This is a genomic window from Actinomyces sp. oral taxon 170 str. F0386, from assembly GCF_000195595.1.
Taxonomy (GTDB): domain Bacteria; phylum Actinomycetota; class Actinomycetes; order Actinomycetales; family Actinomycetaceae; genus Actinomyces.
Genome location: NZ_GL882516.1, coordinates 60,566 through 118,236, shown reverse-complemented (window position 1 = coordinate 118,236; position 57,671 = coordinate 60,566). Strand labels below are relative to the sequence as shown.

Here is a 57,671-nt window from a genome sequence, read left to right as displayed (position 1 = left end):
CAACCTGCGCCGCCTGGAGGCCGTCACCCCCGAGGAGGTCAGGGAGATGGCTGCCTGGCTGGTGAACCAGAAGCGCGCCCGCATCCTCGTGGGCCCGGTCGACTGACGGTAGCCGACAACCGACGGGGCCCATGACCCGCTCATCGAGCACCGCCGGAAGCCAGAAGAGGGGCAGGGTGTCCACATTGGTGACAAAGGCTCGGATCGCTCTCATCCCGACGGTGAGTAACCGCATGATTCCAAGGTTTTTCAGCGTGCGCTCTGGGAACTGAAGGTCCTTTGTCACCGATCTGGACACCAACGGGCTGATTCCAGGCATCGGCCCCTGGTGCTGACAGGTTCGTATGGCCTTCGGTCAGCGACGGAAGCCGAAGGCGGCACCGATGAGCTGATCGAAGGCGCGGTCGGGCAGGATGCGACGTGCGGCGATGAGTGGCTTGGCCATGAATCCCACGGCGTAACGGGTCCGGGGGTGGTGGGCGGTGACGATCCTGCCGACGGTACGGGCGATGACCTCCGGCGGGGAGTAGCGCCGCTGGTTCGACTCGCTGCGCATGGCTCCGGCCACGGCCCTGATCTGGTCGGCGTAGGCACTGCCCTCGGCCGTGGCCTCCAGATGGTCGGCGGCGATCGTGTGCCACTCGGTGCGGATTCCGCCGGGCTCGACCACGACGACGTCGATCCCGAAAGGGGCCAGCTCGATACGCAGTGCGTCGCTCAGGGCCTCGACGGCGTACTTGGTGGCGTGGTACCAGCCGCCCAGCGGTGTGGTCAGTTTCCCGCCGATGGAGGAGATGTTGATGATGGTGCCCGTGCCCTGGGTGCGCATGTGCGGGGTCACCAACTGGGTGAGGCGACCCAGGCCGAAGACGTTGACCTCGAACTGGCGGCGGGCCTCGTCGATCGGGACGTCCTCGATGGCCCCGTAGGAGCCGTAGCCGGCGTTATTGACCAGGACGTCGATGCGGCCGGCCTCCTCAAGGATGCGGTTCACACCGGCGCTCATGGAGGCGTTGTCGGTGACGTCCATGGCCAGTGGGCGGATGCCGTCGGCGGTCAAGGCCTGGAGGCGGTCGGTGCGGCGGGCCGCACCATAGACGACGTGGCCCAGCGCCTGGAGCTTGCGGGCGGTGTTCTCGCCGATGCCGGAGGAGGCGCCGGTGACGAGTGCGGTGCGGGTCGCACCGTGGTCTGCCGAGCTGGCAGGAGAGCTCTTAGTGGCGGTGGCCTGGTCGGGCGTGGTGGTGGTCATCGTCTGAGATGTCCTCTCGGTAACATGAATCATTGTTCAGGTACTATCATGAACATGTATTCATGTTTGTGCAAGTGAGATGCTCGGCACGCTACCGAGTAGGCCTGAGGAAAGGGAGAAGGATGGTTCGGGGTACCTATGACGTGGTCGAGCGGGACGGGACGGTGACGGAGACGAGCGGCATGACCTCGGAGCGCTCGGTAAGGCGTGCCGACGCGGTGCGCAACCGGGCCGCCATCCTGGAGGCCGCCAAGCAGCTGGTCACCGAGCAGGGCGCTGAGGTCGCCATGGGGGAGATCGCTCGGGTGGCCGGCGTTGCCGTGGGGACGCTCTACCGGCACTTCCCCAACAAGGCGGACCTGCTCGCGGCGGTGGTCAACGAGTACGTCGAGACTCTGGCTGACGATGCTCAGAAGGCCTGGGAACGCGTCGATGCCGGCCGGGCCGATGTCGACCAGGAGCTTCTGGGCTTCCTGGAGCGGGCCCTGGAGATGATCGCCCGGAGTCACACCGTCAAGGTTGTTGCGCGGGCACTGGGAGCTGAGGTGGAGTACGCCGAGCCGGAGACCCGCGCCACCGAGGCACTGGAGCACCTCATCGAGGCGGGGCGGGCCAGCGGCAGGCTGCGCCCCGACCTCACCGTCTCCGACCTCTACATCCTCATGGTCTTCTACCCCGGCGATGGCTCTGTCGAGGTTCGCCGGCGCTGGCTCGAGCTCATCCGCCCCGGTCTGCTGGGGTGCACGAGCTCTGACTCACAAGGGCTGCGAGGGCCGAAGGCGTGAGGAATCCCGGTTGGGCCGTTGTCTAAGCCGGGGCGGCCGTCGCCATGAGGTGACCGCGGGCTAGAGTGTGGGTACTGATCGTGAAGCCGAGCATCTCGGGGGTGACGGTGCCTGACTCCGGCAGCTGCTCGATGTCGAGAGCGGTCACGGTGAAGTAGTACCGATGCGGCGAGTCGCCCTTGGGAGGGGCAGCACCCACGTACTGGGGCATATCGGCGTCGTTCGGGATCTGAACCGCTCCAGAGGGAAGCAGTGTCGAGCCGGCGTCACCCGCACCTGCCGGCAGCGTAGTGGTGGAGGCTGGGAGGCCGTGCACCGCCCAGTGCCAGAACCCAGAGCCGGTCGGTGCGTCAATGTCATACATGGTGACGACATAGCTCTTGGTTCCCTCGGGTCCAGGGCTCCATTCCAGCTGAGGGGACTGGTCCTGACCGTCCGGAACCCCGAAGGTGCCCGACATCTGGGCTCGAGGCAGGGGCGCCCCATCCGTGAGGGTCTGACTGCTCACAGACAGGCTCGGCACTCTCGGCAGCTTCTCGTAAGGATCGTCCGACGCTGAGGCGGCTGAAGCGGTCGCCGACGTCGTTGCCGCTGCAGAGGTGGACGTATCAGGTGCGGAGTGAGGGGAGCAGGCGGCGCAGCACAGGAGGGCGATGCAGCCGATGCTCATCCGTTGGTGTCTGCGGAGACGAGGTTCCTTGAGTGTCTGCCTGTTGAGCCGACTGAGAAGACGGGGGTCGTCACTGGGGGCGGCGAGATGGTCTGAGGTGGGACTGAGAGCGTTTCGCATGGCCTCAACCATAGGTGGGGTGTCTCTTTATATGAACATCTGTCTCATAATTCAGACAAACGACTCTGCGGTTTCGCGAATCCGATCCAGGGCTCTGATGAGGTCGTTAACGGCAAGCGGAGTGCCTGCTTCCTGTAGTGAACGCTCCAGCGCGCGAACTCTCTTATCTGCTACTGCCAGGCTGCTTCTTCCGCGTTCGGTCAGCCGCAGGACCAGCGCCCTGCCGCCGTGCGGAGATGGCTGGAGGGTGATGAACTCCGCCTCCCTGAGCCGTTTGACGGTCTGACTCATGGCCTGCTGGGAGATGTTGCAGTCCCGTGCCAGTTGCGACGCGGTGGCTTCGTCCCTGCGCTGCAGCATGATCAGGGCGTTGTACTGGGCCTTGGTCAGGCCGCTGTCGAGAATTGCTCGATCCTTAGCATTCTGGCTGGCCTCGGATGTTAGACGCAGGTGAGGGAGTAGTCGGTCCATGGATTCCATGTCGCGAGCATAACACTTAATTGTATTAAAACAAGTACTTGTGATGATGGTTGGTTGATGATGCTGAGGCTCATGGTCCGTGAGGGGTCATCCAATATTTGTTGAGCCTCGCTTCGCGCATAAGCCGGTGGCTATGGTGGGGCCATGACGATTCGCGTAGCTGTTGTGGGCGCCGCCGGGCGCATGGGATCGACTGTCTGCCGGGCGGTCCAGGATGCCGAGGGTCTTGAGCTCGTGGCCCGCCTGGACGTGGGGGACGCCCTTGATGCCGAGCACCTGGCGGGCGCCGATGTCGCCGTCGACTTCACCGTTCCCAGCGTCACCGAGGCCAATGTTCACGCCCTCCTCGACGCCGGGGTGGACGTTGTTGTGGGCACCACCGGCTGGAACGAGGAGTCCTACGGGCGCGTCCGCGAGCACCTGGCCCGGACCGAGGCCGCCGGTCGCAGCGTCCTCATCGCCCCGAACTTCGCCCTGTCCGCCGTGCTGGCCATGAGCTTCGCCGCGAAGGCCGCTCCCTACTTCGAGTCCGCCGAGGTCATCGAGCTTCACCACCCGAATAAGGTCGATGCCCCCTCGGGCACCGCGGTCGCCACCGCCCAGGGCATCGCCGCCGCCCGCGCCGATGTCGGGCTCGGTGCCATGCCGGACGCCACTCAGACCGACCCCGACGGCGCTCGCGGGGCCGTCGTCGACGGCGTCCACGTCCACGCCGTGCGCCTGCGGGGGCTGACCGCCCACGAGGAGGTCGTGCTCGGCAACCCCGGTGAGCAGCTGACCATCCGCACTGACTCCTTCGATCGGGCCTCCTTCATGCCCGGCGTGGTCCTCGCCGTGCGGCAGGTCTCCAGCCGCCCCGGCCTGACCGTCGGCCTGGACGCACTGCTCGACCTCTGAAGCGGGGGAGTAGGCGGGAACCGGTCGGGAGCCGAACAGCGTCTACAGCGAGGCCGCCCAGCAGTCCTCGGTGATGCCCTCGCCGACGCCGAGAACCCGGTGGGCCCCGGTGGGAGCCATGCCGACCGAGGCCAGGAGTCGGCTGACCGACTCGTCCCCGCGCACCGCCCAGGCCACCAGCGCCCTGGCCCCGTTCTGACGGGCCAGGTCCACGGCCGCGGCCAGGAGCCTGGAGCCGTGTCCCCGGCGCTGGTCGGCGGGCGCGACACCCAGCGCCGTGACCTCCACGGCCTGCACCCCGGCCTCATCAACGTGCCCCTCGGCGTCCATGGACCGGGTGGGGGCCAGGCCCAGCAGGCCCACCACCGTCCGCTCCTCGGCCTCGCTCCCGGCGGTGGTCGCCACCAGGACGTGATGCTGGGGCGAGGGCGGCTCGGCCACCGCCGTCTCCCAGCCCGCCGCGATGACGGGGGCGGCGATCATCGCCCGCACGCCCTCGGGCAATGGTGCGCCGTGCTCGGCGGTGTGCCCGGCCTCCAGGGAGGCGAGCATGGTGGCGGCCTGGACCCGACCTATCGCCGCCAGGTCCTCCGCCCGGGCAGGGCGCACGAAGCCCCCTGGTACCTGGGGGCCGTCGTGATCATGCGGGTCGTGAGCGCCTGGGGAGTGCTGGTGCGGTGCGCGCGCGTCCAGGTCGGAGCCGAGTCCGGCCAGCGGATCGGCGCCCAGAACGGAGTCGTCCCGGCTGCCGGAAGGCGAGAAGCTTGCGGGGGTCGAGGAGTCCATGACTTGAGCCTAGGACCGTTGTGCATGTCGGTGTTGGAGGCTCGGGCGCCATGGGCATAAGGCCTGGAGAGCGCTCGGTGGCAAGGTGTATGGCGGGAAAGTGTCCGTACGGGACGATCTTGACTGGGTCGTCTCACGGAGCCAAATTGCGTTTGTGCAGGTCGGAGGGGTCCCGACCCGGCATTGGTAGGGGACGGAGACTTCAAAGTCGTCCCATTCGGACATAATCGGCTTGTAGGCTGTCCGCTCGCCTATCCGACAGATCGTGAGAACGCATCTTCCGTGCGCCCGGCCCGCGTTAGGGTGGCACCATGAGCGCAGTCCCCTCCCGCAGCTTCGGTTCCGTCGGCGTCGCCATGGTCACCCCTTTCACGCCCAACGGGGAGGTCGACTTCGATGCCGCCCGTGCCCTGGCGGTCAGCCTGGTCGACGACGGCGCCGACATGATCCTCCTGTCGGGCACCACCGGTGAGTCCCCAACCACCCACACCCCCGAGAAGCAGGAGCTGATCCGCCAGGTCAAGGACGCCCTGGCCGGACGCGCCATGGTTATGGCCGGCGCCGGCTCCAACGACACCGCCCACGCGGTGCGCATCGGCGTGGCCTCCCAGGAGGCCGGCGCCGAGGGCCTGCTCATCAACGCCCCCTACTACAACCGCCCCAGCCAGGAGGGTGTCTACCAGCACATCAACGCCGTCGTGGAGGCCACCGACCTCCCGGTCGTGGTCTACGACATCCCCGGGCGCACCGGCGTGAAGATCACTGAGGAGACCCTGGCCCGCCTGGCTGAGAACCCGCGCGTCAAGGCCGTCAAGGACGCCACCGGCGACGTCGAGCAGGGCTTCCGGCGCATGGAGTCCACCGGCCTGGAGTACTACTCCGGCGACGACGGCCTCAACTTCGCCTGGCTCACCCACGGCGCCTCCGGCGTCATCTCAGTGGCCGCCCACGCCGACGCCCACTCCTGGCGCCAGATGATCGCCGCCGTCGACGCCGGTGACCTGGCCAGCGCCCGCACCCTCGCCCGGAGGCTGCGTCCCCTGGTCCACGCCATCATGGGCGGCGGGCAGGGGGCCGTCATGGCCAAGGAGGCCCTGCACCTCCAGGGACGCCTGCCCAGCCCCGCCCTGCGCCTGCCCCTGGTGCGGGCCGAGGAGGCCGAGGTCGCCGCCCTGCGCGAGGTCTTGGCCGCCTCCGGGCTGCTCTAAGAACCGGCGCCCGCCATGCGCATGTGGTCGCTGCACCCGCGCCACCTGGACCGTGCGGGCCTGGTGGCCTGCTGGCGCGAATCGCTGCTGGCCCAGGCGGTCCTGGCCGGACGCACCCGCGGCTACCGCAACCATCCCCAGCTCGAGCGCTTCCGAGCCGCCCCCAATACGCTCGCTCCCGCTGTGGCGGTAGGAGCCTACCTGTGGGGGCTGCGCGAGGAGGCCGTACGGCGCGGCTACCGCTTCGACGCCTCCCGCATCGACGTGCCCGAGCCGGACTGCGTCGGCGTCAGCCTGACAGTCACCGAGGGCCAGATGGACCTGGAGCGCAGACACCTTCAGGCCAAGCTGACCGGGCGCGCCCCGGATCTCCTGCCTCTGCCGGAGAGTCTTGAGGCGCACCCGATCTTCCGGGTCGTCCCCGGCGACGTCGAGCCCTGGGAGCGGGCGCTGACTCCGTAGCCTTGAGGAGGCCGTAGGGGTAGTCGGTGTCGCACCGGCTAGTCCTCTTCTGAGGCTCCTGTGAGCACCCGCTCGCGCACGACGCGGCGCAGGATCTTGCCGATCTGGGATCGGGGCATCTCCTCAATGACCTCCAGGCGGTGCGGCAGCGCGTAACGCGGGACCGTCCGCTCGGCATGCTCCCGCACCGCCTCAAGAGTCACGGAGTCCGGCGCAGTTCCCTCGGCGAGAACCACGGCGGCGCACACGAGCTCGCCTCTGGCGCCGTCGGGTAGACCCACCACAGCGACGTCGGCCACGCCCTCCAGGGAGCGGATCGCCGCCTCCACCTGGCTGGGGTAGACGTTGAAGCCACCGGTGAGGATCAGCTCGCGCCTGCGATCTGCCATCCACAGGAAGGAGTCCTGGCGACGCACGATGTCACCCGTGCGCAGCCACCCACCCGGCAGCATCGCGGCCTGCGTGGCCGCCTCGTCCTCCCAGTAGCCGGCGAAGACCTGCGGGCCGCGTACCAGCAGCTCGCCCGGCTCGCCGTCGGGCACCTCCCGGTCGGGATCCGGGTCCTCGGGGTCCACGACGCGCACGTCCGTGGACGGGAAGGGCAGGCCCAGCGCCCCCAGGCGGCGCGAGGGCCCCATGGGCGTGCCCGTGACGATCGGGCTTGTCTCAGTCATGCCGTAGCCCTCGACGAAGAAGCCGCCGGTCGCCTTCTCCCACCGGGCCCCGACCTCCGGCGGCATCGGGGCCGCCCCGCACACCCCGTAGCGCAAGGTGTCAAGACTCGTGCCCCGCTTCTGGGCGCCGTTGAGGATCCGCTCGAACATGACCGGCACGCCGACGAAGAAGGTGAAGGGACGCCGCTCGTGCGCGGCGAGCACCTGATCCACCGAGAACTTGGGCAGCATCACCTGGGTGGCCGCCTTCTGCACCGCGCAGAAGAGGTTGAAGGTCAGCCCGAAGGCATGGAAGAAGGGCAGCAGGCACAAGAAGTTCTCCCCGCCCTCGTGCAGCATCGGCACCCAGGCGATGGCCTGGTTGGCGTTGGCCCGCAGGTTCGCGTGCGTGAGCATCGCCGCCTTGGGCGTGCCCGTTGTCCCGCCGGTGTGCAGCAGGACCGCGACGTCGGAACCGGCCGGGTAGGGGAAGCGCGAGGGGATCCGATGAGCACCGGCCACCTCCTTGTCCCACGAGCGCACACCGACGGGAAGGCCCTCCGCCCGGAAAGCAGCCCTCTGCCGGCGGGCCCGCTCCACCGGGAGGTGCAGCGCTGCACGCAGACGCACCGGCATCGCCGCCGACAGGTCCACGCTGAAGACCGTGCGACCCCTGAGAGGATCGCTGCCAGCGCGCGGACCAGTGACGGGATCCGTGATGAGATCGATGCCCTTCTCCCACACGATGACGACGCGGGCCCCGTGAGCGTCCAGTTGGGAGCGGATCTCCTCGGCGGGCGCCAGCGGGTTGTGCTCGGCCACGATGGCCCCGATGCGCAGGGCGCCGTAGAGCGCAACGACGTGCTGCGGACAGTTCGGCGTGATGAGAGCCACTCGGTCGCCCTTGTGCACGCCCGAGGTCCGCAGCACCTGCGCCGCGCGCTCCGAGGCCTCCAGCAGCTCGCGGTAGGTCATCGCGGCGCCCAGGAAGTCGATGGCGACCCGGTCGGGGTAGAAGCGCGCCGCGGTCTCCAGCAGCTCGTTCAAGGGGGCGTCGGGAATCTCGACCGCCGCTGGGACGCCGGGCTGGTAGTGAGGGCGCAGGTAGTGGCGGTAGTCCTCGGTGGCCTGCTGCGTCGGGGCGCCGGTGTCGGTGCTGCTGTTGCTCATGTCCGTCGGGATGTGAGGTGGTTCGGTACTGGCGGTGGGTGCCTGCGACCCTCTGAAGCGTTCAGCTCAGTGGGGGCCCTGGTCATTCCTGCTGCCGTGCTGACCGTTGTCCTTGCGCTCGCTCCTGCCGGGGAAGTGCTCGACGATCGAGACGGCCGCGGCCGTTGCCGCCCCGGAGGCCGCCTCACGGGCTGCCAGGAGCTCCTCGCGCACGACGCGCCGCAGCACCTTGCCGATCTGGGAGCGGGGCATCTCGGTCAGGATCGCGATCTGGCGGGGCAGGGCGTAGTTGGACAGGTTCTTGGCCGCCCACTCACGCACCTGCTCCAGAGTGACTGTCTGGCCCTCCTTGGGGAGGATCGCGGCGACGACGGACTCGTTGCCCGCCTCGGCCGGCAGCCCGACGACGGCGACCTCCTCCACCTGCGGCATCGAGCGGACCGCGGCCTCCACCTCCGTGGGGTAGATGTTGAACCCCCCAGAGATGATGAGCTCCTTGCGGCGGTCGGCGATGACGTAGAAGCCGTCCTCCTCCTGGCGCACCAGGTCTCCTGTGCGCAGCCAGCCCCCGTCCAGCAGCACCTCGGCGCTCTCCTCGGGGTTGTCCCAGTAGCCGGTGAAGACCTGGGGACCGCGGGCCAGCAGCTCGCCGACCTCACCGGGCGCCACCTCTCGCTCGACGTTCTCGGGGTCCACCAGCCGCACCTGAGTGGAGGGGTAGGGCACCCCAAGGGTGCCGGGCCGGCGCGCCGGCGAGATCGGGTTGCCCAGGATGATGGGGGAGGACTCGGTCATGCCGTAGCCCTCGATGATGGTACCGCTGGTGGCCTCCTCCCAGGCCTGGGCCACCGCCAGCGGGTTCGGGGCCGCCCCGCACACGGCGATCTTGCAGGAGGACAGGTTCGCGCCCGTGGCCCGCGCCCGGGTCACCAGACGGTCGAACATGACCGGGACCCCCGGGAAGAAGGTGGCCGGTCGTCGCTTCCAGGCGGCCAGCACCAGGTCCGCCCCGAACTTGGGCAGCACCACCTGCGTGGCGGCCAGCCCCACCGCGCACAGCAGCGACAGGGACATGCCGAAGGCGTGGAAGAAGGGCAGGACGGCGTAGAACGTCTCCTTGCCCACGCTCGTGGTGCGCGAGGCCCAGGCCAGGGACATCTCGGCGTTGGAACGCAGATTCTCGTGGCTGAGGCACACGGCCTTGGGCGTGCCGGTCGTCCCACCGGTGTACAGCAGCGCGGCCGCCTCGGAGACGCCCGGCAGAGGGAAGCCCGTGGCCAGGGGGGTGGCGGATGCGGCCAGGTCGTCCCACGAGCGCACGCCGGCCGGCACCTTGCCGCGCAGCTCATGGCGCTGGGTGCGGGCGGCGGCCACCGGCAGTCTCAGGGCCAGGCGACTGCGCAGCGGCAGGTGGCGGGACAGGTCCACCGAGTACACGCCCAATCCCCCCAGACCCGCAGCCTCCAGGGATCCCACCGCCGCCACGAGGCGCTCCAGGGTCTTCTCCCAGGCGATGATGACGCGCCCACGGTGGATGTGGAACTGCTCGCGTAGTTGGGCGGCTGGTGCCAGCGGGTTGTGCTCGGCGATGATCGCCCCGATGCGCCAGGCCGCGTAGGCCAGAACCACGTGCTGGGGGCAGTTGGGAAGAATGAGCCCGACGACGTCTCCGCGCCCGACCCCCAGCCCCCGCAGCGCCTCGGCGGCCCGAGCCACCTGGGTCTCCAGCTGGGAGTAGGTGGTGGTGGCACCCAGGAAGTCCAGGGCGACCCGTTCCGGGTGGTCCCGGGCGGCGTCGCGCAGCATGCAGGACAGGGGCTCGCTGACCGTGGGAATCGTGGAGGGCACCCCGGCCTGCCGGTAGACGGCGTCGAAGGCCTCGTCCCTGGAGGCGTGTGAGCCGGCCGCCGATGCGGCGTCGCGGGTTGGTGCGGGTGCCGACGTGCGTGGAGCACTCATGGGTCTTCCCCCTTGTCTGCCGTGTGCCTTCCCCTGTCGGGAAGGTCCTGCCCGCCGTGAGCGTTGCAGCGCGACGGCGAGAGGTCAGGGCAACCGTAACCTACGGTGGCGTAACCTGTGTCGTCAGTGACGCCGACGATCGTGTGCGATCCCGCTCACCGGGCGCTGGGGCGCTCACCGAGCCCCGTGGGCAGAGGCAGGCGGCTGACCACCCGCAGACGGCGCGTGGGACGGGTCATCGCCACGTACAGGTCACCCGCGCTGCGCTCACCGATGTCAGCCGGATCCACCAGCACGACGACGTCGAACTCCAGACCCTTGGACAGCACCGGGCTGACCACCAGCAGTCGCGAGCGCAGTACGTCCCCACCGGGCGCCTCCATCGCGGCGGCCAGGGCCTGGTCCTCGCGCAGCAGAGCCTCGGTGCGGCCAGGTGAGGGGGAGATGACCGCGATACGCCCGACGCCGTTGCCCACCTCCCGGTCAAGACGGGCCGCCTCCTGGGCCACCGCCTCGCGCAGAGCCTGGCCCCAGGCGACGCAGTCCTCAGCGGTCGAGCCACTCGGTGTCTGCGCCGCGGCCGGCTCGCTCGCCGCCTCAGTGATCTCGAGGCAGCCGGGCAGATCGCGCACCGAGCGCACGGGGTAGACCGGCGGGTGACCCAGTTGCGTCACCGTCTCCTCGGCGACCTTCATGATCGTGGCCGGGGTGCGGTAACAGACGCTCAGCGCCTCTTCGCGCAGCGGGGTCGACCCGCCGCGCGAGCTCCTCGACTGCCTGCCCTGCCGGGAGCGTGAACGGGCCCGGTGCCGGGACTGGGACCGGGATCGTCCACCGTCCTCAGTCGGCGCCGTCCCCAGAGCCGTGAGCACCTCGCCCCAGCTGCCCGGAGCGTGGGGCCCGGAGTACTGGGCCAGGTCGCCCACTACCGTGAAGGATCTCACCGGGCAGCGGCGCGCCAGCGCCCGCCAGGCCATGGTGCCCAGCTCCTGGGCCTCGTCGACGACGACGTGCCCGTAGGTCCACGTCCGGTCCGCTCGTGCCCTCTCGGCCAGGGTGAGCGTGGGGCCGCCCTGGGAGACCCGGTCGGCGAGCATCTCGGCGCTGACCATCCCGTCACCCAGGTCCTGGGACTCGATGGCCTGGGCTGCGTAGGCCACGAGGTCCTCGCGGCGTCGGGCCTCCAGCCGGGCGCGCCAGGCCTGAGCGTCCTCACTGGGACCCAGCAGCTCGGCCAGCTCATCAATGAGCGGGACGTCCGCCGCCGTCAGCCCGCCTCCCGGGTCCCTGTGCAGCAGGGCTCGCTCCTGCTCGCTCAAGGACGGCGCCACCTGCTCCAGGAGGGTGGGCCGGCTCCACAGCCGCTCCAGCAGCCCCTGGGGCGTCGTCGGCATCCAGCACAGGTTGATCTCCCGGCGGGCGTCACGGGCGGTACGGATGTCCTCGCGGATCCAGGCGCGCGTGTCGGCGTCCGAGGCATCCTGGTTCGTGGCCGCCGCGTACTGGTCGGTCAGACGCTCCAGCAGCCACAGCACGAAGGCCTCCCGGGCCAGGTTGTGGGGCTTGCCGCCCCGCCGAGCCCGTGAGGCCGCCTCTTGCACGTCACTGGGCTCCAGAGACAGGCGCACCCCCTGGACCTCGATCTCGCGCGGGGCCCCGGGGATTCGCTGCAGGCCCCGTACCGCCCGCTCGAGGGCCTTGACCCACAGAGCGCGCCCCTTGATCTCGGCGACGCGGGCGTCCTCCTGCGCCGTGGCCCGCACCCCTGGAACCAGGTCGCCGATGGTCGTGGAGACCACACCCGTCTCACCCAGGGAGGGCAGCACCTGCTCCACGTAACGCAGGAAGGTGCGCGACGGGCCCACCAGCAGCACGCCCGAGCGCTCCAGGCGCTCGCGCTCGGAGTAGAACAGGTAGGCCACCCGGTGCAGCGCCACCGCCGTCTTACCCGTCCCCGGACCGCCCTGGACCACAAGCACGCCCCGCCCCGAGGAGGTGACGATCCGGTCCTGCTCGGCCTGGATCGTGGCCACGATGTCACCCATCCTGCCGTCGCGGGCCGTCGACATCGCTGCGATGAGAGCCCCCTCGCCCTGCAGCTCACCGGCGGCCACGGCGGACCCGGTCGAGCCCGCCGTGGCACCGCCCGTCTCCAGGGCGGTGAGGTCCAGGACCTCGTCCTCCACTCCGAGCACCTGGCGGGCCCGGGTGTCGATGTGCCGACGGCGCACCAGCCCCATGGGGTGGGAGGCCGTGGCCTGGTAGAAGGCCCGGGCCAGGGGAGCGCGCCAGTCCAGGATCACCTCACGGTGCTGAGCGTCCTGCAGCCCGATACGGCCCACGTAGTGGCGTCTTCCGCCGTCGGTGACCGGCGACGAGCTGCCCACGCCCCGGCCCGAGCCGGGGGAGGGCGCTGAGGCGTCTCCAGGGGTGCTTCCACAGGCGGGCCCAGGGCCGTTCCCGGAACCTCCGAGGCGCGCCGTGTCGTCGGGCGCCCGGCTCATGTCCATCCGTCCGAAGACCAGACGGTCCTCGACCCCCTCCAGCGAGGACACCAGTGACGAGTAGTGCACGGCGTAGGCGTCCCGCTCCCCACGCGACTGGTGCGTGCCGCTGACGCCCTGGGCCTCGGTGCGGGCCAGGGAGCGGCGGGCCTGCGCCAGCTGACGGTCCAGCTCGCTGTAGGCGAGGTCGACGACCTCCTGCTCACCGCGTACCTCGCGCTCGCGGACGCTGCCCGCGTCGTCTCTCGCATCATCCTCTGACCGCTGACGTGCCTCCCGCTGGGACTGCGGTGAGGTGGAGGGGATCGTCTGACTCACAAAGCCTCGCATCGGTTCGGGTTCTGGTCGGTTGGCGCGCAAGGGGCGCTCACTGGCACTGGTTGACGCTGACAGGTACTGGGGTCGGTGATGGCTTCAGTACGGTCGACCCATTATTCTCCTGCTGAGGCCCCGGTGGGGACGCCGAGGGCGAACACGTCGCCTGAACCCGGTACGGGCGGGAACATCGACGAACCAGAAGGTGTTGGCAGGAGTGCCGAGGACGCTATCCGCTGTTCCCGGGCACTCACCCGGACGAATCCTGATAAAACGCCGAATCTCGCCATCGAGCCGATGTCAGCCGACCGAGGTCGAACCGAGACAGGACCGATACGGGACCACGCCGAGTACCGAACCGAGACCATTGCACGACACATATACTCCCCTCTCCGGCGCCGTCGGCTCCACCCACTCCCGCAGTAGGGTGGCGAGCGTACGAACCGGCCCGGGCGGCGGGAGGGCGGACCAGACAGGAGGAGACGGGCTCGTGAGACCACTGTTCACCATCCAGCACCCCGCGGATCAGCCGATCTCCCCGAGGGTCCTCATCCACCACTTCGAGGGCGCCATGGACGCCGGCAACGCCGGTGCCCTGGCCGTCGATCAGCTGCTCATGACGCTGCCCAGCGAGCGTCTGGCGACCTTCGACATCGACGCCCTCGTGGACTACAGAGCACGGCGCCCCACGATGACCTTCGTCCACAACACCTACTCCTCCGTGGTCATGCCCGAGCTGGTCCTGGATCTCCTCCACGACGACGACGGCGAGGACCTTCTGCTGCTTCACGGCAGTGAGCCGGACTACCGCTGGGACGAGTTCGTCGGAGCCGTGGCCCACCTGGCCGTCTCCATGGGCGTGAGCCAGGCAGTCGGTATGAGCGGCATCCCCATGGCCGTGCCCCACACGCGCCCGACCTACGTCCACCACCACGGCAGTCAGCCGGATCTGCTGCCCAACCAGCCCGAGCTCTTCGGCCACGTCGAGCTGCCCGGTTCGATGTCGGCCTACCTCGAGCTGCGGCTGGGCGAGCTGGGGCTGGACTCCCGGGGTGTCTCGGCGGCGATCCCTCACTACGTCGCTCGCGACGAGTTCCCGCAGGGCGCCTCGGCGCTGCTGACCGCCGTCGTGCAGGCCACAGGCCTGGCCCTGCCGGTGGGGGACCTGGAGGCCGCAGCCAACATCAACCGCGCCGAGATCAACGCCGAGGCAGCCCAGCAGCCGGAGGTCAGCGCCGTCGTGTCCGCTCTGGAGGCTCAGTACGACGCCATGGCCCCCCGGATCGCCACCGGTGAGGTGGACACGGCCGCGCCGGTCCTCAACCTTCCCAGCGCCGACGAGATCGGCGCTCGCCTCGAGGCCTTCCTGGAGGCCAACGACTCCGGCGACCTGGGACCCCAGGGCTGGAACCCCGGCCGCGGAGGCTGATCGGGTCCGGCCGGGTGCTCGGCTCTGCTGCTGCGCCTAACGGGATGACCCGCCTTCGGGATGAGGTACCGCGGCGTCGCCCGGGGACCAGGTGCGCACCGGTAGCGGCAGGCGGCGCACCGCGCGCTCGATCTCTTCGAGCTCTGCGGCTGCGAAGGGCTCGCGGCGGGCCACCAGCACCAGGTTGCCCCGACGCCTGCCGCGCATCGTGGCCGGGTCGGCGACGATCGCCAGGCCGGAGGCATCGCCTTCAAGAGCCTGAGTGAGCGCCTCGATCTCGGCTCCGGCCTGGGTGCGGGGCGTGGAGGAGGTGTTGACCAGCAGCAGCCCACCGGGCACGAGCGCCTCCAGGCACGACGACAGGAACGCCCGGTTCCGGCAGGTCGCCGGTACGCTCCCACCGTTGAACACGTCCCGCACGATGACGTCCCACTGGCCGGGCCGCAACTCGCCCACCACCTCAGCGGCGTCACCGACCCGGATGCGCAGCCTGGGGGAGCGGGGCAGGTCGAACCAGACGCGTACCCGGGCCGCCAGGATCTCGTCGATCTCGACAGCGAGCTGTTGGGAGCCGGGGCGCCTGGCGTCCCACGCCCTGGCCAGGGCACAGCCCGCCCCGCCCAGGTGAAGAGCCCTGACGGGGCCGCCCTCGCCTCGCAGCGCTGTGAGCACCGCATCCATCTGCTGGTGGTACTCGAAGTCCAGGTGGGTCGGATCATGCAGGTCCAGGAAGGAGGACTCCGCACCATCCAGTATGAGGAGGACACCGGAGTCGCGCGCCACGAGCTCTGCGGTGGCGAAGGAGGTTCGCACCGGTCCGGAGGGCAGGTCGGCGAGCCCCGGGGCGCTGGAGGTCCTGCGTTTACGTGTCACAGGTCCACGGTAGCCTGAGGGGGACGGAGACAGGCTCAGCCGTCGTCCTCAGGTGCTCGGGGCAATCAGTCGGCTGAGCAGGGGCACCTGGCGGTCACGCCGCGCCACAGGGCTCGTCGGTTGAGTATGCGAATCCCTTGAGGAGGTGGAGATGAGCAGGGCTCCTCGCTCCCAGGCCGCGCGCCGTTCCTGGGGAGATGACGACTCCGCTGCTCCCATCATCCACGTTGACATGGACGCCTTCTTCGCCTCGGTCGAGCTCCTCGAGCACCCCGAGCTGGTCGGCCGTCCCGTCATCGTCGGTGGTCGCGACGGCCGGGGTGTCGTCTCGGCGGCCTCCTACGAGGCCCGCGTCTTCGGCGTCTCCTCGGCAATGTCCATGGCGGAGGCCTCCCGGCGCTGCCCCCAGGCCGTGGTCCTGCCCGTGCGCCATGGCCGCTACTCCGAGGTCTCGGCCCAGGTCATGTCCGTCCTGGCGGAGGTCACTCCCGTTCTGGAGAAGGTGAGCATCGATGAGGCCTTCCTGGACGTGAGCGGGGCCCGACGCCGCTTGGGCTCCCCGGTGACCATCGGCAGGTGGATCCGCACCGAGGTGCGTCGCCGCGTGGGGGTGCCGGCATCGGTGGGCATCGCCTCCACCAAGTTCGTCGCCAAGCTCGCCTCGTCCCACGCCAAGCCCGACGGGCTGCTCCTCATCCCGGCCGGCGCCACCCGGGACTTCCTCAACCTGCTTCCGGTCGGGGCCCTGTGGGGCGTGGGGTCCAGGACCCAGGAGGTCCTGGCGAGGTGGGGCATCAACGACGTTCGCACCCTGGCGGAGGCCGACGTGCGCCACTTGGAGAAGATCCTTGGCCGGGCCGCTGGACGTCATCTGCACGAGCTGTCCCACGGCGTCGACCCCCGCCGGGTGGAGCCGGTGCGCGAGGAGAAGTCCGTGGGCACCGAGACCACCTTCTTCGACAGCGTCACCGACCGCGAGCACGCCCGGAGGGTCCTGCTGGACCAGACCCACCAGTGCGCCGCCCGACTGCGCGCGGCGGATCTGCGCTGCCGCGTCGTCGTTCTCAAGGCCCGAGGTGCCGACTTCACCACCGTCACCCGTTCACGCACCCTGGCGGTTCCCACAGACCTCGCCCACGACATCTGGGAGACCGTCTCCTCGCTCTACACGGCCCTGCCCTCACCGGCAGGCGGCTTCCGACTCCTGGGTGTGCGGGTCGAAGGCCTTCTGCGTCCTGACGATGGCGTGCAGCTCCTCCTGGACGAGGACCCCCGACGTGGCGCCTCAGAGCGGGCGGCCGACGCCGTGCGCCGCAGATGGGGTAGCGGGGCGCTGGCACCGGCCAGTCTCCTGGGAGGCGGGACAGGACCCGCCCAGGAGTCCCGTCGTGGGGAAGAGGGGTGAGGACCGCCGGCCCTGCAGGTACCTGGTCGAGCCGGCCGAGCCCGACGGATCCCAGGTGAAGCGCCCTACGAGTTTCTCCTGAGCCCTCACAGCGCCTATCCTGGCAACTACGGCGCAGATCCCCGGCCCCGCCCGGAAGCAAGGAGCATGATGGCACTGTCAGAGCGAGAGCAGCAGGTCCTGCGGGACCTGGAGTCGCAGCTCCACCAGGACGACCCCGACCTGGCGCAGACGCTCCAGCGCGAGGAGCGTCGGCTCTCACGCCCCTCTCCGCGCCATATCGGCGGCGGCGTGGCCCTGGTCCTCATCGGTCTGGCGCTTCTCATCGCCGGGGTCTCGGTGCGCCACAACCTCGTCTCCATCCTGCTGGGGGTGGCCGGCTTCCTCGTGGCCGTCGCCGGAGTGGCCATGGCCCTGACCCGGGTCGAGAGCGGCTCGAGCTCGCGCCAGTCCTCCGCCGAGGGTGGTAGGACCGGTCAAGGTAAGAGCGGCACGAAGAAGCGCTCCTCCTTCATGGATCGCCAGTCCGAGCGCTGGGAGCGCCGCCGCGACGCAGAGGACTGACCGCCCCCACCTGATGCCATCGCCGTCTTCGAGGGCGTCGCCTCAGACTGAGTCTCCACATCCCTCCACCACCACTTCCCACCACAGGTCCCGGTTCGGCAGGTCCTGTCCCGGTGCTCACCCGCCCGGGACAGGACCTGAGTTCGTCGAGGGTGCTCCAGCCCCTATCGAATTCCCCGAGTTCTCAGGACCTTCCAGGAGTCGTCGGAGGGGGCGCGGCACTCCATGCAGGCCGCACAGACTCCGTGCCGGTACTCGGAGGCGCCGGAAGTCTGCGTGCAGCCCGAACAGAGTCTGTTTTTTTCCTGTGTATCCACCACGCCGAGGACGTCGTGGCGAACACCTCCCTCCACTGCTCCTCCATCTTCCTCCACCGCACTTGAGCCCGCTCGTAATGGGCGTGATCTCAACGGAAGACGAGAGTGTTCCGCTCGATGGTCCACGTCGCTGATGCGCAGTTGTGATGCGCTCGCTCAGAAGGGGTGGGAGAAAAGGGAGGGAAGTGGAGTAGGGTGGGGTTCACTGGGTCGTCGAGGGGAAGGAGGTGGCTCATGTTCCTGGGGACGCATGCACCCAAGCTGGACGAGAAGGGCCGCCTCATCCTCCCGGCGAAGTTCCGTGAGGAGCTGGCGGGGGGCGTGGTTCTGACCCGAGGTCAGGAGCACTGCCTGTACGCCTTCACAGCCGCCGAGTTCGAGCGCATGTACGCCCAGCTGCGTGAGGCCCCCCTCGCCCAGAAGCAGGCGCGTGACTACGTGCGCGTCATGCTCTCGGGGGCGGACTCCCAGATCCCGGACAAGCAGGGGCGCATCACGCTGCCGGCACCACTGAGGGCCTACGCGGGCCTGAAGAAGGACCTGGCCGTGATCGGGGCCGGAGCCCGGGTGGAGATCTGGGACGCCGAGTCCTGGAGCACCTACCTGGCTACCCAAGAGCAGGTCTTCGCCGACACGGCCGAGGAGATCATCCCCGGCTTCTTCTGAGCCGGAGCCGGTTGCCGGTTCCGCACGGCGGCCGACAACTCCATACCGAGCAGAACACCGACACACCACCGCGGACCGCAGACAAGTGCCATCAAGGCACCGGTGCGCCATCTCATGAGGTCTCCGCCCGATGTCGCGTCCGACGCCTCTTCCCCGGCGCCGGAACCACGGGAGGAGTCCTGGTGAGATGGCCGCCGCAGGTCCTTGAACCGAGGCAGTACCAGAAAGGAGGGCGCCGCATGACCAGCCCGCAGGCGCAGGCCACCGACGCCGCCGGTCGGCACGAGCCGGTTCTCCTCCAGCGCTGCCTGGACCTGCTCGCACCCGCGATCGAAAGAGCCGCTGAGGACACCTCGCGGGGCAGCGCCGCCGGTCCGGTCATGATCGACTGCACCCTGGGCATGGGGGGCCACACCGAGGCGGCGCTCGAGCGCTTCCCGTACCTGACGGTGGTGGGGATCGACCGCGATCCCGAGGCGATCACCCTGGCCTCAGCGCGCCTGGAGCGCTTCGGTGACCGCTTCGTCGCGGTCCAGGCCACCTACGACGCCGTGGACCGGGTTGCCCGTGATCACTCCGTCAGTGCCGAGGGAACGGTGGACGCCGTCCTCATGGACCTGGGGGTCTCCTCCCTGCAGCTCGACGAGGCCTCGCGGGGCTTCTCCTACGCCCGCCCCGCACCGCTCGACATGCGTATGGACCAGAGCTCGGGGCCCACCGCGCAGGACCTGCTGGAAAGCGCTGACAGTGCCGAGCTCACCCGCATCCTGCGCACCTACGGTGAGGAGCGCTTCGCCTCACGCATCGCCACCGCCATCGTGCGCCGTCGTGAGGCCGGTGAGCCGGCGAGCAGCACCCAGGACCTGGCCGAGCTCGTCCGTCAGGCAGTACCCGCGCCGGCACGCCGCAGCGGCGGGCACCCGGCCAAACGAACCTTCCAGGCGCTGCGTATCGCCGTCAACGCCGAGCTCGACGTCCTGGAGCGGGCCGTTCCGCGGGCCCTCAACAGTCTGAGGGTCGGGGGTCGCCTCGTAGTGGAGTCCTACCAGTCGCTGGAGGACCGCATCGTCAAACGGGCGCTGAACCACGGGGCCACCTCCCGGGCGCCGCAGGGCCTCCCGGTCGTTCCCGAGGCGGACCGTCCTTACCTCGAGCTGATAACCAGCGGCGCAGAGAAGGCCGATGCCCGCGAGCTCGAGCACAACCCCCGCTCTGCCCCGGTACGGCTGCGCGCGGTCGCCCGCCTGCGCCCAGCCGGCCAGGCCCCCGCTCCGGAGGAGCATCCGTCCCCAGGCGGCTTGGGCCGCAGAGGCGGACACCGATCCGGCCGGCACCGGACGACGTAGACCGTCTAGAGACAGTCACTACCGGTCGTTCAGCCGGCCACGCACCACGTCCTCACCAGTCATCCATCAGTCCAGACACACCACACAGGGAAGGCATATCGATGAGCGCCACCGCCACTGCTCGAGTCACCCGCCCGACCGCAACGCGGCGCACCGCCCAGGCAAGTGGTTCCTCCGGCAGCCAGGGACGCACCGAGGCCGGTACCGTCACCCGTCCCCAGCTGCGCGTCATCAGCGGGGCCTCCCGGGCGACGTCGTCCTCCCTGCCCTTTCTCACGCTCATCATCATGGTGCTGGCCGGCGCCCTCATTGCCTCGATGCTCCTCAACGCCAAGATGGCCGACACCGCCTACCGGATGAAGGAGAAGCAGGTCGAGCTCAACGTCGCCAACGACCACGTCGAGACCCTGCGCACCCAGGTGCAGGAGGCCTCGGCGCCCGACGCCCTGGCCAACCGGGCCAAGGAGCTCGGCATGGTGCCCGCCGCCGCTCCCGGCGTCGTCGACGTCGACAAGGGGCAGCTCACCGAGGGCACCCCCGCCCAGGCTCCCAAGGCCGGCCAGGTCGGGAAGTAGGCGCCGGTGAATCCCTCGCGTCGTCAGGCGCTCCAGGCCGGAGGGCTGCTGCTCTTCACGGCCCTGGCGGGGCGCACCGTCTACGTCCAGGTGGTGGATGGGCCGGATCTGGCCGCCAAGGCCAAGGCCGAGCGCACGGTGTCCTGGGTCAACCGGGCCCCCCGAGGTGACATCACCGGACGGGATGGTACGGTCCTGGCCTCGTCGGCGATCAGCTACGACATCGGTGTCAACCAGCCCCTCATCGCCCAGTACGAGCGCACTGAGATGCGCCTCAACGAGTCCACCGGCGTCAACGAGAAGGCCGTCGTCGGCTACGGGGCCGCAGCGGTGGCCGCACAGCTCGCCCCGATCCTCGACGTCAACCCCCTCGAGCTCGGGGCCAAGCTCGTGGGCGAGCGAACCTACGAGGTCATCGCCCAGGAGGTTGCCCCCGATACGTGGCGCAAGATCAAGGCCCTGGACATCCCCGGGGTTGAGCCCGATCAACGCACCCGGCGCACCTACCCGGCCGGGACCGTGGCAGGCAACGTCCTGGGCTTCACCCGCGAGGGGGAGCACAATCGCGAGCTCATCGGGGCCGCCGGGCTGGAGCTCACCCAGAACAAGCTCCTCACCGGGGTCGACGGCAAGGGCAGTGAGGAGATCGGGCGCAGCGGCGTCATCATTCCCACCGGGGAGCAGGAGGACAAGCCCGCCAGGCCCGGTGCCACCGTGCGCACCACCCTCAACCCGGATCTGCAGTCCATCGCTCAGGAGACCATCGACCGCACGGTGGCCGCCCAGCACGCCGACTGGGGCATCGTCATGGCCATGGAGCCGAGCACCGGCAAGGTCGTCGTCCTGGCCGACTCCAACTCCGTCGACCCCTCTGATCCCTCGGCCACCTCCGAGGAGAACCGCACCGCACGCAGCGTCCAGGCCGTCTTCGAGCCCGGAAGCGTCGGCAAGGTCGTCACCTTCGCCACCGCCCTGGAGGAGGGGGCGGTCAAGCCCGAGGACACCTGGACCATCCCCTACACCTGGAGCTCGGACAGCGGACAGACCTTCAAGGACTCCCACGAGCACGAGACCCAGTCGATGACCACCGCCGGGATCCTGGCCGAGTCCTCCAACGTCGGCACCGTCCAGATCGGGCAGAAGGTCTCCGACGACGTCCGCTACAACTACATGAAGCGCTTCGGCTGGGGCGAGGCCACTGGCATCGAGATGCCTGCCGAGTCCGAGGGGATCATCTATCCTCCGAGCTCCTGGGACGACCGCACCCGCTACACCACGATGTTCGGTCAGGGCGTGGCCGGAACCACTCTTCAGTCCCTCCAGGTGCTGGCCACCGTCGCCAACAAGGGCGTGCGCGTGGCTCCGCGCGTCATCGATGCCTGGATCGATGCCGACGGCAAGGAGACCCCCCAGACCCGCCCTGAGGGGGTGCGGGTCATCTCCGAGGCCACTGCCAAGACCCTCACCGAGATGCTCATCGGTGTCACTCAGGAGGGCGGTACCGCCGAGTCCGCCTCCATCAACGGCTACCTGGTGGCCGGCAAGACCGGAACCACCGAGATCCTCACGGACGACTCCACCGTGGCCTCCTTCGTCGGCTTCCTCCCCGCGCGTGACCCGGTGCTGGCCATCGCCGTCATCGTCAACCGCCCCGAGGGCATTTTCGGAGGCACCGTCGCCGCTCCTGTCTTCCGGGAGGTGGCGCTGGCCGCCATGCAGGCGTTCAACATCGCCCCGGACCCGAACGTCGTCGCCGCCCAGGCCGCCCGGGACGGGGCCGGCGGCGAGCGGGACGCGAGCCAATGAGGTGCCCTATGAACCCCATGAGGTAGATGAGCGTGACCACCAGCACCCCGGCGAAGTGACCCGTAGGGGTTCTTGTGGAAGATCGACAGCCGAAGGTCGCGATAGATTGAGGAACTATGAGCAACCACGCCTACGAGTCGGCCGCCGCCCTACGGCCGGGCTCCAATGGTCCCATCCCCATCAGCACTCTGTGTGAGCGCTTCTCCCTGGCTCCCGCCTCAGCTGATGACGCCGCCGCCCTCAACGACCTGAGCATCCTGGGGGTCAGTGTCGACTCCGGTGACACCGCCCCGGGCGAGCTCTTCGTGGGCTTGCCCGGCTTCACCGCCCACGGCGCCCGCTTCTCCGACGAAGCCGTCGGCTCCGGTGCCGTCGCGGTCCTCACAGACGCCGACGGCGCCCTCATCGCCCACGAGGTCGCCCCCGGCACTCCGGTCCTTGTCCACGATGACCCCCGCGCCGTCGTCGGCCCCCTGAGCGCCGAGGTCTACCATCACCCGGCACGCGGCCTGGTCACCACGGCCGTCACCGGTACCAACGGCAAGACGACCACCTCCTACTTCCTCGACGCGATCCTGTCGGCCCACGTCGGCGGCTGCATGGTGGCCGGGACCGTTGAGCTGCGCGTGGGGGAGCGCTCCGTGGAGTCCCCGCGCACCACCGTCGAGGCCCCCGTCCTGCAGCGGATGATGGCCCTGGCCGTCGAGGACAGGGTCGGCGCCGCCTCTCTGGAGGCCTCCAGCCATGCCATCGTCCTGCACCGGCTCGACGGCGTCGTCGTCGACGTCGCCGGCTTCACCAACCTTCAGCGGGACCACCTCGACTTCCACAAGACCATGGAGGGCTACCTGGAGGCCAAGGCGCGGCTGTTCACCCCCGAGCACGCCCGCCGCGGCGTCATCTGCGTCGACGACCAGTGGGGCGCCGCCCTCGCCGCCCAGGCCCCCATCGAGGTCGACCGCGTGCGCGCCTACCCCGGCGACGTCCCCGCCGACTGGTGGGTCAGCGACGCCGCGGTCTCCCTGACCGACTCCGCCACCACCTTCACCCTCCACGGGCCCGACGGCGAGCAGATCGAGGCCTCCTGCCCCCTACCCGGACTCGTCAACGTCCAGAACGCCGCCCTTGCCCTGGTCATGGCCATACGAGCGGGCGTCCCCGCCGCCACGGCCACCGCCGCCCTGGCCGGGGCCCACAACATCCCGGGGCGCATGCAGCGCATCAGCCAACGCGACGGTCGACGCGGTCTGTGCATCGTCGACTTCGCGCACACCCCCGAGGCCATGGATCTGGCCCTCAAGGCCGTGCGTCCCATCACCCCGGGCCGCCTCATCGTGGTCTTCGGCTCCGACGGCGACCGCGACCAGGGCAAACGACCCATGCTGGGGGAGGTGTGCGCCCGTCTGGCCGACGTCCTGGTGGTCACCGACGAGAACCCCCGCAGCGAGGACCCCCGGCTCATCCGCAACGCCATCCTGGACGGGATACGCACCGTGCGCCCGGGCCTGGAGGATGTCGAGGAGGTCACCACCTGGCGCGGCGACGCCGTGCGCCGGGGCGTCGAGCTGTGCGGACCCGACGACACGGTCATCGTCACCGGCAAGGGCCACGAGCCCTTCCTGGAGATGGCCGGCGAGTTCATCCGCTACAACGATGCCCCTGTCATGGCTGAGGCCGTCGAGGAGAAATGGGGACGGGGATGAACCTCAGCCTGAGTCAGATCGCAGCCGCCGTCGGCGGCAGGCTCATCGGCCCGGACGCCCCCGTCACCGGCCCCGTCGTCACCGACTCCCGCCTGGCCACCGAAGGTGCCCTGTTCGTCGCCGTCCACGGCGAACGCACCGATGGCCATGCCCACCTGGGCTCCGCTGGCGCTCTGGGCGCCGTCGGAGCCATCGTCTCCGACCTGGAGGCCGCCCGGAGCGGGCTGATTCAGGGGGAGCGGGGGGAGACCGAGGACCCGTCCATGGGGCTCGTCCTCGTGGAGGACACCGTGACGGCCCTCGGTGCGCTGGCCCGCACCCACCTGGCTGGCCTGCGCCGGACCGCAGCCGATCGCGGCGAGCGGCTCACCGTGGTGGCGATGACCGGCTCGGTGGGCAAGACCACCACCAAGGACCTCACCCGCCAGCTCCTGGCCGCCTCCGGTCCCACCGTCGCCCCAAGGGCCAGCTTCAACAACGAGATCGGCCTGCCGCTGACTGTCCTGGAGGCCGACGAGTCCACCCGCTACCTCGTTCTGGAGATGGGCGCCTCCGGCCCTGGCCACATCACCTACCTCACTGATATCGCGCCCCTGGACGTGGCCGGTGTCCTCATGATCGGCCATGCCCATATGGGCGGTTTCGGATCCATCGAAGGCGTCGCCGCTGCCAAGGCGGAGATCATCGCCGGCCTGCTGCCAGAGGGCGTCGCCATCCTCAATGCCGACGACGCCCGCGCCGCAGCCATGGCAGGCCTCGCCCCGGCTCAGGTCCTCACCTTCTCCGCCCAGGGCGGCCCCGCCGACCTGCGGGCCGAGCGAATCGTCCTTGACGAGGCCGCCCGCTCGGCCTTCGATCTTCATCTGCCCGGCCTGGACGGGCCCAGGCGCGTCCAGCTGGCCGTGGCTGGTGCACACAACGTGGCCAACGCCCTGGCCGCCGCGGGCCTCGCCCTGGCCGCGGGTCTGGAGCCCGAGCTCATCGCCGAGCGCCTCGGTTCGGTGAGCATCGAGAGCCCCCACCGCATGGACGTCTCAGAGCTCAGTGGTGATCTTCTCCTCATCGACGACTCCTACAACGCCAACATCGACTCCATGACGGCTGCATTGGCAGCTCTGCCGGCTCTGGCCGGGGGCCGTCGTCGTGTCGTCGTGGTTTCCGAGATGCTCGAGCTCGGGGAGTCCTCCGCCGCCGATCACGCGCGCACCGGGGAGCTAGCGGCCGAAGCCGGAGCCGCTATGCTCATCGGCATCGGCTCCACCCAGGAGGCACTCGACGCAGCCGGGGCGCGAGGGGTCGAGGTCGTCGGCTTCGACGATGCCGCGGCCGCCATCTCCCAGATCGACGCCCTCCTGTCCGACGGTGACGCCGTCCTGGTCAAGGGCTCCAACGGATCCGGCGCCTGGCGCCTGGCCGACCACCTCAAGGAGGTTCGTTCCCGATGACCGCCATCCTCATCTCCGGCGTTGTCGGACTGGTGGGCACTCTGCTGGGAACCCCGCTACTTATCCGCTATCTCCATGCCAAGGAGTACGGACAGTTCATCCGTCAGGACGGCCCCCAGGGACACTTCACCAAGCGCGGCACGCCGACCATGGGCGGCCTCGTCATCATCATCTCCACCGTCCTGGGATACACCCTGGCCAATCTCACCCAGCTGCGCACACCGCGCGCCTCCGGGGTCCTGCTGCTGTTCCTCGTCGTCGGGCTCGGGCTCATCGGCTTCCTGGACGACTTCGAGAAGATCTCCAAGCAGCGCTCCCTGGGGCTGCGGGCCTGGCAGAAGATCGTGGGACAGGCGCTCATCGGCATCGGCTTCTCGGTGGCGGCCCTACACTTCGCCGACCGCAACGGGCTCACCCCCGGCTCCACCCGGATCTCCTTCGCCCGGGACTCGGCGGTCAACCTGGCCTTCGCCGGCAGCATTGTCGGGCTCATCCTGTTCATCCTGTGGGCGAATTTCCTCATCACCGCCTGGTCCAACGCCGTCAACCTCACCGACGGTCTCGACGGACTGGCGGCCGGTGCCTCGGCCATGGTCTTCGGCGCCTACACGCTCATCGGTGTGTGGCAGACCAACCAGTCCTGCAACTACGGCCACGAGAGCATGGTCCCCACCACCTGCTACCAGGTCAGGGATCCACGTGACCTCGCCATGATCGCCGCCGCCCTCATGGGGGCCTGCTTCGGGTTCCTGTGGTGGAACGCCTCACCGGCCAAGATCTTCATGGGAGACACCGGCTCCCTGGCCCTGGGCGGGGCCGTTGCAGGGCTGTCGATCCTGACCCGCACCGAGTTCCTCGCCGTCATCCTGGGCGGGCTCTTCCTGGCCGAGGTCATGAGCGACATCATCCAGATCGTCTCATTCAAGTCGACAGGTCGACGTGTCTTCCGCATGGCTCCACTGCATCACCACTTCGAACTGGGAGGATGGACCGAGGTCAACGTGGTGATCCGCTTCTGGATCATCGCCGGCCTGTGCGTCATCGCAGGACTGGGACTCTTCTACGCCGAGTACCTGCGCCAGCTCATCTTCGGGTGAGCCGGGGCGCCCGGGCCCCACGGACCGACGAACCATCGATGCAGAGTCCTCCCACCGGCGGTCCCGGTGAGGAGCAGTGAAGAACCAGGAGCGTGAACCCGCACCGTGACCAGTCTGACTGAAGTCCCCGGTGAGCCGGCCATCAGTGCCGGACCGACGAGGATGTCCGGTTCCTCCGCTCCTGGCACCCTCACCGCCTCCGCCGGCGCCCTGCGCGACCAGCTCGACGGCGCCCACGTGGCCGTTGTCGGCCTCGGGCGCACCGGACGCGCCGTCGTCGACGCCCTGGCCACGCTGGGAGCCCGCACCCACGTCTTCGACAGCCGCGAGGCCTCCATCGAGGCACTGGGCACCTCCGTGGTCTCGGCCACTGTCGCCGACGGCGACGCCACAGCGGCCGCTCTGGCTCAGTCACCGGCGCGGCTTCTGATCGTCTCACCAGGAGTCCCGGCCACCGGCCCGGTCCTGCGCACCGCCGCGGCGGCAGGCATCGAGACCTGGAGCGAGATCGAGCTGGCATGGAGGCTCCAGCAGGACTCCCGCCGCCCGGACGTCCCCTGGCTGACGCTCACCGGCACGGACGGCAAGACCACCACGGTCGGCATGCTCTCAGCCATTCTCGAGGCCCAAGGGCTCACGGCCCCTGCCGTCGGCAACATCGGCACCCCCGCCATCGAGGCGGTCCTGGCCGGCAGTGCCGACGCCCTTGCCGTGGAGCTGTCCAGCTTCCAGCTCCACACCACCCGGACCCTCTCGCCCTTGGCCTCGGCCTGCCTCAACTTGGCCGCCGACCACCTCGACTGGCACGGGGGCCGGGAGGCCTACGCCGCGGACAAGGCCCGTGTCTACTCCCGAACCCGGCTCGCCGCCGTCTACAACGTTGCCGACGATGCCACCCAGGACATGGTCCGTCAGGCCGACGTCGTCGAGGGCTGCCGGGCCGTCGGCTTCACCCTGACCACGCCGGGGCTCGGGCAGGTCGGCATGGTCGAGGACCTGCTGGTGGACCGCGCCTTCCACGCCGAGCGGCGCTCCAGCGGTATTGAGCTCGCTACCTCCGCCGACCTGGCGCACCTGGCGCCGGGGGGACGCACCGAGAACCTTCCCTCGCACCTTCTCGCCGACGCTCTGGCCGCCGCCGCCTTGGCGCGAGCGGCCGGGGTCGATGCCGAGGCGGTGGTGGCTGGCCTGCGCGCCTACAGTCCCGGAGCCCATCGGATCGTCACTGTGGCCGAGGCCGATGGCGTCACCTGGGTCGATGACTCCAAGGCCACCAACCCCCACTCCGCTGAGGCCGCGCTGACCTCCTTGCCCCGGGGAACCGGTGTCTGGATCTGCGGTGGGGACACCAAGGGCGCTGAGTTCTTCGACCTCGTGCGCGTGGTGCGGCCCCATCTGCGCGGCGCTGTCGTCATCGGCAAGGACCAGAGCGACATCCTGGCCGCCCTGGCGCAGGAGGCGCCGGGACTGCCGGTCGCCCGGGTCAGCGACGCATCACCCGAGGACATCAGTGCCGCAGCCGTGGAGGCCGCCGGCGCCATGGCCCGCAGCGGTGACACCGTCATACTGGCTCCGGCCTGCGCCTCCTGGGACCAGTTCAGCTCCTACGCCCAGCGCGGCGACCTGTTCGCCGCCGCGGCCCAGGCCCACACCAGGCGGAACAGCACCCGGTCCGCGGATGCCCCCGGTGCTCAGGAGCAGCTGTGAAGACGAGGTTCACCTCGGCCACCGCTCCTCACCCGTCGACGTCCTCCTCGTCAGGATCCTCGACAGTGCCGGATCGCGTCTCAGAAAGGTCTCGGGACGATCGCAGGCCGGACGGGACCACGGCCCGGGGGACCTCGGCCGGTGCGTCCAAGCAGCCCAGGAAGCAGAAGAAGTCGTCACGTCCCGGCCAGCAGCCCGGTCCGCGCTCGGCCACGTCCCGGCAGTCATCGGGTTCGCCGAGGCGGAGCACGGGCAGCTCCTCGTCCCAGGCATCTTCAGGGGCCTCATCGAGGACGCCGTCGAGCGGTGTCGGTTCCCGGACCAGGGACCGGATCGGTCACCTGCGCGCCTCCTGGCGCACGCGCCTGGCGCACTGGGGTGAGCGCCTGTCGCGTCCCTGGGACGGTGCCGCGGACACCACGCCGCATGGTGCTTCACAGGGACCTCGTGAGCGCCGGTCGAATGACGCGACCAAGTCTGCTCAGAGCTCGGAGCAGGTGACACTGACGTACTACTGCCTGCTCATCTCCGCCCTGGTGCTGGAGACCTTCGGACTCATCATGGTCTTCTCCGTGCAGTCCGTGACTGTAGCCGCCAACGGGGGCAACGCCTTCACCGATTTCGCCAAGTACCTCATCTTCGCCGTCGTAGGAACCCTGGGCATGGTCGGGATCTCCCGCATGCCACTGTCCTGGTTCCCCCGAATGGCCTGGGTGGTTCTGGGGCTGACGATCGCCATGCAGTGCCTGGTCTTCACCCCCATCGGTGTCAACGTCTACGGCAACCGCAACTGGATCATGGTGCCCGGGGTCGGCACGGCCCAGCCCTCGGAGTTCATCAAGGTGGCCCTCGCCCTGGTCCTGGGCACACTGGTGACCTGGTACACGGCCAAGCGGCGGGACCGGTCGTGGAAGGCGGGCTGGGGCGGCGTCGCCATCGCGATCCTCGCCGTCTTCGGGGGACAGGACCTGGGAACGGTTATCATCCTGGTCCTCATCGTCGCCGGCGCCCTGTGGGTGGGGGGGATGCGGAAGCGCTGGTTTGCTCTTCTGGGGGTCGGCGGCGTGGTCCTGTTCGCCGCAGCCTCCATGCTCAGCGCCAACCGGCGCGCGCGCATCATCGCCTGGATCCACCCCGAGGGCGCCGATCCCACTGGTGTGGGTTACCAGCCCAAGCACGGCATGTGGGCGCTGGGGACCGGCGGCTGGTTCGGCGTGGGCCCCGGATCCTCACGCCAGAAGTGGGGCTACCTCACCCAGGCCGACTCCGACTACATCTTCGCCGTGCTCGGTGAGGAGTTCGGGCTGGTGGGCACCCTTGTCGTCATGACCCTGTTCGCCACTATCGGCGCCTGCTGCCTGCGCCTCATGAGACGCCACACCTCCACCTACGTCACGGCCACGACCTCGGCCATCGGTGCATGGATCGTGGGGCAGGCGATCATCAACATGGGCGTCGTCACTGGAGCCCTGCCGGTGCTGGGCGTCCCACTACCCCTCGTCAGCCGTGGAGGAACCGCGCTGGTCTCGGTCCTCCTGGCCATTGGAGTGCTTCTCGCATTCGCCCGTCACGAACCCGGCGCGCAGGAGGCCCTGTCCACGAGTCCCGGGGCGCTGCGTCGTTCCCTGGCAGTCATCGTCCCAAGGAGGAACCGTGCCCGAGACAAGTGAGAGCGCAGGCTCGCCCCAGGGGGCACAGCCCGAGCGCGCCCAGCCGCTGCGGGTGCTGCTGGCCGGTGGCGGTACCGCCGGCCACGTCAACCCGCTGCTGGCCACGGCCGCAGCCCTGCAGGACCCGGCCCTCGGCGGCGACCCAGGGACGCGGATCCTTGTCCTGGGCACCGCCGAGGGACTGGAGAACCGTCTGGTGCCCGAGGCCGGCTTCGAGCTGGCCCTCGTTCCCCGGGTCCCCCTGCCCCGGCGCCCCAGTGGGGACCTGCTGCGCCTGCCACACCGGCTGGGCAAGGCGATCAGCGCAGCCACCGAGGCCATCGAGGCGGTCGAGGCCGACGTCGTCGTCGGCTTCGGCGGCTACGTCTCCACCCCCGCCTACCTCGCCGCCCGAAAGGCAGGCGTACCAGTCGTCATCCACGAGCAGAACGCCCGCCCGGGTCTGGCCAACCGGCTGGGGGCGTCCTGGGCCCACGCGGTCGCACTGACCTTTGCCTCCACCCGTCTCAAGGCCTCCAAGGGACGTACCGAGGTCACCGGGCTGCCCCTACGCCCGGCCATCGCCACCCTGGTGACGCAGCGCTCCACCACCGAGGGGGCTCAGTGCGCCCGCGTCGACGGTGCCCAGTCGCTGGGGCTCGACCCTGAGATGCCCACGCTCCTGGTGACGGGCGGCTCTCTGGGAGCCCAGCACCTCAACGAGGTCCTCAGCGAGTCGCTCGGCTCACTGCCCGCCGGTCTGCAGGTGCTGCACCTGACCGGCAAGGACAAGGACGCCCCCGTGCGCGCCGCCCTCGAGGCGGCGGTGGACGCCGGCGCACCGGAGGACCTCACCGAGCGCTACCACGTGCTGGACTACCTGACCACCATGGAGCAGGCCTACGCCTGCGCCGACGGGGTCCTGTGCCGCTCCGGTGCCGGCACCGTCGCGGAGATCACCGCCCTGGGACTGCCGGCGCTCTACGTCCCCCTGCCCATCGGTAACGGGGAGCAGCGTCTCAACGCCGCCGATGTCCTGGCCTCAGGAGGCGGTCGCATGGTGCTCGACGCAGATCTCAAGCCCTCCGACATCCTCGACTTCACGGTGCTCATCTCCGACCCCGAGCGCCAGTGCGCCATGGCCCGGGCCGCGGCCTCCACCGGTGTCCAGGACGCGGCGGCCCGCCTGGCCGCACTCATCCAGCAGTGCGCCTCCACGAATCACACTCCCACGGACGAGGAGAACGCGGCATGACCGCCACGACACACCAGCCCACCCCCCACGCCGGTACTCAGCAGACCGGCGCCGACCGCCGCACGCTGGCCGGTAGGACGTTCCACCTCATCGGCATCGGGGGAGCGGGAATGAGCGTTGTCGCCCAGCTGCTGGCCGCTCGCGGCGCCGGGGTCTCTGGCTCCGACGCCCACGGCGGCCCGGCTTTCGACCACCTGGCCGACCTGGGTATCACGACCCACCTGGGTCATGAGGCCGCGCACGTTCCCGAGCAGAGCACGGTGGTGGTCTCCACCGCGATCAAGGAGACCAATCCCGAGCTCGCCGAGGCACGCCGCCGGGGCCAGGAGGTCATCCACCGCTCCCAGGCCCTCGCACTGGCCGCCCAGGGGCTGGACTTCGTCGCCGTGGCCGGCGCGCACGGCAAGACGACGACCTCGGGCATGCTCGCCGAGGCCCTCACGGACGCCGGGGCCGATCCCTCCTTCGCCATTGGCGGGGTCGTGCGGGCCCTGGGCACCGGGGCCCACCTGGGGAGCGGCTCGACCCTGGTGGCTGAGGCGGACGAGTCCGACCGCTCCTTCCTCAACTACACGCCCCGCGTGGAGATCGTCACCAACGTCGAGCCCGATCACCTCGACACCTACGGCACCACCGAGGCCTTCGAGGCGGCCTTCGTCGACTTCGCCCACCGCCTGGTCCCCGGGGGGCTCCTGGTCGCCTGTGCCGCCGACCCCGGTTCACTGCGCCTGGCGCAGTCGGCCGCCGCTGAGGGGCTGCGGGTGGTCACTTACTCCTTCGACCGCCCCGACACCCTGCCTGGTGGGAGGTTGGTGGGGGAGGGGCACGTCCACCTGAACATCCGGGAGCGCGGAGCCAGCTCCACCCGTGCGCTGCTGACCCTGACCAGGGCGGCAGACCGGGAACAGAGCGGCGGCGTGGCCGCGGGGGCACCGGCTCAGAGCCAGGTCGAGCTGGTGCTGGCCGTGCCCGGGGACCACGTGGCTCTCGACGCCGCCGGCGCCTGGGCAGCGGGCATCGAGGTCGGTGTCGAACCGGCTGAGATGGCCCGTGCTCTGGGCTCCTTCGGAGGTACCGGGCGGCGGTTCGAGGACCGCGGCCAGGCCCACGGCGTCCGCGTCATCGATGACTACGCCCACCACCCCACCGAGATCGAGGCGCTGCTGCACACTGCGCGCGAGGTCGCCCAGGAGCGCAGAGGCCGGGTCCTGGTGCTCTTCCAACCGCACCTGTTCTCTCGCACCAGGACCTTCGCCGACCGTTTCGGGCAGGCGCTGGCCCTGGCCGACGTCGTCGTCGTTGCAGACGTCTACCCCGCCAGGGAGAACCAGGCGGACTTCCCCGACATCACCGGGGAGACGGTTGCTCAGCGGGTCCCCGGCGACAGGGCCGTCTTCGTCGCCGACCGGCAGGACGCCGCCCACACGCTGGCTGCACAGGCCCGTCCCGGCGACCTGCTGCTGACGGTCGGAGCCGGTGATGTCACCGAGCTCGCCACCACCGTGCTGTCCGACCTATCGACCCGCGAGGGTGGTGCACCTGGTTCGCTCGCGCAGCGAGGCGGGCACGCATGAGGAAGCCCTCGGCGCCACGCCCCGAGCCGTCCAGCCGTTCTGAGGGACGTCCGGCCAGCATTCCTCCGCGCCGTTCAGGCAACCGGCGTGCACGTCCTGCTCGCTCAGGGCAGGAAGGGGCCGGGCAGAGTGACACGAGGCGCTCCCAGCAGAGCACGCAGACTCAGCGGGGGGCTGAACCACCGGAAGTCGGTCCGGCCCGGCGACCTCGAGCGCCGGGTGCCGGTACCGCAACGCGCTCTCCCGGAGGTGATGCGAGAACTGCCTCCTCCAAGGGCGGCTCACGCTCCGCCATCTCCGGGAAGCAGACCGGTGACGGCTCGTCCAAGCCGAGCCGGAGCCCTGAGGCGACCACCAGCCAGAGCGCGCCCGGCACCGAGCTGACGGTATTCGGCCGGCGACAGGTGGCTCTTCCCAAGGGGGACGACCGGGTCGTCTCCACCGGGCTCGCCGACCGTCTCAAGGAGCGCCAGCAGGCCTCGCGCCGACTGCGTCTGCGCAGGATGGTGACAGCTGCCATCATCGTGCTCGTCATCTTTGTGACCACCTGGGCCCTGGTCTTCTCACCTCTCCTGGGCCTGCGGACGCAGAAGATCACCGTCGTCGGATCGGACGGCAGTGTCTCGGACAAGCAGGTCCGTGACGTCCTGGCCTCCTACGCGGGCGACTCGCTGCTACGGCTCGATACCGGCCGTCTCTCAACCCGGGTGAGTGACAGTCTGAATCGGGTGCGTCAGGCGCAGGTGACCAGGGCCTGGCCCCAGGGACTACGGGTGCAGCTGACGATGCGGGTCCCGGTGGCCACTGTTCAGGGCCCGGACGGCTACCAGGTCCTCGACAACGAGGCCGTGGTCCTCGAACGGGTCGTTGAGGCGCCCTCGGGACTGGTGACCATCATGCCCGATGGGGCCGATGGGGCGACCGGGCCTCAGACGATCTCGGCCAAGCAGGTGGCGGCCGTCACCCAGGTGGCGGGCGCCCTCACGCCGCAGACCCTGGCCCAGGTGACCAGCGGGAGCGCCACCGAGGCCGGACAGGTCACGCTCACCCTGTCCAACGGAGCCAGCGTGGTCTGGGGAGACACCCAGGACAACGAGCTCAAGGCACGGGTGCTGGCAACCCTCCTGACCAGCAGCGCCTCCATCTACGACGTCTCCTCGCCCCATCGCCCCACCACACGATCCGCCGATGGTGCCACGGCCGCACCTGCGACTCCCTCGCAGGCCTCCTGAGTGATGCGGCCGTGCCACCGGGCACTCAGGTGCAGGCGTGAGGACACGCACGCCGCACCTTCAGGTTCGTTACAGGTGAATTGCAGTGATATAGCAGGAAATCCGCAGGCAACTGCACGCGAACACGCCGGGCTTCAATGCGTCGCGACGTCCGGGAAGTCTCATAGCGTTAAGCCAGTCATTCAGAGAATGACATAAGTATTGACCTTAACTTGAGGTTGAGGTTTGAGGGGAGTCCTCGTCAGAGGGCTCATGACGAAACTTGCGGAGGGGACGCCAGTGGTCGAGAGCATGGCTGTGGACGACTCACAGCACTACCAGGCAGAGATCAAGGTCGTCGGCGTCGGTGGCGGCGGCGTCAACGCCGTCAACCGCATGATCGAGGCCGATCTGCGTGGCGTCGAGTTCATCGCCGTCAACACTGACGCCCAGGCGCTACTCATGTCTGATGCCGACGTCAAGCTTGATGTCGGACGGGACCTGACCCGTGGGCTGGGGGCGGGGGCCGACCCGGCCATCGGCCGTAAGGCGGCCGAGGATCATGAGGCGGAGATCCGTGAGGCCCTCGACGGATCGGACATGGTCTTCGTCACCGCCGGAGAGGGGGGTGGTACGGGTACCGGAGCCGCTCCCGTCGTCGCCCGCCTGGCCAAGAGCATCGGCGCGCTGACCATCGGTGTGGTGACCCGTCCCTTCTCCTTCGAGGGGCGCCGCCGTTCGGCCCAGGCCGAGGACGGTGTCCAGGCGCTGCGCGAGGAAGTCGACACCCTCATCGTCATCCCCAACGACCGCCTCCTGCAGATCGCTGACAAGAACATCTCCGTCGTGGACGCCTTCAAGCAGGCGGACCAGGTTCTTCTTCAGGGTGTCCAGGGCATCACCGAGCTCATCACCACTCCCGGCCTCATCAACGTCGACTTCAACGACGTCAAGTCCGTCATGCAAGGGGCCGGCAGCGCCCTCATGGGTATCGGTTCGGCCACCGGTGAGGGCCGTGCGATCACCGCCACTGAGGAGGCCATCGCCTCGCCGCTGCTGGAGACCTCGATCGACGGCGCCCACGGTGTGCTGCTCTTCTTCCAGGGCGGCTCCGACCTGGGTCTGTTCGAGATGAACGAGGCGGCCAACCTCGTGCGGGAGGCCGTCCACCCCGAGGCGAACATCATCGTCGGAAACGTCGTCGACGGCGCCCTGGGCGACGAGGTGCGGGTGACGGTCATCGCCGCAGGCTTCGACTCCGAGCCCGTGGTCGGCGGCCTGTCCGACCCGCTGACCAGGCTGTCGCGAACGGCCGCCGTCCCACCGGTTCCCTCATCCCCGGCCGAGGACCTGCCGCCGGCTCCCGCTCCTCGTGGCGGTGCCCATGCCGCGCAGAACCCTGTGACCCGCCCCGTCCCGCTGGCTCCTCCGCCGTCGTCGCCGGCCACGGCGGCCCACCTGTCCGAGGTGAGCGCGGCCGAGGCCTTGTCGTCAGGCAGCATGCCCGCCTACGTGGACGACTCCTACGGGTCCTACGGCTCGGTCCCTGCCCAGCAGCAGTCGGTCTCGGAGCTCGAGGTTCCCCAGGTCATCGGGGTCGACGCCGACGACGACGGGATCGACCTGCCCGACTTCCTGCGCTGAGCACCCCTGAATGGTGTCGGAGTCGCTCAAGCATGTATGACATGAGCAACGATCAGGTCACAGACCTGATCGAGGCGGACCTGGGCCCGGGGGCCCACGGGTACTTCACCACCCGTGGCCTGCGGGCCCGTCCCGTCCCCGCCGGGAGCGTCGACGTCACGCAGCCTCAGGGCAGCGGTGCCGATCCGGTCAGCAGTGGTGGTGAAGGAGGCGACTACAGCGGGTGGAACCTGGCGCTTCATGTCGGGGACGACCCACAACGTGTTCATCATCACCGCCGCCGGCTCGAGGAGCTCCTCAATCTCGAGCCAGGCCAGCACCTGGCCTGGATGAACCAGGTCCACTCCGCCGTCGTGGCCGAGGCCCGGGTCGAGTCTGTGCCCACCGCGGACGCACTCGTCCTGGATTCCCGAGTGCCCGGCGCCCCCGCAGGCTGCTGCGTTCTTGTGGCCGACTGCGTTCCCCTCCTGCTGGCCTCCCGGGACGGTTCGCTGACGGCGGCCGTCCATGCCGGTCGCCGCGGCATGCTTGACGGCGTCGTCACCGCCACGATCGAGTCCCTTCAGCGCAGTGGGGTGGACCCGGCTGATCTCTGGGCCGCTGTTGGACCGTCGATCTGCGGCTCCTGCTACGAGGTCCCTGATCATATGCGCACGCTGTCCGCGCAGCGCGAACCCGCCTGCGCCTCACGCACGTCGTGGGGCACTCCGGGCCTTGACGTGGCTGCAGGTGTCCTCGCCCAGCTCGAACGGGTCGGGGTCGGACACGTCAGCGCCGGTCGGTGGTGCACCTACGAGGACTCGCGCTTCTACTCCTTCCGACGGGACGGGGTGACCGGGCGGTTGGCGGGCGTCGTGCTTCCACGCTGAAGCTCAGGTGACTGAATACTTTCTGAGCGTGACCTACCTGGAACCTGAGGTTAGGGACACGCCGAGTTGAGGTCCCCGTGCGGTGTTGTGGGGACGGATACGGTCGCAGCACATCCGGAACGCAGGGGACCGGACGAACCAAGGAGCGATAGATGGGCGCGCTGCGCAGTATGACCAGTTTCCTCGGCTACTCGGAGCCGGAGGAGGAGACCTACGAGGACAGCTACGAGGCTGTCGACGCCGGTTACGCCGTGCAGGAGCACGAGTCGGACTTCGTCGACGAGGGCTACGAGGACTTCTCCGCCCCGGTCGAGCCCGAGCCCGTCGCCGCCGCCCCGGACCTTCGCCGCATCGTCACGGTGCACCCCTCGACCTACAACGAGGCCAGGATCATCGGCGAGTCCTTTCGTGACGGTGTTCCCGTCATCATCAACCTCACCGGCATGAGCGAGTCGGACGCGCGTCGCATGGTGGACTTCTCCGCCGGTCTGGTCTTCGGCCTGCACGGCGCGATCGAGCGTGTCACCCCGCGCGTGTTCCTGCTGACTCCCGCCAGCGTCGAGATCGATGGCGGTGAGGTCGCTGAGGCTCACGGCCGGTTCTTCAACCAGAGTTGACGGCACGTGAGCATTGTCTCGGTGCTGGCCTGGATCCTGTCGAGCATTCTGAGCCTGTACTTCCTCGTCCTCCTGGTCAGGGTCGTGCTCGACTGGGTTCAGGTATTCGCCCGCCAGTGGCGTCCTCAGGGACTCGTCCTGGTACTGGCCAACCTCGTGTACGCCCTGACGGATCCGCCTCTGCGACTGATCCGTCAGAAGGTTCCCATGGCACGCCTGGGAGGGGTCGGCATCGATCTGAGTTTCCTGGTCCTGGTCTTCGGGATCTTGATCCTTCAGTGGTTCCTCCGACTTCTCACCTGACCAGGTGTCAAGTCGTGAGTGAACCGCTAGAGTGCTGTCCTCACGTCAGCGTGAGATAGCGCGCTTGATGTGGCCTGAACCTCGAGTTCAGGTACTCTGTCCGCATGAGTGACCGGATGCCCGGTGCTCGTGACCTTATCCGTAACGACACCGAGGTGACGACCCATGACGCTGCTGACAGCAGACGACGTCCTCAACAAAAAGTTCCAGGCGACCAAGTTCCGTGAGGGCTACGAGCAGGACGAGGTCGACGAGTTCCTCGACGAGGTAGTCGAGGCAATGCGTCAGCTGGAGGCTGAGAACGCCGACCTCAAGGCCAAGCTCGAGGCCGCCAACCGCCGAGTAGCGCAGCTCGGTGAGGGGGCTGCCATCCCCGCCGCTCCCGCCTCGCCCGTCTCTCCGGTCCAGGCCGAGCCGGCCGTGTCCGTTCCCGCCGTCTCCGGCGAGTCCGGTGGCCAGGGGCCGGCCGCTGCCTCCGGCATGCTCGAGCTGGCCCAGCGCCTCCACGACGAGCACGTCGCCAACGGCAAGGCCGAGGGTGAGCGCATCGTCACCGAGGCCCGCTCCACCGGTGAGCAGATCGTGCGTGAGGCAGAGGACCAGCGCAACCGCACCCTCGCCCAGCTGGAGAAGGAGCGTTCCGCCCTCGAGCAAAAGATCGACGAGCTGCGGCGCTTCGAGTCCGACTACCGCACTCGCCTCAAGAGTTACCTGCAGAACCTGCTGACCAACGTCGAGGACGGCGGCGAGAGCTCCATCTCCGGTCTGTGACCTTCCGGACCGGGATCGCCTCCCGGCGTCATCCCGTGAACACCTCAGGGACCGTCCCACGGAGCCCCATCGAGATGGTTGTCATCCGCTGAGGATGGCTGGGCCCCTCCAGTCGTCTCTGACACGGCCTCCTACGAAGGGCGGCGACCCGCGCGGGTCGCCGCCCTTCACTCAGTGCGCGTACCCTTACCCGTCATCTGATCTCTTCTGTGCGCAATGCGAGAAAGCCTTATGCCAGACCACGTCGATCCTGCCCCCTCCATGAAGGAGACCGCAGACAACGCAGACAACAGTGCCTCTTCCGCTACGAACAGCCCCTTCAGCACGATGGAAGAGGCCCTCGGACCGCAGGAAGGCGGGGACGGAGGCATCCGCCGATCCAGGCGCGTTCCGGTCACCGTGCTGTGGGCGGTTGCGGTCGTCGTCATCGTCGTCGACCAGATCACCAAGCAGTGGGCGCTCGCCGCCCTGGCCGACGGACGGCACACGGCCCTGCTCGGTCGGGCTCTGGGGCTGGTGCTGGTGCGCAACCCCGGTGCGGCCTTCTCCTTCGCCACCGGGCAGACCTGGATCTTCGCGCTCATCGCCTTCCTCGTGGTGATAATCATCATCCGTGTCTCCCGAAACCTGGTGTCTCGCTCGTGGGCGGTCGCCCTTGGCCTGGTGCTCGGCGGTGCGGTGGGCAACCTCATCGACCGCCTCCTGCGGGAGCCCGGGTTCCTGCGCGGTCACGTCATCGACTTCATCGACTACGGCGGCTACTTCGTGGGCAACGTCGCAGACATTGCGATCGTGCTCGCTGCCGCGGGAATCATCATCCTGTCCCTGGGAGGCTGGGAGATCGACGGCACGCGCGCCGGATCCCGGCAAAGTCCCTCGGAGTCTCAGCGGTCCAGCAAGTCGGCGGCATCGGCTCGCACGTCGGGCAGCACTGGGAGGCGCCGGCGTAACACCGCTGCCGACTCCCCTACCTCCTCCGTACCGGCAGCACCCGTGGAGCCGGAATGAGCCTGCGTCTCCTGCCCGTCCCCGACGGATTCGACGGCGAACGCGTCGATACAGCCCTGGCCCGTATGACGGGCTTGTCCCGCAGCCGGGTCGGCGACCTGTGCGCCCATGGCGATGTCCGCCGGAACGTAGAGGCACTGACCAAGTCCGATCGTCTCCACGCCGGTGATCTCCTCGAGGTCGATCTGCCCGACCCGCGTCCCGTCGAGCCCGTTGCCACCCCCGTCAAGGGAATGGCACTGCTCTACGAGGACGAGGACATCGTCGTCGTCGACAAGCCGGCGGGTGTGGCCGCCCACCCCTCCATGGGCTGGGACGGCCCCGACGTGCTGGGAGCCCTCAAGGCGATGCACGTCCGGGTGGCCACCTCCGGGGCCGCCGAGCGCCAGGGCATCGTCTCGCGCCTGGATGTGGGGACCTCTGGCGTCATGATCGTGGCCAAGGGCGAGCGCGCCTACTCGGTCCTCAAACGTGCCTTCCGCGAGCACATGGTGGACAAGGTCTACCACGCCCTGGTTCAGGGCCACCTCGATCCCTCCCACGGCACGATCGACGCCCCCATCGGCCGTCATCCCAGCAGGGAGTGGAAGATGGCGATCGTCGAGGGTGGTCGTGAGTCCGTCACCCACTACGACGTCATCGAGGCGATGCCCGGTGCCTGCCTGGCCGAGGTCCACCTGGAGACCGGACGCACCCACCAGATCCGTGTCCACATGGCCGCGGTCGGCCACCCCTGTGTCGGAGATGCCACCTACGGCGCCGACCCTGTCATGACGGCGCGCACCGGACTCGTCCGTCAGTGGCTTCATGCCCGCCGGCTCGGTATCGCCCACCCCATCACCGGTGAGCACATGGTCTTCACCTCCGACTACCCCGCCGACCTCGTCCACGCGCTCGATGTCATGCGCCTGCCGGGGCATCATCATGACGGCCGGGAGTAGAGCGCCTATGACAGGTGCTGACGGCGACGGAACCCTTTCCGGCCCGCTGTCGAGACCGCGCTCGGGTGGATGTGCAGTTCACGAGAGGAGACACGCATGCGGATCGTCGTCATCGGTGCCGGCGGAATCGGAGGATGGCTCGGAACCCGGTTGGCCGCGAGCGGCCAGCACGTCGGGTTCCTTGTCCGTGGCCGCACCCTTCAGGCTCTGCGTACCGGTGGGCTGACGCTGCGCGACCGCTCCGGTGGTGGAGCCGGCACTGTGACGGCTCGTGTCGAGCATCCACTGGTCGGTGAGGACCCGGACACCCTCGTCAGCGCCATGGGCGGGTACCCGGACCTGGTCCTGGTGACCACCAAGGTCGACGCGCTGTTCGGGCTGACGCCCGTGCTCAGACGCCTGACCGGCCCCGGCACCGGTGTCGTCTCCACACAGAACGGAATCAGCGCGCCCGCTCTGCTCGCCGCCGCCGTCGGGGAGGAGCACGTCCTGCCCGGTGTGGTCCGGGTATACTCCGCCATCGTCTCTCCGGGAACCGTCGGCACCATCGGCAGCACCGGATCCCTGGCCCTGGGGGAGTGGGACGGCAGCGCCTCCGCTCGCAGCGCCGTCGCCGTGGAAGCCCTGGAGGCGGCCGGCATCCGTGCCTGGGTGCCCGACTCGATCTGGGCCGAGCTGTGGCGCAAGGTCTCCTTCGTCGTCGTCCAGGGCGCCCTCGGTGCCGCCGCGAACGCTCCCATCGGCGTCCTGCGCAGTGACCTGCGTGACGGCTTCACCGAGGCGGTGCGCGAGGTCGTCGCCGTCGCCGCGGCACTGGGGCACGACCTGGCCACCCGCAACGCCCCCGACCCGGTCGCCGCCGTCCTGACCCTGGCCGATGCTCAGCCCGCCGGTGCCACCACCTCGATGCAGCGCGACATCGCCGCCGGTGAGCCCAGCGAGCTCGACGCCCAGCTCGGCTCCGTGTGCCGAGTCGGGGACGAGAGGGGCGTACCCACGCCGGTGCTCGACCTCGCCCACGCTGTCCTGGCCCCGAGGGAGGCCGCCGCCCGAGCACGGGGCTGACGGCGACCCGGTCCCGGACGGCAGGCCGGTCGCCGACGTCCACCGGGAGCGGAATTCTCACACACATGTCTCCGAGCAATCGGGAATGCCCTGCTGTGGCAACGGATTCCCGGCGACACCGCCACTGACCTCCTTCCTGGGGTGAAGCATCCCACGGGCCTAGGATGGGTTCATGGCGGAGACGAGCGGTCGGGAAGATGCAGCCACCAGGGACGACTTCGTCCACCTCCACGTCCACACCGACTATTCCATGCTGGACGGTGCCGGGAAGGTCAAGGACTACGTGGCCGAGGCCAAGCGTCTGGGCCAGCCCGCCCTGGCGATCACGGATCACGGCTACATGTTCGGCGCCTACGAGTTCTACGCCGCCGCCAAGGCCGTCGGTATCAAGCCGATCATCGGCGTCGAGGCCTACATGACCCCCGGCACCTCGCGCTTCGACAAGACCCGCATCTTCTGGGGCGATGAGTCCCAGAGGGGCGATGACGTCTCCGCCCGTGGCTCCTACACGCACATGACGCTGCTCTCACGCAACAACGAGGGCCTGCACAACCTCATGCGCATGGACTCCTTCGCCTCTCTGGAGGGGCAGTGGGGCAAGGCGCCACGTATCGACCGTGAGCTGCTCTCCCGCTACGGGGGCGGCCTCATCGGTACCACCGGCTGCCCGTCGTCGGAGGTCCAGACCCGCCTGCGCCTGGGACAGTGGGACGAGGCCCTGCGCGCCGCCGGGGAGCTTCAGGACATCTTCGGCAAGGAGTTCTTCTACGTCGAGCTCATGGACCACGGCCTGGAGATCGAGCAACGCGTCACCAAGGACCTGCTGCGCCTGGCCCAGGAGATCGGAGCCCCGCTTCTGGCCACCAACGACTCCCACTACGTGCGTCCTGAGGACCGCACCATCCAGGACGCGATGCTGTGCATCAACTCCGGCTCCGTGCTCTCCGACCCCGACCGCTTCAGGTTCGACGGCGACACCTACTACCTGCGCCCAGGCGCCGAGATGCGCCGCCTCTTCTCCGAGATGCCCCACGCCTGCGACAACACCCTGCTCGTGGCCGAGCAGTGCGACGTGCACTTCCGCACCGTGGACGAGGGGGCCTCCTTCATGCCGGCCTTCCCCGTCCCCGAGGGTGAGACCGATGAGTCCTGGTTCATCAAGGAATGCTGGCGCGGCATGGACCGCCGCTTCAACGGTGACATCCCTGAGGACTGCCGCAAGCAGGCCGAGTACGAGATCAGCGTCATCACCCAGATGGGATTCCCCGGCTACTTCCTGGTCGTGGCCGACTACATCAACTGGGCCAAGGCTCACGGCATCCGTGTGGGGCCCGGACGCGGCTCGGGGGCCGGTTCCATGGTGGCCTACGCCATGGGTATCACCGAGCTCAATCCTCTGCGTCACGGGCTCATTTTCGAGCGTTTCCTCAATCCTGAGCGCATCTCCATGCCCGATATCGACGTCGACTTCGACGAGCGCCGGCGTGATGAGGTCATCGAGTACGTACGTGAGAAGTACGGCGCCGACCGCATCAGCCAGGTCGTCACCTACGGCGTCATCAAGGCCAAGCAGTCCCTGAAGGACTCCAGCCGCGTCATGGGCTACCCCTACGCCGTCGGTGACCGCCTCACCAAGGCCATGCCCCCTTCGGTCCAGGGCAAGGACATCTCCATCAAGGGCATCTTCAACCCCGACGACGAGCGCTATGGGGAGGCCGAGGAGTTCCGCAAGCTCCATGCCGAGGATCCCGACGCCCAGAAGATCGTCGACCTGGCCAAGGGGCTGGAGGGCATGACCCGCCAGTGGGGCGTCCACGCCTGCGCCGTCATCATGTCCTCGGCGACGCTGACCGACATCATCCCCATGATGCAGCGCCTCCAGGACGGCGCCGTCATCACCCAGTTCGACTACCCCACCTGCGAGCACCTGGGCCTGCTCAAGATGGACTTCCTGGGACTGCGCAACCTCACGGTCATCTCCGACGCCCTGGACAACATCGTCGCCAACGGCAAGCCCGCCCTGGACATCGACCACGTCGAGCTCGACGACCGCGGTACCTACGAGCTGCTCTCACGCGGCGAGACCCTGGGCGTCTTCCAGCTCGACGGCGGCGGGATGCGCACCCTGCTGCGCCTGATGAAGCCCGACAACTTCGAGGATATCTCCGCCGTCGGTGCCCTTTACCGGCCCGGTCCCATGGGGGCGGAGTCTCACACCAACTACGCGCTGCGCAAGAACGGCCTGCAGGAGGTCGTCCCGATCCATCCCGAGCTCAAGGAGGCCCTCGAGCCGATCCTGGGGACCACGCACGGCCTGATCGTGTACCAGGAGCAGGTCATGAAGATCGCCACCGACCTGGCGGGCTTCTCCATGGGCAAGGCCGACGCGCTGCGCAAGGCCATGGGTAAGAAGAAGATGGACATCCTGGCCAAGATGTTCGTCGAGTTCGAGGCCGGAATGGTCCAGGCCGGCTTCTCCAAGGAGAGCGTCAAGACGCTGTGGGACGTCGTGGTCCCCTTCGCGAAGTACGCCTTCAACAAGGCCCACTCGGCGGCCTACGGGGTCGTGTCCTACTGGACGGCCTACCTCAAGGCGCACTATCCCACCGAGTACATGGCGGCGCTGCTCACCAGTCAGAAGGACAACAAGGACAAGCTGGCGGTCTACCTGGGGGAGTGCCGCCACATGGGCATCACCGTGCTGCCCCCGGACGTCAACGCCTCACGAGCCCAGTTCTCCGCGGTCGACGAGGACGTGCGCTTCGGACTGTCCGCGGTGCGCAACGTCGGCATCAACGTCGTCGACGCGATCGTCGCCGCCCGTCGGGAGAAGGGTGAGTTCACCTCCTTCGAGGACTTCCTCGACAAGGTGCCCGCCGTCGTGTGCAACAAGCGCACCATCGACTCCCTCATCAAGGCAGGCGCCTTCGACTCCCTGGGGCACACCCGGCGTTCCCTGCAGGCCTGCCACGAGGACTTCGTCGACGAGGTCATCGGCGTCAAGCGCAACGAGGCCGCCGGCCAGTTCGATCTGTTCGCCTCCCTCACGGGCGGTTCCGACGGCGAGGACAGCTCGCCCTTCGGCAACGGGCCGGTCTTCTCCTCCGACGTCCCCAACCTCCCCGAGTGGGACAAGAAGGACAAGCTCGCCTATGAGCGCGATATGCTGGGACTCTACGTGTCCGATCATCCCCTCATGGGCCTGGAGGGGCTGCTCGGCAAGCTCGCCGACAAGGAGATCTCCGAGCTCCACGAGAACGACGAGCTGCCCGATGGCGCCATGGTGTCCATCGCCGGCCTCATCACCTCCCTGACCCGCAAGACCACCAAGCAGGGCAACCTGTGGGCCATCGCCCAGATCGAGGACCTGGCCGGAAGCATCGAGGTGCTCTTCTTCCCCCAGACCTATCAGACCGTCTCCACCATGCTGGCCCCGGACACGGTGGTCACGGTGCGGGGACGTCTCAACCGACGTGACGGCCAGGTCGCTCTCTATGCCCAGGAGATGACGATTCCGGACATCTCCAGCGCCGCGCACGAGGCCGTCCTTATCACGCTGCCCACCAACCGGTGCACCGGGCCGCTGGTGGAGCAGTTCAAGGACGTGCTCACCAAGCACCCGGGAGGATCGACGGTGCGTCTGACGCTCACCAGCCCGGGGCGCGAGGTACGCACCCAGTTGGACGCCTCACTGCGGGTGGAGGCCTCGCCGGCCTTCTACTCCGATATCAAGGCGCTGCTGGGACCGGGCTGCCTGCGCCACTGACTGCGCGTCACCGCGCGCCGGCACTGGCCATATGACAACGGCATGCCGGTGGCATCCCCTGATGCAGCCGAACTCACACAAACCGCTTTCAGGGTGTAACGACGTCGTGCTCGTGATCGGGTTGTCTCCCGACGAAGGCGGGTCATATGGCAGGTCGGAATGAGTTCAAGCCTGCTCCCAGGGAGGTCGAGGTGGATCTTCCGTTGCTATTTCCCCGGTCGTGGGACGGTGTTCCAAGCCTTCTCTCAGGTGGCACTCTCTCTGCGCCTTGATACGCTCGTAATGTCCGCAAGCAGTCAGTGGCTGTATTGTATTGTCTACGAGGTTATTTAATGAGCGACGAGGATCTGAACCCTCCAACGATGACGCAGGAAGAGGGGCGGGAAAGCATCCCGCAGACAGAGCAGACGGGGAAGACTCCTCAGAGGGTAGCCGCCACGCCGGCCTTCCAGACCTCCCCGGCGACGGTGAAACGGCGGCAGCGTCACCTGCTCGAGCGCCTGAGAATGTCGGTCTCCCGCCAGCCTCATGACATCGGTGAGGGAATGGACAAGGTGGTCTTCGGCGTCGCCGCGACCGCGACCATCGCGTTCGTGGTGTGGGGCTTCATCGATCCGCACGGGCTGGGGCGAGTCTCCAAGTGGGCCCTGGGGGGAACGATCAGCAACTTCGGTTGGCTGTTCGTCCTGGCCTCGACCCTGTTCGTCGTCTTCATCGTCTTCGTCGCGGCCTCCCGGTTCGGCAAGATTCCGCTGGGCGGGGACGCCGAGGAGCCCGAGTACTCCACCGGCTCCTGGGTCTCCATGATGTTCGCCACCGGAATGGGCATCGGTCTGATTTTTTACGGAGTTGGTGAACCGCTCTACTTCTACATGTCGCCCCCGCCGGACACCGTCGATCCTCAGACCGCCAAGGCCGCCAGTACGGCGATGGGCACCGCCCTGTTCCACTGGACCATCTATCCATGGGCGATGTATGCCCTGGTGGGGCTCGGAATGGCCTACGGCACCTACCGCCTGGGACGCTCCCAGCTCTTCTCCGCGATGTTCACCTCCCTGTTCGGGCGTCAGGCCATCGATGGGGTCGGTGGACGCATCATCAACATTCTGGCGATCGTCGCCACCCTGTTCGGGTCCGCCTGCTCCCTGGGGCTGGGGGCCCTGCAAATCGGTGGAGGCATGGTGTCGACCAATCTCGTCGACAAGGTGAGCTCGGGGACTCTCGTCGCCATCATCGCCGTCCTGACCGCCTGCTTCGTCGCCTCGGCCATCTCCGGTATCGAGAAGGGCATCCAGTGGCTGTCGAACATCAACATGGTGCTGGCGGTGCTTCTGGCGATCATCGTCTTCGTCGGCGGACCCACTCTGTTCATCCTCAACATCATCCCCTCGGCGATCGGTGACTTCATCAACGAGCTGCCCGCCATGGCCTCACGCACCGCGGCCGTCGGGAACAAGGACATGTCCGAGTGGCTGTCCTCCTGGACGATCTTCTACTGGGCCTGGTGGATCTCCTGGACGCCTTTCGTGGGCATGTTCATCGCCCGCATCTCGCGCGGCCGCACCATCCGGCAGTTCGTCACTGGGGTCATGTTCGTCCCCTCGGTCGTCTCCCTCATCTGGTTCGCCATCTTCGGCGGCGGTGCCATCGGTCTCCAGGAGCGGGCCGAGCGCGCCGGGAGAACGGTGGACGCCCTCGTCCATCTCAAGGCCGACGGCACGCCCGACGTGAACTTCGACACTATCCTGTTCGACCTGATCAACGCCATGCCGGTGCACAGGGCGGTCCTCATCGTGCTCATGGTGCTGGCAGTCGTCCTGGTGGCGATCTTCTTCGTCACCGGTGCCGACTCCGCCTCCATCGTCATGGGAGGGCTCTCGGAGAAGGGTGCGATCGAGCCGAGCCGGTTCACAGTCGTCTTCTGGGGCGTGGCCACCGGCGGTGTGGCCTCAGCCATGCTGCTCGCCGGAGGAGATGACCCTGCGGAGGTGCTCACAGGCCTGAGGGACATCACGATCGTCTCGGCGCTGCCCTTCGTCTTCGTCATGCTTCTGCTGTGCGTCTCGCTCTACAAGGACCTCAACAACGACCCCATGCTGCTGCGGCACTCACTGGCCAACCAGGTCCTGGTCGACTCGGTGACCAGTGCGGTCACTACGGCCAGTGAGCCGCACGAGGTTGAGACCATCGAGCTGCACACCACGCTGTCATCGACCACCAACAGCGAGGGCGGTATGAACGGCGAGGACGGCGGGCAGGAGTCGGAGGGCGACACCGCCGACGAGCCTGACCGGGATCGGAGCAGGTAGGCCCTTGCCGATTGTCGTCAGTGGCTGGGGTCCGGATTCACCCCTCGGACCCCAGCTGCTCGACGACGGCGCCGAGCCGGCCGGCGGGGTGGGCGACGACGATGACGTCGCCGTCGGAGAGATGATGTCCGCGACGCGTCTCCACGGTCCCGTTCACCGTGACGTCGCTGGACTGGATGGCGATACGCGCCTCGGCGCCGTCCTCCACCAGACCGGCCAGCTTGAGGAACTGGCCGAGCCTGATGCTTCCAGACACTGAGACGAGTGGATATCGGGATGTGTGCCGTGATGTTGCGTGCGTCATAGCTCGATCCTTGCAGAAAGGAAGCAGGTTGCGCACGTTGGGCCAGGTAGCACCACGAAAAGGTCTGCAACGGTGCTGTGGGTGAGAGAAGCGTCTCTCAGAAGTATGCGGATATAACGGATGCCAAACGACATTTATCACGGTAGGGTAACGGCGTTCTGATAACACTACGGAGACGGAGACACCATGAAGCGTCGAATCGTCGCCCAGATGGCGATACTCGCTCTATCGCTGTCGGCGCCTGTTCTGGCCGTGACTCATGCGCCAGAAGCGGCCGCTGCGGACGGCAACATCATTCATGTCTCGGCTGAAGGAGGCTCGGACGCGGGAGACGGATCCGCTGCCAAGCCCTTCCAGACCGTCGGAGCCGCCCTCAAGGTGGCCGGTAACGGAGACACCGTCGAGCTGGCCAACGGTACTTACCGTGAGGGCGAGCTCGCTGTGGACAAGGGTGTGACCATCAAGGCGGCCGAGGGTGCCAAGCCGGTCCTCACCGGTGCGGAGGTTCCCACCAACTGGAGCGCCGGTGGTGACGGAAAGTGGTCCACGGGCAACGACATGGTCCGCTTCTGCACGGTCTGTACCATCAACGCCGACCCCGCCAAGGAGGGGATCGCGGCACACCCCGAGCAGGTGTTCGTCGACGGCAAGCCTCTGACCCAGGTGCTCAGCCGCGCCGAGGTCACCGAGTCCACCTTCTACGTGGAGGACCCCGACCCGGTCGCCCTGAAGAACCCGAACAACAACCAGGCCGGCTACAACGTCAAGCCGCACCGGGGCACCTCCTACGTCGTCGGTGTCGACCCCAGCCAGCACCAGGTCGAGGTGGTCCAGCACTCCCGCGCCCTGTCCTTCAACGCTGACAACATCGCCCTGTCCGGACTGACGGTGGAGAAGTACTCCGCGGTCCAGCGCTGGGACTACCAGGACCCTGAGATCGGTACGATCTCCGGCGGTGGAATGATCGTGGCCGCTCACGGTGCCCCTCGCATCGAGAACTCCACCTTCCGCTACTCCTCGACGGCCGGCGCGCTGCAGGTCATTGACTCGACCAACGCGGTCGTCTCGAACAACCTGTTTGAGAACAACGGCTCCAACGCCTTCGGCATCAACGACTCCAGCGGCGCCAAGGTAGAGAACAACCTGTGGAGGAACAACAACACCTCCGGCTTCATCACGAAGGACTGCGGTGCCTACTGCACCCTGGCCGACACCAAGATCACCCACTCCAAGAACATCCGCTTCGCCAACAACACCGTGGACTACTCGGCCACCGGCGTGGACATCTCCGATCCCACGGCCTATGACCAGAACCGTGGCGCGGGCGTCTGGTTCGACGAGGGTGTGATGGACTCCGAGGTCGTCGGCAACTACTTCGTCAACGTCCCGGTGGCGATCTTCAACGAGGTCTCCTCCAACAACCTCATCGCCTCCAACATCGTGGCGGGAGCCGGCGTCGGTATCCACATCTCCGGGTCCAACGACACCCGCGTGTGGAACAACACCGTCTCTCACGCGCTGACCAGCCTGTGGATCCAGGAGGACACCCGGTCTGACGGCTGCAACGCCCGCAATGACCAGGGCGTGTGCACCCAGGTGCAGAAGTGGAGCGCTGAGCACGGACTGAGCTGGGACACCACCAACACCACAGTCATGAACAACATCTTCTCCTCCGAGCAGACCACTCCCATGCCCGGGGACCCGTGGCGCTACTCGGCCATGGTCCAGGTCCTCGGTGGGGCCAACCAGGACGGCTCCGGTGCGGTCTACGCCAACGAGATGGTCTCCACTATCGACTACGACGCCTACTACCGCCACGAGAACCCCGCGACCCTGTCGACGACGGTCCTGTGGAACTGGGGCGCCGACCGCACGAGCCAGTCGGTCAATGCTGAGAAGCTTGCCGACTTCACGGCCGATTCCAACGTGAAGGCCGCCGGCAAGGAGTCCAACGGCCTGGATCTGCACGGCTCGCCGGAGAACAACCCGTTCTTCGTTAAGGAGTCCGCCAACCCGATGGACAAGACCTCCGACTTCCACCTCAAGGAGGGCAGCCCCGCCTCCGGCACCGGCCACGCCCTGCCTGAGGACGTCGCCAAGACCCTCGGTGTGAACGCCAACGTCGCCGTGGACCGCGGTGCACTGGTCAACGTCGCCTGGGGCGGCGGCGCCACCCCGGGTGCCGGTGACAACGCCGGAAACGGTGGCGACAACGGCGGTAACGCTGGAAACGGCGGCAACAACAACGGCGGCGACGCCAACAACGGTGGTGGTGCCGGTGACAACGGTGGCAACGGAGGCAGTCAGCCCTCGGCCACCGCTGCGCCCCAGGACGGCAACGGCTCCACCGCCGGCGGCGGTGCCACCGGCACTGCCGGTCAGGGCTCCGAGAGCACCAACCCCTCCAGCTCCAAGGCGGGTGCCGGCCAGAAGAACTCCAGCGTCGTCAAGCCCGGTGCCAACGCTGAGGCCGGTCAGGGCAAGGGCGCTGCTGCCGCAGCGGCTGCCGGCGGTGGCCAGCTTCCGCTGACCGGCGCCAGCATGACCGCCATCGTGCTGGCGGTGGCCGCCATCGCCATAGGAGGCGGCTTCATCCTGGTGCGTCGTCGTATGGCCAGCTGATCCGAGCCGGCCTCGGGGCGAGGCTCGGCGGTATGATCTTGTGAGGAGCCCCGGACATCCGGGATCATCGCACTGTGTCTCAGCCGCTCGTCATCGCCATCGGTGACCGATTCCCTGTGGGGGAGAGGATGTACCGGCTCTCCCCGAGGCTGGCCCAGTCCACTATTGCAGCACGTTCCGTCCTGCTCGATATCGCTCAGCACCGTGAGGTCATCACCTACGGAGAGCTCAGCGAATCGATCGGACGGAGCGTGCTGCCGCGTCATATGGGGCCCCTGCTCAGCATGATCAGCCACGACTGCGCAGCCCGGGGCGAGCCCAGCCTGGCGTCACTGGTGGTGTCGGCTGCCACCGGTGAGGTCGGAACCCGAGATGAGGGCTGGGCGCCTCCCGAGCGGGCCGCCTGCTGGGAGAGATGGAGCGTGAGTCGGCCGGCCGACTGAGCAGGAGATTCTCGCTATCTGGGACGCCGGTGGGGTCGGAGTACGGTCATGGTTTGATACGCTCAACCATCCAGAGCGGCCGAGAGACCTGGTTCGATGACGCCGCAGCAACCCGGTGCGCGGGTGCTTCAGCCAGGATCGATGGAGACGACGTGCTAGACAACGAGCCCACTGAGCTCACCGCCGGAGTCGGGGGCGGTGGCGATCACTCCGGCAGTGGTGAGCATGGAGCGAGGCGGTCCCTGCCGACCGTCAGCCTGGAGCTCTTCCCCCCGCGCCCGGGCAGGGCCGCCTCGGCCACCTGGGGGCGAATCGACAGGCTCCTGGCCACCGGCCCCGACTTCGTGTCAGTGACCTACCGTCCCACCTTCGTGTCCGAGCCCGTCCCACGAGCCGGTGCGAAAGAGCATGGAGCGGATCCTTCGGAGCGTGTGGGGGGCCGGGATGATGGCGCGTCTCGTGTGCGCGCCGTCCAGGAGGAGACCAACCCGTCCGAGGGCGTGCTCTCCCACGTGCTCGAGTCCAGCACCATCCCCCTCATGGCACACCTGACCTGCATCGGCTACCGCAAGCAGGAGGCCGTCGACATCGTCACCCGCTTCCTGCGCATGGGGGTGCGGCGCTTCCTGGCGCTGCGCGGTGATCCTCCTGCTGGCACCCGGGCCGACGACGTCGCCGGGGAGCTGCACCACGCCGATGACCTCGTTCGGGTCATCCGGGAGGTCGAGGCCGACTTCTTCGGCGACGGCAGGCGCCACGTCACGATCGCCGTGGCCGCCTACCCAGCCACCAGCGACCACATCGAGGCCATTGAGGTCCTGGCCGCCAAGCAGGCCGCCGGGGCCGACCTGGCCATCACCCAGGTCTTCTACGACCCGGCTGACTACGTGGCCCTGACCAACGCCGCCTCCTACGCGGGCGTGAGCATCCCGATTCTTCCCGGTGTCATTCCTCTGACCGACCTGCGCAGGCTCACCCGCCTCGAGGCACTCACCGGTGTCAAGGTGCCTGACGCTCTGCGATCCTCGCTCGGGTCGGCCAGCGGCGCCACCCTCGTGGAGCGCGGCATCGGCGCGACACTCGACCTGGCTACGGCGCTCCTGCGCGCCGGAGCGCCCGGGCTGCACCTGTACACCTTCAACCGGACCCGCCCGGCCCTCGATGTCATCAGCCACCTGCGTCTGGGTGGCATCCTGGCCGGGGCCGCCCCTGACCGGGAGGTGCGTGACGCCGTCGATCGAGGCTACCTCCAGGCCACCCCCGGTCGTGGCCCCTCCTTCCTACGCTGCGGCGCTCCGGGCTCAGCAGCCTCGTCCTGTCGCCCCGTCCAGCCCCACACCACCATCACCAAGGAGAACGTATGAGCGCCACCCCTGAGCCGGCCACCATCGCCTCACCGGCGGAGATCGCCGTGACCGAGTCGCAGGTCCCCTCGGCCCCCCTGCCGGGGGCCACCGTCCTGGGCTATCCCCGCATCGGTAGGGACCGCGAGCTCAAACGCGCGGTGGAGTCCTTCTGGAAGGGGAACCTGAGCGTCGACGAGCTGCGACACGCCGCTTCCGAGCTGCGCGGGGCGACCCGCTCGCGCCTGGCGGACCTGGGGCTCATCCAGCCCGCGTCGGTGCCCGCGGACTTCACCCTCTACGACCAGGTCCTCCAGGTCACCGCCACCCTGGGGGCCGTGCCTGCTCGTTTCCGCGACCTGCTGGACGCCGGCGGTGCCCTGGACATCGAGGGCTACTTCACGCTGGCCCGAGGTGAGGGCGCCCGTCCCGCCCTGGAGATGACCAAGTGGCTCGACTCCAACTACCACTACCTGGTTCCCGAGATCGACGCCTCCACCCCCATTGACTACGTCGACACCGCCATCGCGGACCAGGTCCGCGAGGCCAAGGAGACCGGAGCGGAGGTCCGCCCCGTCGTCGTGGGGCCGGTCAGCTACCTGCTGATGGCCAAGCCCTCTGACGAGGCGGCTGAGGACTTCCACCCCCTGGATCGGCTCGGCGACGTCCTTCACGCCTACGGTCACCTGCTCATGGACCTGCACCAGGCCGGTGCCACCTGGGTCCAGCTCGACGAGCCCGCCCTGGTCTCCGACTCCTGGAACGTCGATCGCCGGCGTGTTCTCGATGCCGTGCGCGATGCCTACACCTGGCTGGGCGCCATCGTGGAGCGTCCTCAAATCCTTGTGGCAGGCACCTACGGGTCCCTGGGTGACGCTCTGCCCGTGCTCGGACAGGCCCCGGTGGAGGCTGTGGGCCTCGACCTCGTGGCCGGCTCCTTGCCCGAGGCCGGCGACCTGGCCTCCCTGGAGGACAAGGCCGTCGTCGCCGGCGTCGTCTCAGGACGCAACATCTGGCGCACCGACCTGGATGCGGCGCTGGGCACGCTCGAGCAGCTGCGTGAGCGCCTGCCCGAGGGCACCCCCATCACCGTGGCCACGTCCACCTCCCTGCAGCACGTGCCGCACGACGTCGAGCGCGAGACCGCCATCGACCCGCAGATCCGCTCCTGGCTCGCCTTCGCCGACCAGAAGGTCGGTGAGGTCATCACCCTGGCCAAGGGGCTGGCCCAGGGCCGTGAGGCCGTTGCCGCCGAGCTCGCCCAGGACACCGACCTGCGCAACCAGCGCGCCGCCCACCCGGGTGTGCACCGCGACGAGGTGCGCGCCGCCGTCGACGCCGTCACCGAGGGCGACCGCACCCGCGCCCCCTACGCCGAGCGCAAGGCGGCCCAGGACGAGCGCCTCGGGCTGCCCGAGCTCCCCACCACCACCATCGGCTCCTTCCCGCAGACCGCCGAGATCCGCAAGGCCCGGGCCGCCTGGCGCAAGGGCGAGATCGATGACGCCGCCTACGACACCGCCATGCGCGCCGAGATCGCCAGCGTCGTCGCCCTCCAGGAGCGCCTCGGCCTGGACGTCCTGGTGCACGGCGAGGCCGAGCGCAACGACATGGTCCAGTACTTCGCAGAGCTGCTCGACGGCTTCGTGACCACTGAGCACGGCTGGGTCCAGTCGTACGGCTCACGCTGCACCCGCCCCTCGATCCTGTGGGGCGACGTCGTCCGTCCCGAGCCCATGACGGTGGCGTGGTCGGCCTACGCCCAGTCCCTGACCGACAAGCCCCTCAAGGGCATGCTCACCGGTCCGGTGACGATCATGGCCTGGTCCTTCGTGCGCGACGACATCCCGCGTGCTCAGGTCGCCGATCAGCTGGGCCTGGCTCTGCGCGAGGAGGTCGCCGACCTCGAGGCGGCGGGCATTGGCGTCATCCAGGTCGATGAGCCGGCCATCCGCGAGACTCTGCCGCTGCGTCGCGCCGACCGTCCCGCCTACCTGGAGTGGTCCGTGGGCTCCTTCCGTCTGGCCACTGGAGGGGCGGCCCCTGCCACCCAGGTCCACACCCACCTGTGCTACTCCGAGTTCGACGTCGTCATCGACGCGGTCGACCACCTCGATGCCGACGTCACCTCCATCGAGGCCTCCCGCTCGCGCATGGACATCCTGCCTGCTGTGGCCGAGCACGGCTTCGAGCGTCAGCTCGGACCAGGAGTGTGGGACATCCACTCCCCGCGCGTTCCCAGCCAGGCCGAGTGCACCGACCTGCTCCAGCGAGCCGTTGACGCCCTGGGGGCGGAGAAGGTCTGGGTCAACCCCGACTGCGGTCTCAAGACCCGCGCCTACGCCGAGACCGAGGCGAGCCTGACCAGCCTCGTCGGTGCCGCCCGCGCCGTGCGCAAGTCCCTGTGAGCCTCTGAAGCGACCAGAGGCGCAGGGGCGGCCTGGGAGAGGGCAGCTCTCCCAGGCCGCCCCTGCGCGTCGCTGGCCGGCACAACGTTCAAGCGCGCACTCACTCGGGCGCCCAGGCAGCCTCGCGCGCGGCCGGTAGGCTTGAGGGCATGCTCACCCGCACTGATCTGCGCAGCACCCGTCTCTCCGCCCGCCGCCTGGCGCAGGCCCTTCCCCGGGCCGCCCTCGATGTGACCACCGCCCAGGCCGCGGTGGCCCCCCTGATCGAGGACGTCCGCTCCCGAGGCGCGGCCGCTCTGCGCGACGCCGCCCAGCGCTTCGACGGCGTCCGCCCCACCCACCTTCGAGTTCCCGCTCAGGCCATCGCCCAGGCGCTCAGCGACCTGGACCCGGCGGTGCGCGAGGCCCTGGAGCTGTCCATCTCCCACAACCGTGCCGGTCACGCCGCCCAGGTACCCTCCGAGCGCTCCACCGATGTGATTCCCGGCGGAACCGTCACCCAGCGCTGGATCCCGGTGGAACGTGTAGGGCTCTACGTTCCCGGCGGGCTGGCGGTCTACCCCTCCAGCGTGGTTATGAACGCGGTGGCCGCCCAGGTCGCCGGCGTCGAGCAGATCGCCCTGGCCAGCCCGCCCCAGGCCCGGTTCGGTGGACTGCCCCACCCCACGATCCTGGCGGCCTGCGCGCTACTGGGACTGACTGAGGTCTATGCCGTCGGTGGTGCCCAGGCGATCGCGATGCTCGCTTACGGCGCCGACGTCCAGGACGACACCGACTGTGCTGACGCTGGGGGAGAGGTCCTGTGCCAGCCGGTTGATGTCATCACCGGTCCTGGCAACGTCTACGTGGCCGCCGCCAAGCGCGCCGTCATGGGAACGGTCGGCATCGACGCAGAGGCCGGCCCCACCGAGATCGCCGTCCTGGCCGACGCCGGCGCCGACCCCGAGTACGTCGCCGCCGATCTGCTCTCCCAGGCGGAGCATGATCCCAACGCCGGCAGCGTCCTCATCACCGACTCCCCGGAGCTGGCCGACGCCGTCGACGCCGCGCTCGAGCGCAGGCTCAGCGCCACCCGGCACAAAGACCGGGCCTCCATCGCCCTGAGCGGACCGCAGTCGGGGACTGTCCTGGTGCGCGACCTCGAGCAGGCCATCGAGGTCGCCGACGCCTACGCCGCCGAGCACCTGGAGATCCACACCACTGATGCTCCCGAGGTCGCTCGTCGGATCCGCAACGCCGGAGCCATATTCGTCGGTCCCTACAGCCCGGTGCCCCTGGGGGACTACCTGGCAGGCTCCAACCACGTCCTGCCCACCGGCGGTACCGCCCGATTCGCCGCCGGTCTGAGCGTCATGGCCTTCCTCAAGCCGGTCCAGCTCATCGAGTACGGCGCCGGTGCCCTGGAGGCCATGGCACCAGCGCTGGAGATCCTGGCCGCCTGTGAGGACCTGCCCGCCCACGGCGAGGCCGCCCGCGCCCGGAAGAGGGAAAAAAGGCGGCCGAACCGGCTGGCTGAGACAGATTGTGATCGTCTGTGACCTTCTCCCCGGTTCGTCAAGGAAGGAGGGCCAACGTCAAGGTCCTCCCTCTTTGACGTTTCAATCGTTGAAATCGCAGCCCTTGAGATTCTTCTGAGTCTTTCTCTAAGAACCGGTTGACCGGATAGTTGATTGACACAGTGTTGCGTAGCGTTACTCTATTGTTATATTTGGTTGTGACGCACGGTGTGCCGTGCCCGACGGGCTGAGTTCCCACATCCCGTCACCCCCGGGCACGCCGCACCGAGGCGTTGGTACCGGCTGGCTCTGCTTGCTGCATCCGGTGACGCCAGTCGGTACCGGCCCTACCCCTTGGATCCAGATGGATGGCCTCATGCACTACTCCCCATTCGCCGCCGGGACCGGATTGTTCGTCGTGTGGTACGTCGCTCCGGCAGGCTCCCCTCCCGCCCTCATCGCCCGCTTCCTCATCGACTGCGCCGGACTGGTGTTCGTCATCATCCTGGCCTTCTTCCTGTTGACCAACATCTACGGCGCCGCCCGTGGCCTGGTTCTGCGCTCGCGGCGCACCGGGGAGCGCCGCGCCCAGCGGCGCGGCGGCATGATGAGCCTGCGGGCGTGATGATGACGCCGTTCCCGTTCATGCGCATGGATCTGGGTCCCTCAAGTCCCCTGGGAATCCTCGACCGTATCGGTTGGTGGGGAGCCCTGGGAATGATCGCCGTCGCTCTGGTCTACACGCTCTTCATGCTGCTCGCCTCCCGAGGAGCTCCGCGGCATGGTGGGCCCTCGCACCCGGACGCTCCGCTCCTCGTCGTCATCCTCATGCCCTGTCTCAACGAGGCGGAGGTGATCGGGGCGAGCGTCAGGCGGCTCACCTCGATCCCGGACCCGGGTTTGCGCATCATGGTCATCGACGACGGCTCCGATGACGACACCGCCCGGATGGCCGCCCAGGCCGGTGACGAGCGCGTCGAGGTGGTCCGTCGCCGTCCTCCTCGTGCCCGTCTGGGAAAGGGGGAGGCGCTCAACGACGCGCTGTCGATCGTGCGCTCCCGCTGCACCTCGGTGTCCTCCTCCAGAGTCGTCGTCGGCGTCATGGACGCCGACGGCCGACTCGACCCCCACGCCATCGGCGAGGTCCGTAAGGCCTTCGCCCCCCAGGAGGTCGGTGCCGTACAGATGGGGGTGCGGATCAACAACCGGTTCGGCTCCCTGCTCGCCCGCATGCAGGACATGGAGTTCGTCATCTTCACCGAGGTCTTCCAGCGGGGACGTCGCCGAGTGCGCAGCGTCGGCATGGGCGGCAACGCCCAGTTCGTCCGCCTCAGCGCACTCGACGCCCTAGGTCCCAGGCCCTGGACGAGGTCCCTGACCGAGGACTTCGACCTGGGGATCCGACTCAACGCCACCAGCTGGGCCAATGAGTTCTGGCCCTCGGCATCAGTCCACCAGCAGGGTGTGACAAACATGCGTCGTCTGATGCGTCAACGCACCCGCTGGTTCCAGGGAAACCTGCAGGCGCTCCACCTCCTGCGGTCGGTCGCCCGGGAGCAGCAGGGGCTGGGACGCGCCGACACGCTCTGGCAGATCCTCACGCCCTACCTGCTCCTGACCGGCTCGTTGCTCACCCTGTCCTTCCTCATCACCATGGTGACTGCCGGCGTGGCCGCGGTCCTGAGGTGGGAGCAGTCATGGATGTGGCTGGTGGGCGCCTACGTCATCGCCTTCGGTCCGGCGCTCATCTACGCCTGGATCTACTGGCGCATCGAGCGCCGCGAGGGACTGAGCCTGATCAAGGCCGTGGCCTACTCCCACCTGTTCGTCCTCTACGGGCTCCTTCCCAGCCTCTATGGCTGGCGGGCCGTGGCCCGGG

47 protein-coding genes and 1 riboswitch (1 of these 48 cut by a window edge) are annotated in these 57,671 nt (G+C 68.7%); of the genes, 37 read left to right on the top strand and 10 right to left on the bottom strand.

The features are described from left to right. Positions 1 to 106: the end of a pitrilysin family protein gene (locus HMPREF9056_RS02615; RefSeq protein WP_009402518.1), read on the top strand. It extends 1,301 nt beyond the left edge of the window; only the last 106 of its 1,407 coding nucleotides appear in the window; the start codon falls outside the window, past its left edge; it ends in the stop codon at positions 104 to 106. Between the two features lie 249 nt (positions 107 to 355). Here the strand turns inward: HMPREF9056_RS02615 and HMPREF9056_RS02610 are convergent, their stop codons facing one another. After that, positions 356 to 1,252, bottom strand: a complete 897-nt coding sequence (locus HMPREF9056_RS02610; RefSeq protein WP_034513483.1) for an oxidoreductase — start codon at positions 1,250 to 1,252, stop codon at positions 356 to 358. A gap of 122 nt (positions 1,253 to 1,374) precedes the next feature. Between HMPREF9056_RS02610 and HMPREF9056_RS02605 the strand changes: the two genes are divergently transcribed. Next, positions 1,375 to 2,037, top strand: coding sequence for a TetR/AcrR family transcriptional regulator (locus HMPREF9056_RS02605; protein ID WP_009402514.1), 663 nt, complete (start codon positions 1,375 to 1,377; stop codon positions 2,035 to 2,037). A 22-nt stretch (positions 2,038 to 2,059) separates the two neighbouring features. Here the strand turns inward: HMPREF9056_RS02605 and HMPREF9056_RS02600 are convergent, their stop codons facing one another. Both HMPREF9056_RS02600 and HMPREF9056_RS02595 read right to left on the bottom strand, forming a co-directional pair. Then, positions 2,060 to 2,545 (bottom strand): YbhB/YbcL family Raf kinase inhibitor-like protein, encoded by a 486-nt coding sequence (locus HMPREF9056_RS02600; RefSeq protein WP_253269904.1) that lies wholly within the window; start codon positions 2,543 to 2,545, stop codon positions 2,060 to 2,062. A 333-nt stretch (positions 2,546 to 2,878) separates the two neighbouring features. Then, positions 2,879 to 3,307: a MarR family winged helix-turn-helix transcriptional regulator gene (locus HMPREF9056_RS02595; RefSeq protein WP_009402506.1), complete on the bottom strand. Its 429-nt coding sequence runs from the start codon at positions 3,305 to 3,307 to the stop codon at positions 2,879 to 2,881. A 144-nt stretch (positions 3,308 to 3,451) separates the two neighbouring features. Here HMPREF9056_RS02595 and dapB point away from each other — a divergent pair, with 144 nt between their 5' ends. Then, the gene (gene dapB, locus HMPREF9056_RS02590; RefSeq protein ID WP_009402502.1) at positions 3,452 to 4,204 is read left to right on the top strand and encodes a 4-hydroxy-tetrahydrodipicolinate reductase; all 753 of its coding nucleotides are present in this window, start codon (positions 3,452 to 3,454) and stop codon (positions 4,202 to 4,204) included. Positions 4,205 to 4,246: 42 nt separating this feature from the next. Here dapB and HMPREF9056_RS02585 read toward each other — a convergent pair whose 3' ends face one another. Beyond that, complete coding sequence (locus tag HMPREF9056_RS02585) at positions 4,247 to 4,990, bottom strand: GNAT family N-acetyltransferase (RefSeq protein ID WP_009402501.1); 744 nt, start codon at positions 4,988 to 4,990, stop codon at positions 4,247 to 4,249. 311 nt (positions 4,991 to 5,301) lie between these two features. Between HMPREF9056_RS02585 and dapA the strand changes: the two genes are divergently transcribed. Next, on the top strand, positions 5,302 to 6,198 hold the full coding sequence (gene dapA, locus HMPREF9056_RS02580; protein WP_009402499.1) for a 4-hydroxy-tetrahydrodipicolinate synthase: 897 nt from the start codon (positions 5,302 to 5,304) through the stop codon (positions 6,196 to 6,198). A gap of 15 nt (positions 6,199 to 6,213) precedes the next feature. Next, positions 6,214 to 6,660 (top strand): pyrimidine dimer DNA glycosylase/endonuclease V, encoded by a 447-nt coding sequence (locus HMPREF9056_RS02575; protein ID WP_009402497.1) that lies wholly within the window; start codon positions 6,214 to 6,216, stop codon positions 6,658 to 6,660. Positions 6,661 to 6,698: 38 nt separating this feature from the next. Here the strand turns inward: HMPREF9056_RS02575 and HMPREF9056_RS02570 are convergent, their stop codons facing one another. From HMPREF9056_RS02570 to HMPREF9056_RS02560, 3 genes are all read right to left on the bottom strand, one after another. After that, positions 6,699 to 8,483 carry an AMP-binding protein gene (locus HMPREF9056_RS02570; RefSeq protein ID WP_009402496.1) on the bottom strand — a complete coding sequence of 595 codons (1,785 nt, stop codon included), beginning with the start codon at positions 8,481 to 8,483 and terminating at the stop codon, positions 6,699 to 6,701. Positions 8,484 to 8,549: 66 nt separating this feature from the next. After that, complete coding sequence (locus HMPREF9056_RS02565) at positions 8,550 to 10,442, bottom strand: AMP-binding protein (protein ID WP_009402494.1); 1,893 nt, start codon at positions 10,440 to 10,442, stop codon at positions 8,550 to 8,552. A gap of 155 nt (positions 10,443 to 10,597) precedes the next feature. Continuing rightward, positions 10,598 to 13,276 carry an AAA family ATPase gene (locus HMPREF9056_RS02560; protein WP_009402492.1) on the bottom strand — a complete coding sequence of 893 codons (2,679 nt, stop codon included), beginning with the start codon at positions 13,274 to 13,276 and terminating at the stop codon, positions 10,598 to 10,600. A 475-nt stretch (positions 13,277 to 13,751) separates the two neighbouring features. Here HMPREF9056_RS02560 and HMPREF9056_RS02555 point away from each other — a divergent pair, with 475 nt between their 5' ends. Then, entirely contained in the window at positions 13,752 to 14,690 is a 939-nt protein-coding gene (locus HMPREF9056_RS02555; RefSeq protein WP_009402488.1) for a PAC2 family protein, read from the top strand. 36 nt (positions 14,691 to 14,726) lie between these two features. On the opposite strand, the gene HMPREF9056_RS02550 is transcribed toward HMPREF9056_RS02555, so the two are convergent. After that, entirely contained in the window at positions 14,727 to 15,563 is an 837-nt protein-coding gene (locus HMPREF9056_RS02550) for a spermidine synthase (RefSeq protein WP_157184989.1), read from the bottom strand. 151 nt (positions 15,564 to 15,714) lie between these two features. Between HMPREF9056_RS02550 and dinB the strand changes: the two genes are divergently transcribed. The 10 genes from dinB to murD all read left to right on the top strand — a co-directional run bounded on the left by dinB (position 15,715) and on the right by murD (position 28,194). After that, entirely contained in the window at positions 15,715 to 16,968 is a 1,254-nt protein-coding gene (gene dinB / locus HMPREF9056_RS02545; RefSeq protein ID WP_009402484.1) for a DNA polymerase IV, read from the top strand. Positions 16,969 to 17,118: 150 nt separating this feature from the next. After that, positions 17,119 to 17,532 (top strand): DUF3040 domain-containing protein, encoded by a 414-nt coding sequence (locus tag HMPREF9056_RS02540; protein WP_034513480.1) that lies wholly within the window; start codon positions 17,119 to 17,121, stop codon positions 17,530 to 17,532. 551 nt (positions 17,533 to 18,083) lie between these two features. Further along, the gene (mraZ, locus tag HMPREF9056_RS02535) at positions 18,084 to 18,515 is read left to right on the top strand and encodes a division/cell wall cluster transcriptional repressor MraZ (protein ID WP_009402477.1); all 432 of its coding nucleotides are present in this window, start codon (positions 18,084 to 18,086) and stop codon (positions 18,513 to 18,515) included. A gap of 239 nt (positions 18,516 to 18,754) precedes the next feature. Continuing rightward, on the top strand, positions 18,755 to 19,861 hold the full coding sequence (rsmH, locus tag HMPREF9056_RS02530) for a 16S rRNA (cytosine(1402)-N(4))-methyltransferase RsmH (RefSeq protein WP_009402474.1): 1,107 nt from the start codon (positions 18,755 to 18,757) through the stop codon (positions 19,859 to 19,861). Positions 19,862 to 19,962: 101 nt separating this feature from the next. Further along, complete coding sequence (locus HMPREF9056_RS02525) at positions 19,963 to 20,436, top strand: hypothetical protein (protein ID WP_009402466.1); 474 nt, start codon at positions 19,963 to 19,965, stop codon at positions 20,434 to 20,436. Positions 20,437 to 20,442: 6 nt separating this feature from the next. Next, positions 20,443 to 22,242, top strand: coding sequence for a penicillin-binding protein 2 (locus HMPREF9056_RS02520; RefSeq protein ID WP_009402460.1), 1,800 nt, complete (start codon positions 20,443 to 20,445; stop codon positions 22,240 to 22,242). 116 nt (positions 22,243 to 22,358) lie between these two features. Next, positions 22,359 to 23,945, top strand: coding sequence for a UDP-N-acetylmuramoyl-L-alanyl-D-glutamate--2,6-diaminopimelate ligase (locus HMPREF9056_RS02515; protein WP_009402457.1), 1,587 nt, complete (start codon positions 22,359 to 22,361; stop codon positions 23,943 to 23,945). Beyond that, positions 23,930 to 25,390: a UDP-N-acetylmuramoyl-tripeptide--D-alanyl-D-alanine ligase gene (murF, locus tag HMPREF9056_RS02510; protein WP_009402452.1), complete on the top strand. Its 1,461-nt coding sequence runs from the start codon at positions 23,930 to 23,932 to the stop codon at positions 25,388 to 25,390. Before HMPREF9056_RS02515 ends, murF begins: the two co-directional genes overlap by 16 nt. Then, positions 25,387 to 26,487: a phospho-N-acetylmuramoyl-pentapeptide-transferase gene (gene mraY / locus HMPREF9056_RS02505; RefSeq protein WP_009402450.1), complete on the top strand. Its 1,101-nt coding sequence runs from the start codon at positions 25,387 to 25,389 to the stop codon at positions 26,485 to 26,487. The genes murF and mraY overlap by 4 nt, the downstream gene beginning before the upstream one ends. Positions 26,488 to 26,649: 162 nt before the next feature. Further along, on the top strand, positions 26,650 to 28,194 hold the full coding sequence (gene murD, locus HMPREF9056_RS02500; RefSeq protein WP_009402448.1) for a UDP-N-acetylmuramoyl-L-alanine--D-glutamate ligase: 1,545 nt from the start codon (positions 26,650 to 26,652) through the stop codon (positions 28,192 to 28,194). 28 nt (positions 28,195 to 28,222) lie between these two features. Here the strand turns inward: murD and HMPREF9056_RS14305 are convergent, their stop codons facing one another. Beyond that, positions 28,223 to 28,444, bottom strand: a complete 222-nt coding sequence (locus HMPREF9056_RS14305; protein ID WP_034513474.1) for a hypothetical protein — start codon at positions 28,442 to 28,444, stop codon at positions 28,223 to 28,225. A 247-nt stretch (positions 28,445 to 28,691) separates the two neighbouring features. Here HMPREF9056_RS14305 and HMPREF9056_RS02490 point away from each other — a divergent pair, with 247 nt between their 5' ends. The 14 genes from HMPREF9056_RS02490 to HMPREF9056_RS02425 all read left to right on the top strand — a co-directional run bounded on the left by HMPREF9056_RS02490 (position 28,692) and on the right by HMPREF9056_RS02425 (position 47,176). After that, positions 28,692 to 29,864, top strand: coding sequence for an FtsW/RodA/SpoVE family cell cycle protein (locus HMPREF9056_RS02490; RefSeq protein WP_009402445.1), 1,173 nt, complete (start codon positions 28,692 to 28,694; stop codon positions 29,862 to 29,864). Next, positions 29,848 to 31,098, top strand: coding sequence for a glycosyltransferase (locus tag HMPREF9056_RS02485; RefSeq protein ID WP_009402443.1), 1,251 nt, complete (start codon positions 29,848 to 29,850; stop codon positions 31,096 to 31,098). The genes HMPREF9056_RS02490 and HMPREF9056_RS02485 overlap by 17 nt, the downstream gene beginning before the upstream one ends. Then, positions 31,095 to 32,672, top strand: a complete 1,578-nt coding sequence (gene murC / locus HMPREF9056_RS02480; RefSeq protein WP_009402440.1) for a UDP-N-acetylmuramate--L-alanine ligase — start codon at positions 31,095 to 31,097, stop codon at positions 32,670 to 32,672. Before HMPREF9056_RS02485 ends, murC begins: the two co-directional genes overlap by 4 nt. A gap of 404 nt (positions 32,673 to 33,076) precedes the next feature. Beyond that, the gene (locus tag HMPREF9056_RS02475) at positions 33,077 to 33,904 is read left to right on the top strand and encodes a cell division protein FtsQ/DivIB (protein ID WP_009402438.1); all 828 of its coding nucleotides are present in this window, start codon (positions 33,077 to 33,079) and stop codon (positions 33,902 to 33,904) included. A 252-nt stretch (positions 33,905 to 34,156) separates the two neighbouring features. Next, on the top strand, positions 34,157 to 35,527 hold the full coding sequence (ftsZ, locus tag HMPREF9056_RS02470; RefSeq protein WP_009402437.1) for a cell division protein FtsZ: 1,371 nt from the start codon (positions 34,157 to 34,159) through the stop codon (positions 35,525 to 35,527). A gap of 32 nt (positions 35,528 to 35,559) precedes the next feature. Next, positions 35,560 to 36,396: a polyphenol oxidase family protein gene (locus HMPREF9056_RS02465; protein ID WP_087942165.1), complete on the top strand. Its 837-nt coding sequence runs from the start codon at positions 35,560 to 35,562 to the stop codon at positions 36,394 to 36,396. A gap of 152 nt (positions 36,397 to 36,548) precedes the next feature. Beyond that, positions 36,549 to 37,013, top strand: a complete 465-nt coding sequence (locus HMPREF9056_RS02460) for a cell division protein SepF (protein WP_009402434.1) — start codon at positions 36,549 to 36,551, stop codon at positions 37,011 to 37,013. Between the two features lie 6 nt (positions 37,014 to 37,019). After that, complete coding sequence (locus HMPREF9056_RS02455) at positions 37,020 to 37,316, top strand: YggT family protein (protein ID WP_009402433.1); 297 nt, start codon at positions 37,020 to 37,022, stop codon at positions 37,314 to 37,316. A gap of 165 nt (positions 37,317 to 37,481) precedes the next feature. Then, the gene (locus tag HMPREF9056_RS02450) at positions 37,482 to 38,087 is read left to right on the top strand and encodes a DivIVA domain-containing protein (RefSeq protein WP_009402428.1); all 606 of its coding nucleotides are present in this window, start codon (positions 37,482 to 37,484) and stop codon (positions 38,085 to 38,087) included. A gap of 231 nt (positions 38,088 to 38,318) precedes the next feature. After that, positions 38,319 to 39,095 carry a signal peptidase II gene (gene lspA, locus HMPREF9056_RS02445; protein ID WP_034513473.1) on the top strand — a complete coding sequence of 259 codons (777 nt, stop codon included), beginning with the start codon at positions 38,319 to 38,321 and terminating at the stop codon, positions 39,093 to 39,095. Further along, positions 39,092 to 40,036, top strand: coding sequence for an RluA family pseudouridine synthase (locus tag HMPREF9056_RS02440; RefSeq protein ID WP_009402424.1), 945 nt, complete (start codon positions 39,092 to 39,094; stop codon positions 40,034 to 40,036). Before lspA ends, HMPREF9056_RS02440 begins: the two co-directional genes overlap by 4 nt. A gap of 96 nt (positions 40,037 to 40,132) precedes the next feature. After that, on the top strand, positions 40,133 to 41,101 hold the full coding sequence (locus HMPREF9056_RS02435) for a ketopantoate reductase family protein (RefSeq protein WP_009402422.1): 969 nt from the start codon (positions 40,133 to 40,135) through the stop codon (positions 41,099 to 41,101). A gap of 172 nt (positions 41,102 to 41,273) precedes the next feature. Then, positions 41,274 to 44,867 carry a DNA polymerase III subunit alpha gene (gene dnaE, locus HMPREF9056_RS02430; protein ID WP_009402421.1) on the top strand — a complete coding sequence of 1,198 codons (3,594 nt, stop codon included), beginning with the start codon at positions 41,274 to 41,276 and terminating at the stop codon, positions 44,865 to 44,867. A 362-nt stretch (positions 44,868 to 45,229) separates the two neighbouring features. Continuing rightward, positions 45,230 to 47,176, top strand: a complete 1,947-nt coding sequence (locus tag HMPREF9056_RS02425) for a BCCT family transporter (RefSeq protein WP_253269903.1) — start codon at positions 45,230 to 45,232, stop codon at positions 47,174 to 47,176. A gap of 37 nt (positions 47,177 to 47,213) precedes the next feature. Here the strand turns inward: HMPREF9056_RS02425 and HMPREF9056_RS02420 are convergent, their stop codons facing one another. Next, complete coding sequence (locus HMPREF9056_RS02420) at positions 47,214 to 47,480, bottom strand: RNA-binding S4 domain-containing protein (RefSeq protein WP_034513472.1); 267 nt, start codon at positions 47,478 to 47,480, stop codon at positions 47,214 to 47,216. Between the two features lie 186 nt (positions 47,481 to 47,666). Here HMPREF9056_RS02420 and HMPREF9056_RS02415 point away from each other — a divergent pair, with 186 nt between their 5' ends. From HMPREF9056_RS02415 to HMPREF9056_RS02385, 7 genes are all read left to right on the top strand, one after another. Then, positions 47,667 to 50,102 carry a right-handed parallel beta-helix repeat-containing protein gene (locus tag HMPREF9056_RS02415; protein WP_009402417.1) on the top strand — a complete coding sequence of 812 codons (2,436 nt, stop codon included), beginning with the start codon at positions 47,667 to 47,669 and terminating at the stop codon, positions 50,100 to 50,102. 74 nt (positions 50,103 to 50,176) lie between these two features. Then, entirely contained in the window at positions 50,177 to 50,545 is a 369-nt protein-coding gene (locus HMPREF9056_RS02410) for a hypothetical protein (protein ID WP_009402415.1), read from the top strand. A gap of 63 nt (positions 50,546 to 50,608) precedes the next feature. Continuing rightward, positions 50,609 to 50,693, top strand: a riboswitch (SAM riboswitch). Positions 50,694 to 50,697: 4 nt separating this feature from the next. Next, complete coding sequence (locus HMPREF9056_RS02405; protein WP_034513470.1) at positions 50,698 to 51,909, top strand: methylenetetrahydrofolate reductase; 1,212 nt, start codon at positions 50,698 to 50,700, stop codon at positions 51,907 to 51,909. Then, positions 51,906 to 54,296, top strand: coding sequence for a 5-methyltetrahydropteroyltriglutamate--homocysteine S-methyltransferase (gene metE / locus HMPREF9056_RS02400; protein WP_009402412.1), 2,391 nt, complete (start codon positions 51,906 to 51,908; stop codon positions 54,294 to 54,296). Before HMPREF9056_RS02405 ends, metE begins: the two co-directional genes overlap by 4 nt. Before the next feature lie 149 nt (positions 54,297 to 54,445). After that, on the top strand, positions 54,446 to 55,834 hold the full coding sequence (hisD, locus tag HMPREF9056_RS02395; protein ID WP_009402409.1) for a histidinol dehydrogenase: 1,389 nt from the start codon (positions 54,446 to 54,448) through the stop codon (positions 55,832 to 55,834). A 334-nt stretch (positions 55,835 to 56,168) separates the two neighbouring features. Beyond that, the gene (locus HMPREF9056_RS02390) at positions 56,169 to 56,417 is read left to right on the top strand and encodes a hypothetical protein (protein WP_253269902.1); all 249 of its coding nucleotides are present in this window, start codon (positions 56,169 to 56,171) and stop codon (positions 56,415 to 56,417) included. After that, positions 56,417 to 57,671, top strand: a 1,255-nt coding sequence (locus HMPREF9056_RS02385) for a glycosyltransferase family 2 protein (protein ID WP_009402403.1), incomplete at its 3' end; no start/stop codon positions are given. The genes HMPREF9056_RS02390 and HMPREF9056_RS02385, both read left to right, overlap by 1 nt.

What these genes read in the sequence shown, in the direction of transcription:
- mraY (WP_009402450.1), top strand. Translation starts at nt 25,387, where the DNA reads ATGACCGCCATCCTCATCTCCGGCGTTGTCGGACTGGTGGGCACTCTG.
- HMPREF9056_RS02415 (WP_009402417.1), top strand. Translation starts at nt 47,667, where the DNA reads ATGAAGCGTCGAATCGTCGCCCAGATGGCGATACTCGCTCTATCGCTG.
- HMPREF9056_RS02465 (WP_087942165.1), top strand. Translation starts at nt 35,560, where the DNA reads ATGTATGACATGAGCAACGATCAGGTCACAGACCTGATCGAGGCGGAC.
- dapA (WP_009402499.1), top strand. Translation starts at nt 5,302, where the DNA reads ATGAGCGCAGTCCCCTCCCGCAGCTTCGGTTCCGTCGGCGTCGCCATG.
- HMPREF9056_RS02435 (WP_009402422.1), top strand. Translation starts at nt 40,133, where the DNA reads ATGCGGATCGTCGTCATCGGTGCCGGCGGAATCGGAGGATGGCTCGGA.
- ftsZ (WP_009402437.1), top strand. Translation starts at nt 34,157, where the DNA reads ATGACGAAACTTGCGGAGGGGACGCCAGTGGTCGAGAGCATGGCTGTG.
- HMPREF9056_RS02420 (WP_034513472.1), bottom strand. Translation starts at nt 47,480, where the DNA reads ATGACGCACGCAACATCACGGCACACATCCCGATATCCACTCGTCTCA.
- HMPREF9056_RS02540 (WP_034513480.1), top strand. Translation starts at nt 17,119, where the DNA reads ATGGCACTGTCAGAGCGAGAGCAGCAGGTCCTGCGGGACCTGGAGTCG.
- HMPREF9056_RS02440 (WP_009402424.1), top strand. Translation starts at nt 39,092, where the DNA reads ATGAGCCTGCGTCTCCTGCCCGTCCCCGACGGATTCGACGGCGAACGC.
- HMPREF9056_RS02515 (WP_009402457.1), top strand. Translation starts at nt 22,359, where the DNA reads ATGAGCAACCACGCCTACGAGTCGGCCGCCGCCCTACGGCCGGGCTCC.
- HMPREF9056_RS02460 (WP_009402434.1), top strand. Translation starts at nt 36,549, where the DNA reads ATGGGCGCGCTGCGCAGTATGACCAGTTTCCTCGGCTACTCGGAGCCG.
- murC (WP_009402440.1), top strand. Translation starts at nt 31,095, where the DNA reads ATGACCGCCACGACACACCAGCCCACCCCCCACGCCGGTACTCAGCAG.
- HMPREF9056_RS02450 (WP_009402428.1), top strand. Translation starts at nt 37,482, where the DNA reads ATGACGCTGCTGACAGCAGACGACGTCCTCAACAAAAAGTTCCAGGCG.
- dapB (WP_009402502.1), top strand. Translation starts at nt 3,452, where the DNA reads ATGACGATTCGCGTAGCTGTTGTGGGCGCCGCCGGGCGCATGGGATCG.
- dnaE (WP_009402421.1), top strand. Translation starts at nt 41,274, where the DNA reads ATGGCGGAGACGAGCGGTCGGGAAGATGCAGCCACCAGGGACGACTTC.
- HMPREF9056_RS02560 (WP_009402492.1), bottom strand. Translation starts at nt 13,276, where the DNA reads ATGCGAGGCTTTGTGAGTCAGACGATCCCCTCCACCTCACCGCAGTCC.
- HMPREF9056_RS02525 (WP_009402466.1), top strand. Translation starts at nt 19,963, where the DNA reads ATGAGCGCCACCGCCACTGCTCGAGTCACCCGCCCGACCGCAACGCGG.
- HMPREF9056_RS02565 (WP_009402494.1), bottom strand. Translation starts at nt 10,442, where the DNA reads ATGAGTGCTCCACGCACGTCGGCACCCGCACCAACCCGCGACGCCGCA.
- hisD (WP_009402409.1), top strand. Translation starts at nt 54,446, where the DNA reads ATGCTCACCCGCACTGATCTGCGCAGCACCCGTCTCTCCGCCCGCCGC.
- HMPREF9056_RS02595 (WP_009402506.1), bottom strand. Translation starts at nt 3,307, where the DNA reads ATGGAATCCATGGACCGACTACTCCCTCACCTGCGTCTAACATCCGAG.
- murF (WP_009402452.1), top strand. Translation starts at nt 23,930, where the DNA reads ATGGGGACGGGGATGAACCTCAGCCTGAGTCAGATCGCAGCCGCCGTC.
- HMPREF9056_RS02585 (WP_009402501.1), bottom strand. Translation starts at nt 4,990, where the DNA reads ATGGACTCCTCGACCCCCGCAAGCTTCTCGCCTTCCGGCAGCCGGGAC.
- dinB (WP_009402484.1), top strand. Translation starts at nt 15,715, where the DNA reads ATGAGCAGGGCTCCTCGCTCCCAGGCCGCGCGCCGTTCCTGGGGAGAT.
- HMPREF9056_RS02425 (WP_253269903.1), top strand. Translation starts at nt 45,230, where the DNA reads ATGACGCAGGAAGAGGGGCGGGAAAGCATCCCGCAGACAGAGCAGACG.
- HMPREF9056_RS02575 (WP_009402497.1), top strand. Translation starts at nt 6,214, where the DNA reads ATGCGCATGTGGTCGCTGCACCCGCGCCACCTGGACCGTGCGGGCCTG.
- HMPREF9056_RS02390 (WP_253269902.1), top strand. Translation starts at nt 56,169, where the DNA reads ATGCACTACTCCCCATTCGCCGCCGGGACCGGATTGTTCGTCGTGTGG.
- rsmH (WP_009402474.1), top strand. Translation starts at nt 18,755, where the DNA reads ATGACCAGCCCGCAGGCGCAGGCCACCGACGCCGCCGGTCGGCACGAG.
- lspA (WP_034513473.1), top strand. Translation starts at nt 38,319, where the DNA reads ATGCCAGACCACGTCGATCCTGCCCCCTCCATGAAGGAGACCGCAGAC.
- metE (WP_009402412.1), top strand. Translation starts at nt 51,906, where the DNA reads ATGAGCGCCACCCCTGAGCCGGCCACCATCGCCTCACCGGCGGAGATC.
- murD (WP_009402448.1), top strand. Translation starts at nt 26,650, where the DNA reads ATGTCCGGTTCCTCCGCTCCTGGCACCCTCACCGCCTCCGCCGGCGCC.
- HMPREF9056_RS02605 (WP_009402514.1), top strand. Translation starts at nt 1,375, where the DNA reads ATGGTTCGGGGTACCTATGACGTGGTCGAGCGGGACGGGACGGTGACG.
- mraZ (WP_009402477.1), top strand. Translation starts at nt 18,084, where the DNA reads ATGTTCCTGGGGACGCATGCACCCAAGCTGGACGAGAAGGGCCGCCTC.
- HMPREF9056_RS02570 (WP_009402496.1), bottom strand. Translation starts at nt 8,483, where the DNA reads ATGAGCAACAGCAGCACCGACACCGGCGCCCCGACGCAGCAGGCCACC.
- HMPREF9056_RS02610 (WP_034513483.1), bottom strand. Translation starts at nt 1,252, where the DNA reads ATGACCACCACCACGCCCGACCAGGCCACCGCCACTAAGAGCTCTCCT.